This is a genomic window from Streptomyces sp. NPDC001135, assembly GCF_053598395.1.
This window is the reverse complement of the sequence record NZ_JBSFKD010000009.1, coordinates 1-56,983: the sequence shown is the minus strand read 5'-3', so window position 1 is coordinate 56,983 and position 56,983 is coordinate 1. Positions and strand designations below refer to the sequence as shown.

Below are 56,983 nucleotides of genomic sequence, written 5' to 3'. Positions count from 1 at the left end.
CGCGCGAACGGCGCGCTGCAGTACCGGGTCTACGACGTGCCCTGCCGTATCGCCGACTTCGGGCCCACCCTGTGGTGGTACCGCACGGCGCCGGATTCACCGTTCCTGCAGAACCTGTTCTGCTCGCTGCCGACCGAGAACGGGCGGATCACGCTGAAGGAGAACCAGCTGACGCACATCGTCGGCGGTGAACGGGAGAGCCGGCGGCTGGCCGGCGACGAAGAAGTCCGCGCCGCGTACGACAAGTGGTTCGGGATCAAGCTGGAACGGCTGCCGGTGAAGGAGGGCGGGAGCACCACCGTGCCGATGTCGTTCGACTGAGCCGGCCCGGGCAGGACGCCGGGGCCGGGCCGAAGCGATACCGGGAGGCTGGTGGTGCCGGAGGGGTTACGCCGTGCCGGAGGGGTTCGAGATGAGGTACCTCCAGTGCCCGTCGGCCCCCCTGCGGGCGACGTCCGTCGCCGTGCCCTCGATGTGCACGCGGGTGCCGTCCGGCCCGACGCCGTCGTGGACGTAGTCGTTGATCAGCAGGGCGATGTCCCCCACCTGATAGACGTGACGCAGCGAGACCGTGATCGGGATCCGGTCCCGTACCACCGTCGGCAGTGCCGCGCGCCTGCGCGCACCCGAGGACAGCAGGCCGGGCCGCACGACGTGCGCGGCCTCCGGCGCGAAAAGGGCGTCCAGCAGTTCCAGGTTCCGCGCGTTGAAGGCGTCGGCGAAGACATGGGGAAGATCGGCCGGATCGACGGGAAGGCCGTTGCCGGCCGGTGTGTCGGACATGGGACCGAGTACAGCATCCGGGAATACCGAAAGGCAGCACGCCGAACCGATGTCTGTCACCTTTGCTTTCCGCGTGACGAGCGGCGCCCGGACCTGACAGATCAGGTGAGCGGACATGGCCGGACGCCTTTCGATACTGGCACGATGCCGGTGGAATTCGCACGTCATGAACGCCGGGCCTGTCGACAAGGAGTATTTCCTTTGACGAACATGACCATTGTCTTCCATTCCCGCAGCGGAAACGTCTATCAACTGGTGGAAAGGGCGGCGAAGGCGGCCCTCGACGCGGGCGCCGACGTACGCGTGCGCAAGGCGCCCGAGCTCCCCGACCCGATGATCCTCGACCGGGACGCGTACGCCGAGCTCGCGGCGGCCACCCGGGACGTCCCTGCGGCGGCCCTGGACGACCTGGTCTGGGCCGACGCCATCATGATCGGCACGCCGGTCCACTACGGCCTCCCCGCCCCGCAGATCATGAACTTCATCGACCACACCGGGCCGGTCGCCATACCCGGCAGGCTGATGAACAAGGCGGTGTCCGCCTTCGCCTCCGGTTCGATGCCCCACGCGGGCCAGCAGGCGGCGATCCTGGCGCTGCACAACGCGTTCTGCCACTGGGGGGCCGTCATCGTGCCGAACGGCTCCGCCGCCGCCGTACTGCACCAGCCGGGCAACGGCGCTCCTTACGGCACCGGCACCATCTCACGGCACCGGGCGAACAGCGTGAGCGAGGACAACTTCGACGCGATCGAATACCAGACGCTGCGCACCCTCCAGATCGCCGGGGCGCTCGCCCGGGGCCTGCGGCCCGAGCCGAAGATCACCATGGTGAGCGACGAGCGACTGCGCACCTTCGGCCTGGACATCTGATGCGCCCCGGCAAGGTGGAGCGTGACACGCCCTGGCCGCACGGCCATCCGTGCTGGGTCGAGGTACGGGTCGGCCACCCGGGGCGGGCCGCCGCCTTCTACGGGCAGCTGTTCGGCTGGACGTTCTTCGACCACGGCCCCGACTACCAGCACTATCTGACGGCGCGACGGAACGGGCGGGCCGTCGCCGACATCGGGCCGAGGCCGGCCGGGGAGAGCACCGCGGAGCCCTCCGCGTGGCTGGTGTGCTTCGCGGTCGACAGCACCGACGCGGCGGCCAAGGAGATCACCAGGGCCGGTGGCACCCTGCTGCTCCCCCCGCTCGACGTGGGTTCGCACGGCAGGTTCGCGGTCGCCGCCGACCCGGCCGGCGCGGAATTCGCCGTCTGGCAGGCGAACGCCTACTCGGGTACGGAGATCGCCGGGGTCGCGGGTTCGGTGGTGCGGCACCACTGCCTGAGCAGGGACGTGGAGGCGTCACGAGCCTTCTACGCCGATGTGTTCGGTCTCACCTCGACCCGGTCCCGCGGCCCTGACGGAGACGGCCACGTCCTGCTGCTCGACGGGCAGCCGGTGGCCGGGATCAGCGCGCTGGGCGCGGACGCGCCGGCCGATGCGTCCTCGCACTGGCGAGTCACCTTCGGTGTCGCCGACCTCGGCTCCGCGCTGGAGAAGGTCGCCGAACTGGGCGGCACCGTGCGCGAGGGCCCCTTCCACACGCCGCACGGACGGAGTGCCCGCGTCACCGACGAGCAGGGCACCGCGTTCGAGGTGCTGGAGGTCGGCGACCAGGGCTGAGGCCGGCCCGCCGGGACGCGGTCAGCGGTCCGGTCCGCGGTGGGGGCGTGGCGCCGGATGCCATCCGGCCGAGTCCCAGAACCTCAGCTGGGCCGCCTTCGGCAGGGCCGCGATCCGCGGCCCCGCCAGGCTCCCGAGGCACAGGGCGTTCGGCGCGTCGGGCGTGAAGGCGGGCCAGTGCGGGGCGAGTCCGCTGCGGGGCACGCCGTCGTGCGCGAAGGACGACACCAGGTCCATGAGGGTCGCCGAGACCTGTCGCTCCAGGGGACCGTCGCCGAAGATCCCACGGTGCCACGGGGTGCCATGGGTGCCGAACAGGAACGGCGCGGTGGCCTCGTGCGGTGTGCCGAACGCGGGCGGGTGCACGGCGTAGTCGAAGTGCAGCAGGAACCTCGGCGCCCGGCTCTCGCGAGCGCCTCGCTCGGTCAGGCGGACGATCTGATGGCGGAACAGGCTGTCCCCGACGATCTCCGCGTAGAGGGAGACGGCGTCGTCCGCCCGTCCCTCCTCCCGGGCCCGCGCGCGGTAGTGCCGGACGGCCCGCTCGACGAGTTCCCCCGGAACGTCGGCTCGGCCCTGGAGCAGGTGGGCGCGGACCATGGTGCGCAGTTCGGTGTCGTCGACCGGGTGCGGAAGGACGGCCGCGGTGTAGAACGAGCCCTCGGTCGCGGTCGTCACGGTCAGGGTCGGCAGGTCGGGCACGGGCCGGTGGGCGTCGTACCCGGACACCAGCTCGCCGTCCACGACGGGTCCCCGGTAACAACGGCCGGAGGCCACCGGGTGGCGCTGCGGGGCGCCCGTGAAGTACTCCTCCCAGACGGTCAGCAGCTTCCCGGCGTCCACGGTGCGCAGGCCCGGTACGTCGACGCCGAGCCGGTCCGCCAGGGCGTCGAACGCCGTGCGCGCGTCGTCCGGTTCCAGGCCGTAGGCCGGGGCCCAGACGTGTGCCGCGCTGATCGGGACGATGCGGCGGATCACGCCGCGCAGCCGGGGAAGCAGCGCGAGCTGCCAGACCCCGGCGCCGCCGGCGGACGTACCGCAGAGGGTGATGTTCCCCGGGTCCCCGCCGAACGCCGCGATCGTGGACCGCACCCATTCCACGAGGGCGACCTGGTCCTGGAGGCCCCAGTTGGCGCAGAGGCCGGTGGCCGGATCGGCGAGCTGCTCGTGCCGTCCGAACCCGAACGGTCCGAGGCGGTAGTTGAAGGTGACGACGACGAGGTCCCCGCGGGCGGCGAGCCGCGCGCCGTCGAAGGTCGGGCTCGCGGCGGAACCAGCCCGCCAGCCGCCGCCGTGCACATAGACCAGGACCGGGCGGGCGCCGTGGACGTCCGGGGTCCAGACGTTGGCGTGGACGGCGTCCTCGGCGGACACCGGGACGGGAGCCGGTGCGCCGACCGGGCCGGGGCCCGCGGGCTGCAGGAAGGCCGGCGGCAGCACCGTCACCGGCCGTGTCCCGGCCCACGGCCGGCACGGACGTGGCGAGGCGAACCGGAGCGGGCCCACCGGCGGGGCCATGAAAGGCACGCCCAGGAACGCGCAGACGCGCGCGCCGCCCCCGGCCGGTCCGGTCACCGTCCCCCGCAGCACACCGGAGCGGGTACGCACCTCCGGCGGCCGGGTCTCGCGCGCGTGCCCCATCGGAACCCCTCCGCCGTGTGGTCTTCCGGTATCCACAGCACGATCGCAGACCGGGAATGGGGTACCAAGGCGGGCAGAGGACATCTGTCAAGTACGCGTAATTGACAGACTTCGGCCGACATGACGAACCGGACCACTGTCTGTTGGCCGGCCCCTGGGGAGGCGCGAGGGTGGTCCCGTGCCTTTTTTCGTTTCGGATCGAAATCCAGGTGATTATTCACGCCGGGCCTTTGTTTCGAGTGCCTTCGACCGTCCCGGATCGCCAGGCGAGGGGGAGCCGGAATTGGCTGGGGACATGATGTCCATTCCGCTGGAAAAGGCGGGACAGCAACCCGAATGGGAGGACCCGTCGCAGGTACGGCGTGCACGGGAAGCCCTGGCCGGCCGCCCCGGGCTCGTCGACGTCCGCGACGTCGAGAGGTTGCGCGCGCACCTGGCGCAGGTCGGCTCGGGTGCCGCGGAGGTCGTCCAGGCCGGTGACTGCGCCGAGGATCCGGCCGAGTGCTCGGCGTCGGACGTCGCGCGCAAGGTCGCCGTTCTCGACCTGCTGGCGGGTGCGATGAAGCTGGCCGGGCACCGTCCGGTGCTGCGCGCGGGCCGGATCGCGGGGCAGTTCGCCAAGCCCCGGTCACGGCCGACCGAACGCCTCGGCGACCTGGAACTGCCGGTATTCCGGGGTCACTTGGTCAACGGACCGGCTCCGGAACCCGACGAACGCGTGCCGGACCCGCTGCGCCTGGTCACCGGCTACATGACCGCCGCCGACATCATGGCCCACCTCGGCTGGGGCCGCCCCGGCGGCATGGAGCACCCCGTGTGGACCAGCCACGAGGCGCTGCTCCTCGACTACGAACTCCCCCTCGTGCGCCGGACCGCCGACGGCAGGCTGCTGCTCGCCTCGACGCACTGGCCGTGGATCGGGGAACGCACCCGTCAGACCGACGGCCCCCACGTCGCCCTGCTCGCCCAGGTGCTCAACCCGGTGGCCGTCAAGGTGGGACCGGGCATCGGCACGGACGAACTGCTGGCTCTGTGCGACCTGCTGGACCCCGGGCACCGTCCGGGGCGGCTGACCCTCATCGTCCGGATGGGAGCCGGGACCGTGACCGAGCGCCTGCCCGCGCTGGTCCGCGCGGTCCGCGCGGCCGGACACCCGGTGGTGTGGCTCGTCGACCCCATGCACGGCAACACGGTCGTCACGCAGAGCGGTCACAAGACCCGCTACGTACGGACGCTGCAGCGTGAGGTCCGTGAGTTCCGTGCGGTTCTGGCCCAGGAGGGGGCGTTCCCCGGCGGTGTCCATCTGGAGACGACGCCGGACCAGGTCACCGAGTGCGTGCTCGACGAGTGGGAGGCCGACCGGGCCGGAAAGGTCTACACGAGTTTCTGCGATCCCCGGCTCACCGTGGAACAGGCGCTCGAGGTCCTGGAGGCGTGGACCGCGACCCCCTCTCCGGTGGTGCCGGCCGCGACGGCTGCCGAGCGGCAGGCGACAGGAGGATGACGCGATGACAGGAGTGACCGGAGAGCCGGGCGGGATCGCCCTCGTCACCGGGGCCGCCGGCGGGATCGGCCGGGCCGTGGTCCGCGCGCTCGCCGAACAGGGCACGACCGTGGCGGCCGTCGACCGCGACGACGACGCCCTGCGCACGTGTGTCGCCGAACTGACCCGCGCGGGCCTGCCGGTGACGGCCTGCCCCGCCGACGTCACCGAGGCCGCCGGCGTGGAGGCGACGGTCGCGAGGGCGGAGGAGCGGTGGGGACCGGTGGAGTACCTGGTCAACGCCGCGGGCCTGCTGCGCATGGGCACGGTCCGCGAACTGAGCCCCCGGGACTGGGCGGACATGTTCGCGGTCAACGCCGCCGGGGTCTTCCACGTGTCCCGTGCCGTGGTGGACCGTATGGTGCCGCGGCGCCGGGGCTCTCTCGTCACCGTGGCCTCCAACGCCGCGGCGACGCCGCGGGCGAGGATGGCCGGTTACGCCGCGTCCAAGGCGGCGGCCACCATGTTCACCAAGTCACTCGGCCTGGAGGTCGCCCCCCACGGCATCCGCTGCAACGTCGTGGCCCCGGGATCGACCGAGACCCCGATGCTCTGGTCCATGTGGCAGGACGACGCCGGACGCGCGCACACGCTCCACGGCAGCGCCGCCGACTTCCGCGTGGGCATCCCCCTGGGCAGGACCGCCCAGCCCGAGGACGTCGCCGCCGCGGTGCTCTTCCTGCTGTCCGAGCAGGCCCGGCACATCACGTTGCACGACCTCACGGTCGACGGCGGCGCCTCGCTCGGCGCCTGAAAGGAAGCTGATCATGCCAGGGATCCCCGACATAGCCGCCTACCCGATGCCGGGTGACCGCGACATTCCGGCCAACACCGTGCGCTGGACGGTAGGTCGGGACCGTGCCGTTCTGCTCGTGCACGACATGCAGCGGTACTTCCTGCGGCCGTTCGCCGGCACGCAGCGCCGCGAACTGACCGGCAACGCCGCCCTGCTGCGGGAGCGGTGCGCGCGCCTCGGCATACCCGTCGCGTTCACGGCCCAGCCCGGCAGCATGACCAGGGAACAGCGCGGGCTCCTCATGGACTTCTGGGGTCCGGGGATGCGGCCGGCCGCGCAGGACCGGGCGGTGACCGACGAACTGGCCCCGCGCGCGGACGACTGGATGCTCACCAAGTGGCGCTACAGCGCCTTCTTCCGGACCGACCTGCTGGCGCGGATGCGCGCGAGCGGCCGCGACCAGCTGATCCTCTGCGGGGTCTACGCCCACATCGGGGTCCTCGCCACCGCCGTCGACGCCTTCACGCACGACATCCAGACGTTCCTGGTCGCCGACGCCGTCGCCGACTTCTCCGCACAGGAGCACCGGCTCGCCCTCGGGTACGCCGCCGGGACCTGCGCGCTGGTGGCCACCACCCGGGGTCTGCCCTTCGAAGGTGGCACGCTTCTCGGGCAGGAGGGCGCGCGGCCCGGGAAACGGGCCGTCGCATGAGCCCGGAGCCGACGGAGACAGGCGCGGGCGAAGCCCTCCTGGACCGTGTCCTGTCCTCACCCGCCACCCACCCGTTCGCCCTGCTCTACCGCCCGACGGTCACCGGAGCCGACCGGGTGGACGTCCTGACCGGCCCGGTCAGCACGGTGGACCGGGTCGCCGACCTGCCGATACCCGAGTCCTCGCACGGCCCTTGCGGTGCGGACGTCCTCGCGCTGCTGCCGTACCGGCAGCTCGCCGAGCGTGGCTTCCCCGTCCCCGACGACGGGCGGCCGCTGCTGGCCATGACGGTGCGGGAGCAGGCATCCCTCAGCCGGGCCGCGGTGCTCGGCCGGGTCCCGGACGTGCCGATCCGCATGACGGACGAGCACTTCGACATCGACGACGACGCGTACGCGGATCTCGTGCGCCGCGTCCTCGCCGACGAGATCGGCGTCGGCGAGGGCGCGAACTTCGTCATCAAGCGCCGCTTCCTCGCCGGCATCCCGGACTACACACCGGCCACGGCCGCCGCCCTCTTCCGGCGTCTGCTGGCCCGGGAGTGCGGCGTCTACTGGACGTTCCTGGTCCACACCGGCGAACGCACCCTGGTCGGGGCCACACCCGAGAGGCACGTCAGCCTGAAGGACGGCACCGCCGTGATGAACCCGATCAGCGGGACCTACCGCTACCCCGCGTCCGGGCCGACGCTGTCCGGGGTCATGGACTTCCTCGCGGACCGCAAGGAGACGTACGAGCTGTTCATGGTGGTGGACGAGGAACTGAAGATGATGTCCCGGGTCTGCGACACGGACGTGCGCGTGGTGGGTCCGTTCCTCAAGGAGATGGCCCGTCTCGCGCACACCGAGTACGTCATCGAGGGGCGCACGGAGCGCGACGTCCGGGAGATCCTGCACAGCACCCTGTTCGCCCCGACCGTCACCGGCAGCCCGCTGGAGAGCGCGAGCCGTGTGATCAGCCGCTACGAACCGCAGGGGCGCGGCTACTACAGCGGCGTCATGGCGCTGGTCGGCAGGGACGGCCGCGGCCGGCGCACCCTGGACTCGTCGATCCTCATCCGCACCGCCGACATCGACTCCTCGGGCCGGCTGGCGATCGGGGTGGGCGCCACCCTGGTGCGCGACTCCGACCCGGCGGCGGAAGCGGCGGAGACGCGGGCGAAGGCGACGGGCCTGCTCACCGCGTTGCGGGCCGAACCGCAGGGTCCACTGGGCCACCACCCGTCCGTGCGGTCCGCGTTGCGGGCCCGCAACGCGGACATCGCCCGCTTCTGGCGGCACGGCCCCGAGCCTGCCACGGCGACGCACCCGGTGCTGACCGGACGGCATGTCCTCGTCGTGGACGCCGAGGACATGTTCACCTCGATGATCGCCCACCAGTTGCGGTCGGCGGGCCTGCGGGTCACCACGCGCCGCCACGACGAGCCGTACTCCTTCGCCGGGCATGATCTGGTCGTGATGGGGCCCGGACCCGGCAACCCGCTGAACACGGGCGAGGGCAGGATCGCCCGGCTGCACGACGACGTGGGCAGGTTGCTGGCCGAGCGCCGTCCGTTCCTGGCCGTCTGCCTGAGCCATCAGGTGCTCAGCCATCGGCTCGGCCTCGAGGTGCACCGGCGGGACACACCGCACCAAGGGGTGCAGCAGGACATCGACCTCTTCGGCCGTCGTGAACGCGTCGGCTTCTACAACAGCTTCGTGGCGCGCAGCGCCTCCGACCGGCTGAGCCTGCCGGGCGTCGGCGACGTGGAGGTCAGCAGGGACGCCGCCACCGGCGATGTGCACGCGCTGCGCGGCCCGTCCTTCGCCGGGGTGCAGTTCCACGCCGAGTCGGTGCTCACCCGGGACGGGGTCGGCATTCTCGGCAGGCTGCTGGCGGGCGTCCTCGAAGAGGCACAGCACTCCGTCCGGGCCGTCCGGTCCTGAAGCCCGGTGACCGGCCGCGGCCGCTTCAGGCCGTGCTCAACGCCACCCGCCTGCCGTGCAGTTCGCCCGCCTCCAGCATGCGGTGGGCCTCGGCGGTGGCGCTCAGCGGCAGCACACGCAGGTCCCGGGGCCGCAGGCGGCCGTCCGCCAGCAGTTCGTTGACGGTACGCGCCGCCTCGGCGAGTTCGGCGGCGGGTGCTCCGGTGATGGCGAAGCCGACGACGGACCCGTCCCGAACATACAGCGGCCCGGCCGGCAGCGGCGGTGCGGTGCGCAGGCCGGCGAGCAGGACGATCCGGCCCCGCCGGGCGAGCAGTTCGACCGCCGTGGTCAGGTCGTTGACGCCGGCCGCGTCCGCGTAGAGGTCGACCCCCGCGGGGCAGGCCCGGGCCAGCCGCGCCCCCAGGCCGGGGCCCGCGCGGTCGACCACCGTGTCGGCACCCAGCGCACGGCAGTACGCGGCGTCGCGTCCGCGGGCGACGGCCACCACCCGGGCACCCGCCCGGGAGGCGATGGTCACCATGGCGGCGCCGACATTTCCCGCCGCCCCGATCACGACCACGGTCGACCCGGCGCGCAACCCGCCGTGGGTCACCAGACCCAGGTGGGCGGTGGCGGCCGGGTGCAGCAGCGCGACCGCGGTCTCGGGGGCCACGCCGTCCGGCAGCCGGTAGAGCCGCCCGGCCGGGACGACCGCCCGCTCGGCCGCCGCGCCCTGTCTGCCGTCGTGGCCGAGGCTGTTGCACCACACCCGCTCGCCCACCTCGAAGCCCGTCACCCGCGTTCCCAGGCCGGCGACCCTGCCGACCAGGTCGCGGCCGACCACGAACGGGAACTCGAGAGGGGTGGTGACCGCACCGGACCGTATGAAGGTGTCGACGTGGTTGGCCGTCGTCATCTCGACGTCCACCAGGACGTCGTGGGCGCCCGGACGGGGGTCGGGCAGTGCGCCGAAACGTATGGAATGCGCGGGACCGAACGCGTTGATATAGGCAGCACGCATACCCGTCACTTTCCCGGAGTGCGCCGCCCCTGGGCGCCCGCCGGGCAGGTGGGCGGCAGAGTGTGTCACCTCCGGCCCCGAGCCGGCCCGGCCCGACGACGCACCTGACGGATTGTCGGGTCCGTCGTTGCCGACGCTCCGTTCCCGGTTCCAGGATCGGAGCGTGCTCCGCCGCACAAGCCCGGCTCGTTGCCGCGGCGGCCTCGGCGCTCCCGCGCCCCAGGGCGGTCCGGAGTGGAGAAGGGGTGCTTGGATTGAACGCGACTGCGCACGAGATCGCGGTCATCGGTGCTGGTCCTCGGGGGCTCGCGGTGCTGGAACGACTGTGCGCGCACGAGCGTGCGCGGCCGTCGCACCCACGGGTGCTCATCCACGTCGTCGACGCCGCCCCGCCCGGCGCCGGTGCCGTGTGGCGCACCGATCAGTCGCGGTTCCTGCTGGCCAACACGGTCGCCTCGCAGATCACCGTCTACTCCGACGCGGCGTCCCGGATCGGCGGGCCGATCGAGCCGGGGCCGAGCCTGTACGAGTGGGCCGTGTCGCTGTCCGGCCACGGGGCGGGGAGCGGGGCCGCCGGCCCCGTGTACGACTCCGTCACGCTGGCGGAGGCACGGTCGCTGGGGCCGGACTCCTACCCGACGCGCGCCCTGTGCGGGCGGTACTTCGCCGACTGTTTCCGCCGTGTCCTGGCCCGCGCGCCCCGCCATGTCGAGATCCGGGTGCACCGGTCGTGTGCCGTGGCCATGGCCGACACCCACGGTTGTCCCGGCGGGCCTCAGGGGGTCCGCCTGGCGAACGGTACGCGGCTGAACCGGCTGGACGCCGTCGTACTGGCCCAGGGACACGTGCCCACGCGGCCCTCACCGCGGGAGGAGCGCACCGCGAGTCTGTCCCGGATCAGTCATCTGACCTACTTACCGCCCGGCAATCCCGCCGACGCCGACCTGGACGGGATCCCTGCCGGACGGCCGGTGCTGCTGCGGGGCCTGGGGCTGTGCTTCTTCGACTACCTGGCGCTGTTCACGCTCGGCCGTGGCGGCCGGTTCGAACCCGCCGGGGACGAGCTGGTGTACCGCCCCAGCGGCAAGGAGCCGCTGCTCTACGCCAGTTCACGACGGGGTGTGCCCTTCCACTCCCGCGGCGCGAACGAGAAGGGCGCGCACGGCCGTCATCTTCCGCGCCTGCTCACGGCCGACCGCGTGGCGGCCCTGCGCCGACGGGCCGTGGAAGGGGGCCCTCCGCTGTCCTTCGGGAAGGACCTGTGGCCGCTCATCGCACGCGAGGTGGAGAGCGTCTACTACGAGACGCTGCTGGCGCGCCGCCGAGGTGCCGAGCGGTGGACCGATTTCGCCCAGCGCTACCTGGCCTGCGCGGGACCGGCCGAGTGCGACACCGTACTGACCGCCTACGGGGTTCCGGCCGGGGACCGATGGGACTGGAAGGCGATCGCCGACCCCGCGCGGCAGCGCACCTTCGCGGACCGGGACGCCTTCCGTGCCTGGCTGCTCGACCTGCTGGCCGACGACGTCCGGCACGCACGGCAGGGCAATCTCAGCGGCCCGCTCAAGGCCGCCCTGGACGTCCTGCGCGACCTGCGCAACGAGGTTCGCCTCGCGGTCGACCACGGCGGCCTGGACGGGGCGTCGCACCGCGACGAACTGGAGGGCTGGTACACCCCGCTCAACGCGTTCCTCTCCATCGGTCCCCCGCCTCGGCGCACGCAGGAGATGATCGCCCTGATCAAGGCCGGGATCCTGGACCTCACCGGCCCGGACACCCGGATCAGGATCGACACCGGGAGCCGTTCGTTCGTCGCCGACTCCGACACGGTTCCGGGGCCCACCGTCCGTGCGCACGTCCTCATCGAGGCACGGCTGCCGCAACCGGATCTGCGGCGTACCGCCGACCCGCTGCTGCGGCACCTGCTGAGCACCGAGGCCTGCGCCACCTACCGCGTACCCGGGGACGGGGTGGCGTACGAGACCGGCGGACTGGCGGTGACACAGCGGCCGCACCGGCTGATCGACGCTCAGGGGCGCCCGCACCCGCGGCGTTTCGCGTACGGCGTGCCGACCGAGTCGGTTCACTGGGTGACGGCGGCGGGGATCCGGCCGGGCGTGGACTCGGTGACCGTCGCCGACGCCGACGCGATCGCGCACGCCGCGCTCGCACTGAGCCCGAGCGGGGCCGGCACCCGCGCGGCGGCGGAGCACCTCCCCGTCGAGGTCGCCGTATGAGCGTGCCGCCCGTCGGCCCCGCCGGTGGCACTGCCGGCCCACACACGATGGATGCCGGGCTGCTGTCCCCGGTACGCGCCGGCACCCCCGTGGAACGGGCGGTGTCCGACTCGGCGTGGCTCCAGGCGATGCTGGACGCGGAAGCCGCGCTGGCGCGCGCGCAGGCGACGATCGGTGTCGTACCGCCGTCGGCGGCGGAGGTCATCGGCGTGGCCGCACGGGCCGACCGGCTGGATCTGCGGGCGCTGGCCGTGCACGCGCGGGAGAGCGCCAACCCTGTGGTCGGCCTGGTCCGGGAGCTGACCCGCGCGGTGTCCGCCCTGGACCCGGCCGCCGCCGCGTACGTGCACCAGGGCTCGACCAGCCAGGACATCTTCGACACCGCCGCGATGCTCGTCACACGCGACGCGCTGCGCCTGCTGCGCGCGGATCTGTCCCGGACCGGGGACGCTCTCGCGGCTCTCGCCCGCGAGCACCGCGACACCGTGCTCCCCGGACGCACCCTGACGCTGCACGCCGTGCCCACCACCTTCGGGCTGAAGGCCGCCGGCTGGCGACAGTTGCTGCTGGACGCCGGCTCCCGCGTGGCCGGCGTACTCGGGGCCCTGCCGGTCTCCCTGGGCGGGGCCGCGGGCACCCTGGCCGGATACCTGGAACACGGCGCCGACACCGAACGTCTCCTGACGGCCTTCGCCGCCGAGACGGGCCTGTGCGCGCCGCTCCTGCCCTGGCACACACTGCGCACTCCGGTGGCCGATCTCGCCGCCGCGCTGGCACACACCACCGGCGCCCTGGGCAAGATGGCAGTCGACGTGCAGTCGCTCACCCGCACCGAAGTCGGCGAGGTGGCCGAGCCCCACGCTCCCGGCCGCGGCAGCTCCTCCGCCATGCCGCAGAAGCGCAACCCGGTGCTGACCACACTGATCCGCAGCGCCGCCCTCCAGGTGCCGGCCCTGGCCGCCGTGCTCACGCAGTGCATGCTCACGGAGGACGAACGCTCGGCCGGGGTGTGGCACGCGGAGTGGCAGCCGCTGCGTGAGTGCCTGCGGCTGACCGGCGGTGCCGCCCACACGGCGGTGGAGCTGGCCGAGGGCCTGGTGGTGCGGCCGGAACGCATGGACGCCAATCTCCGGCTCACCGGCGGCCGGATCGTCGCCGAACGTCTCATGGCCGCGCTGACCCCGCTGGTGGGCAAGGCGGCTGCGCACGACCTCCTCACGCGTGCCACTCAGGCGGCGGACCGGCTCGGCAGGCCACTGGCCGAACAGCTCGGGCAGGAGCCCGGCCTCGCGGGGCGGATCACCGGGGCGCGGCTCGCCCGGTTGTGCGACCCCGCCGGCTATCCGGGCTCGGCCGGCGATCTGGTGGAGCGGTCACTGCGGCGAAGCGCCGAGGACTTCGCCCGCGACGACGGCGAGAACGGCTCCTGACCGCATTCTGACCGTGCCGAACCGCGCGCTGACGAATCTGACCTTGCTCATGACCAGCTAACCGGTCAACGACCTTGCGCGGCGCCGGGGCGCCGGGGTCTAATTTTTAAAAGCCTGAGAGACCACTGACGGACACAAAAGCCGCTTAAAATCTCCTTCCGGCGGGTGCACGGTAAAAAAAGGGGGACGTCATGCATGTTCCATGCACGCCACGGAGAACCCGTCCTGCGATGTGTGCCGCCATTCCAAGAGAAATCGGCTGACCCTGCGGCGACCGACACGGTGACCAATCCTGGAATTCTTCGCCGCTTCCTTGGGACCGCCCCCCGGCAGGCACACCGCCGGCCCGCGGCCCGGCGCACGCCGCGCCCGCGGCCCGACAGGTCTTCCTGAGCCTTCGACCCGGTGTCCCACACCGGGCCCACCCGAGCCGACGCTGCCGCACGCCGTGCCGCCGTCCTGAGCGTGCCACCCGTGGCGGCACATGCCACCACGCTCTCCACGGCCCGGGCACGCGCGGTCATCCGCGGCGGAACCCGTCCACTCCGCCGGCACCCGTGAAAGCCGCCTCCTTCCGTGCTTTCCGTCCACCGCCGCCGAAGTTCGACCACACGTCACCTGAGGAGCCCGGTATGACCATGGTGAGCGACACACCCGATTGCGCTGACCTTCCGCACGGACCGGCGGATGCCCCCGATCCGGAGGCGATGCGAAGAGTGGCCCTCGACCGATCGGTCGACGAGTTATCCCCCATCGTTTTCGCCTCGCTCCCGCGGGCCGATCAGCGCCGTAAAGGAATGATGTACCTGCGGGGTTTACTGGGAGCAACCGGCAGGAAGTCGATAAGAAATATCGCGGCTTTCCTGGGGGACCAGGTCAACGACCAGAGTCTGCACCACTTCATCAACGACTCCACCTGGGAGTGGGCCCCCATGCGCGAGGCCCTCGGCCGCTATCTGGTCCACCAGCTGCCGCTCCAGGTGTGCGCGCTGCATCCCATGGTCATACCGAAGTCGGGCACCCACTCCGTGGGCGTCGCCCGGACGTTCTCGTGGGAGCGCGGCCAGGCCGTCACGGCCCAGCAGGTGACCGGCGTCTGGGGGGTGTCCGCGCGTACGGCGAGCCCGCTCAACTGGTGGCTGCACCTGCCGCCGGAGGGGGCGACACCGGAGGACTCGATGGTGAGTGCCTGTCTGGAGACGGTGTCACGTCTGCGCCTGGCGCACTGCCCGGTGACGCTGAATGCCGAGCGGCTCGATGCCATCAGGATCAGTGCCGGGCTCAGCGCCGCGGGGCTGCACCACATCTCCAGGATCGCCAGGGACACCTGGCTGCTGCCGGACGACCCCGCGCTGCCCGGCTGGCGGAAGAGCCCGGTGCGGGCGTGCCAGATCGCACAGTTGGCCAAGGCGGGCCGCAAACGCGTGGCGGCGTATCCGACGGGCGCCCCGGAGGCCCCGGAACTCGTCGCCACCATGCGGGTCCGCCTGCCGACCGTGCCCGACGCGGCACACCGCACCAGGGGACGTACGGAGTTCCTTCTGCTCGGTGTCGGCCGCGGCGGCGCCCAGTGGCCCAAGGAGCTCTGGCTGACCGACATGACGACGACCGACCCCGCCGTCCTGCTGCGGCTCATGGGATTCAGCCGGCGGGTGGAGTGCCGCGGGGTGCCCCGCGCCGAACGCGTGGGCATCCGGGACTTCGTCGGCCGTTCGTTCGCCGGCTGGCACCGCCACGCCACCCTCGCGTCGGTCGCCCACGCGGCCACGGAGCTGGCCGAACGGAGACTGACGGCGTAGCGCCCCTGGATCTTGGTCTGAGTGTGTGAAGGAGGGCCGCCACACCGGGTGTGGTGGCCCTCCTTCGACGCTGCCGCAGGTAGAAACGGTTCTGCACCTGTGGCACCTGGTGGGGCGGGTGGGACTCGAACCCACGGCCGACGGATTATGAGTCCGCTGCTCTAACCGGCTGAGCTACCGCCCCATAGCGGCGTGTCGCGTACAAGTGTGCGCGCCGTCTGCCGCAGCATAGCCGCTCATACGATCTCCTGCTTCGGATGGTCGGCTTCTGCGCTGCTCATGACCTTGAGGACATCGACGCAGGCGCGGTGGTTCCCGCGGACATGAAAAAGGACCCCCAAGGGGTCCTCGTTCACTGCGCTCCCCCGACTGGACTCGAACCAGTAACCTGCCGGTTAACAGCCGGCTGCTCTGCCAATTGAGCTACGGAGGACCGAAGCTCCCCCGACTGGACTCGAACCAGTAACCTGCCGGTTAACAGCCGGCTGCTCTGCCAATTGAGCTACGGAGGATCGCCTCGATTGCATCGAACGTACCTACCCGGGTATTCGCCAGGGGGCGGGCGCTCGCTGCGACACATACATTAGCGCAAGCAGGGGGGTGCTCCGCCAATCGGTACCCCCGGCGCCCACGTCACACCAGCAGACCCAGGCAAGGGAAGGGTGGCAGCCATGCGCTACCGGCTCACGTTCGTCGCCGGACTGGCCCTCGGTTACGTACTCGGCACGAGGGCCGGACGCGAGCGGTACGAGCAGCTGAAGAAGTCCGCTCAGCGGATCGCGCAGAACCCCGCTGTGCGCAACACGGCCGAGACCGCCGCCCAGCAGGGCCGCCAGTACGCCGGCAAGGCATTCCACACGGTCAGCCACAAGGTCGGCGACCGGGTCCCCGAAGCGGTGGCCCAGCGCGTGAGGTCCCTGAGGGAGCGGAACGTGAACGGCGCCCCCGAGGACGACTGGGGCACGAGCAACACCTAGGGGGTGGCAGGCGCGGGGATGCTGCAAAATTCTCCGCATGGGGATAGTCGCCGGCTTGGACAGCTCACCGGATTTCACGCGCATCGTGGTGTGCGACACGGACACCGGTGCCGTACTACGGCAGGGGTATGCCCCGCACCCGGTGGAGGGGCGGCCCAGCGATGTCGACCCGCAGGCCTGGCTGCTCTCCCTCGGCGAGGCCGCGGGGGGCGGTCTGCTGGAGGGCGTGCAGGCCATCGGCGTGTCGGCGCAGCAGAACGCCGTGGTCCCGCTGGACGCCCAGGGCAACACCGTGCGCCCGGCACTGGTCGGCGGTGACAAGCGGGCGCAGGTCGCCGCGGCGGACCTCGTCGACGCGGTCGGCGGCCGGGAGGCCTGGGCGCAGGCGGTCGGCTCCGTGCCGCAGGCCGCCCAGCCGGTCACCAAGCTGCGCTGGCTCGCGAAGAACGAGCCCGAGAACGCCCGCCGGACGGCCGTCCTGCTGCAGGCGCACGACTGGCTGGTGTGGCAGTTGCTCGGGCGGCCCGTGCGCAGGACCACTGATCGCGGTGGGGCCTCCGGGACCGGGTACTGGTCGGCCGCCACCGGCGCCTACCGGCCGGACCTGGTGGAGCTGGCCCTCGGCCATCAGGCGATGCTGCCGGAGGTGATCGGCCCGTCCGACGCGGCCGGTACGACCCCGGAGGGGCTGCTGATCTCCGCCGGCACCGGGGAGACCATGGCCGCCGCGTTCGGGCTCGGGATCGGGCTGGGGGATGCCGTCGTGTCCCTCGGTGCCTCCGGGTCCGTGATGGCCGTGCACCCGGAAGCGCTCGCCGACCAGTCCGGGATGATCACCTCCCTGGCCGACGCCACCGGTATGCACCTGCCGGTCGTGACCACCCTGAACGCCGTACGGACCCTGCGCGGCACCGCCGAACTCCTCGGTCTCCCGGACCTGGAGGGCCTGTCCGAGCTGGCGACGAAGTCCACGCCGGGCGCGCACGGGCTCGTCCTCCTCCCCTACCTGGAGGGCGAGCGGACGCCGAACCTGCCGCACACCGCCGGGACCATCGCCGGACTGCGGCGCGAGTCGATGAAGCCCGAGCATCTGGCGCGGGCCGCGTTCGAGGGCATGCTGTGCGGGCTCGCCGACGCGCTGGACGTGCTGCGCGGGCGGGGCGTGGACGTGCGGCGGGTCTTCCTGCTGGGCCAGGCCGCCGAACTGCCCGCCGTGCAGGCCTCGGCACCCTCGCTGTTCGGCGCGCAGGTCGTCGTACCGCAGCCCGCGGACTACGCGGCGATCGGCGCGGCCCGGCAGGCGGCCTGGGCTCTCGGTGTGTCACAGGGCACACTCGATCCGCGTACCCCGCCGGCCTGGCAGGGGGCCGCGGCGCAGGTCCTGGAGCCCGGGGACGAGCTGGCCGTGGGCCAGGCGGTGCGGCAGCAGTTCGTGGCGGTGCGCGAACAGACCCATCCAGGGGCGTTTCGCGCGTGACCCGTCCAGGGGCGTTTCGCGCGCGAGGCGTAGGGCCAACGGCCGAGGACCGGCCGTTCCTTGGACCGCTGTTGGGTTAATCGGTTGAGGTAACGCGGGTGGAGTGTTCGACGATAGGGGCCAAGGGCAACCGACCAGCCCCCCCACCCGCCGACTCCGAGAGACCCAGCGTGCTCATACGACTTCTGCGGACCTATCTCAGGCCCTACAAGAAACCCATAGCCGTCCTGGTGCTGCTGCAGTTCCTGCAGACCTGCGCCACCCTCTATCTGCCCACTCTGAACGCGCACATCATCGACAACGGTGTCGTGAAGGGTGACACCGGTTACATCCTGTCCTTCGGCGCCCTGATGATCGGCATCTCGCTGGCGCAGGTCGTGTGCAACATCGGTGCCGTGTACTACGGCGCCCGGACCGCCGCCGCCCTCGGCCGGGACGTGCGCGGTGCCGTCTTCGACCGGGTCCAGTCCTTCTCCCCGCGTGAGCTGGGCCACTTCGGGGCACCCTCGCTCATCACGCGTACGACGAACGACGTACAGCAGGTCCAGATGCTGGCCCTGATGACGTTCACGCTGATGGTGTCGGCGCCCATCATGTGCGTCGGCGGCATCGTGCTGGCCCTCGGTCTGGACGTGCCGCTGTCCGGGGTGCTCGTCGCCGTCGTACCGGTGCTGGCGATCTGCGTGACGCTCATCGTGCGCCGGCTGCGGCCGCTGTTCCGGTCGATGCAGGTCCGCCTGGACACCGTGAACCGGGTGCTGCGCGAGCAGATCACCGGCAACCGGGTGATCCGCGCCTTCGTCCGCGACGAGTACGAGCAGGGCCGGTTCGGGCGGGCCAACGGCGATCTGACCGAGATGCAGCTGGCCACCGGCCGGATGCTCGCGCTGATGTTCCCGATCGTCATGACGGTGGTGAACCTGTCGTCGATCGCGGTGGTGTGGTTCGGCGCCCACCGCATCGACAGCGGCGGGATGCAGATCGGCGACCTGACCGCGTTCCTCGCCTATCTGATGCAGATCGTCATGTCCGTGATGATGGCCACCTTCATGTTCATGATGGTGCCGCGCGCAGAGGTGTGCGCCGAGCGCATCGAGGAGGTCCTCGGGACCGATTCGAGCGTGGTTCCGCCGGTGGCACCCGTCACCGAGCTGCGCCGGCACGGCCATCTGGAGATCCGGGGCGCGGGCTTCCGCTATCCGGGTGCCGAGGAGCCGGTGCTGAAGGCCGTCGACCTGGTGGCCCGGCCGGGCGAGACGACCGCCGTGATCGGCTCCACCGGCAGCGGCAAGTCGACGCTGCTCGGGCTGGTCCCCCGGCTGTTCGACGCCACCGAGGGCGAGGTCCTGGTCGACGGCGTGGACGTCGGTGAGGTCGACCCGGGGCTGCTGGCGAAGACGGTCGGTCTGGTGCCGCAGAAGCCGTATCTGTTCGCGGGCACGGTCGCCACCAACCTGCGCTACGGCAACCCGGACGCCACCGACGAGGAGCTGTGGCACGCACTGGAGGTGGCGCAGGCCAAGGACTTCGTGCAGAAACTGGAGGGCGGCCTGAACGCACCGATCGCACAGGGCGGTACGAACGTCTCCGGCGGTCAGCGGCAGCGCCTCGCCATCGCCCGCACGCTCGTCCAGCGCCCGGAGATCTACCTCTTCGACGACTCCTTCTCCGCGCTCGACTACGCCACCGACGCGGCCCTGCGCACCGCGCTCTCCCGGGAGACCGCCGAGGCGACCGTCGTCATCGTCGCCCAGCGGGTGGCGACCATCCGGGACGCCGACCGCATCATCGTGCTGGACGAGGGCCGGGTGGTCGGCTCCGGCCGGCACCGGGAGCTGATGGCGGCCAACGAAACCTACCGGGAGATCGTGCTCTCCCAGCTGACGGAAGCGGAGGCCGCCTGATGGCCGGGCCCATGGGACGCATGATGGCCGGGGGCGGCCCCGACCAGCGCTCGATGGACTTCAAGGGATCGGGCAAACGGCTCGTCTCCCTCTTCAAACCCGAACGGCTCACGATCTACGGCCTGCTGCTGTGCGTGGTCGTCAGCGTGACCCTCAGCGTGATCGGCCCGAAGATCCTCGGCAGGGCCACCGACCTGGTCTTCGCCGGCATCATCGGCCGGCAGATGCCGGCCGGGGCCACCAAGCAGCAGGTCCTCGACCAGATGCGGGCCCATGGCAAGGGCTCCATCGCGGACATGCTGAAGAGCACCGACTTCACGCCCGGCAAGGGCATCGACTTCGGTGCCGTCGGCGACGTCCTGCTGCTCGCGCTGTGCACGTTCCTGGTCGCCGGCCTGCTGATGGCGGTGGCCACCCGGCTGGTCAACCGGGCCGTGAACCGCACGATGTACCGGATGCGCGAGTCGGTGCAGGCGAAGCTGTCGCGGCTGCCGCTGTCGTACTTCGACAAGCGCCAGCGCGGCGAGGTGCTCTCCCGCGCGACCAACGACATCGACAACATCGGGCAGACGCTCCAGCAGTCGATGGGCCAGCTGATCAACTCGCTGCTGACCATCATCGGCGTGCTCGCGATGATGTTCTACGTCTCCTGGATCCTGGCGCTGGTCGCCCTGGTCACCGTGCCGCTGTCGTTCCTGGTGGCCACCCGGGTCGGCAAGCGCTCGCAGCCGCACTTCGTGCAGCAGTGGCGCTCCACGGGCAAGCTGAACGCGCACGTCGAGGAGATGTACACCGGGCACACCCTGGTGAAGGTGTTCGGCCGGCAGGAGGAGTCGGCGAAGCAGTTCGCCGAGCAGAACGAGGCGCTGTACGAGGCCGCGTTCAAGGCGCAGTTCAACAGCGGTGTCATGCAGCCGCTGATGATGTTCGTGTCGAACCTGAACTACGTCCTGGTGGCGGTCGTCGGCGGCCTGCGGGTGGCCTCCGGCGCTCTCTCCATCGGCGACGTCCAGGCCTTCATCCAGTACTCGCGGCAGTTCTCGATGCCGCTGACGCAGGTGGCGTCGATGGCGAACCTGGTGCAGTCCGGTGTCGCCTCGGCCGAGCGGATCTTCGAACTCCTGGACGCGGAGGAGCAGGAGGCGGATCCGGTGCCGGGCGAGCGGCCGGAGGAACTGCGCGGGCGGGTCCGCCTGGAGCACGTGTCCTTCCGGTACGACCCCGACAAGCCGCTGATCGAGGACCTCTCGCTGACGGCGGAGCCCGGTCACACGGTGGCGATCGTCGGTCCCACGGGTGCCGGCAAGACGACCCTGGTCAACCTGCTGATGCGGTTCTACGACGTGTCCGGCGGCCGGATCACCCTGGACGGCGTGGACATCCGGCGCATGTCCCGCGACGAACTCCGCGCCGGCATCGGGATGGTGCTCCAGGACACCTGGCTGTTCGGCGGCACCATCGCGGAGAACATCGCGTACGGGGCGTCCAGGGAGGTCACCCGCGGCGAGATCGAGGAGGCCGCGCGGGCCGCGCTCGCCGACCGGTTCATCCGGACGCTGCCCGACGGGTACGACACGGTGATCGACGACGAGGGGACGGGAGTCAGCGCGGGTGAGAAGCAGCTCATCACCATCGCGCGGGCGTTCCTGTCCGACCCGACGATCCTCGTGCTGGACGAGGCGACGAGTTCGGTCGACACCCGGACCGAGGTGCTGATCCAGAAGGCGATGGCGAAGCTGGCGACGGGGCGGACGTCGTTCGTGATCGCGCACCGGCTGTCGACGATCCGGGACGCGGACACGATCCTGGTGATGGAGAACGGGGCGATCGTGGAACAGGGCGCGCACACGGAGCTGTTGGCGGCCGACGGCGCGTACGCGCGGCTGTACAAGGCCCAGTTCGCGCAGGCGGTCGCCGAGGTGGACTAGCCCGGAGGGGGCCGCCGGCAGGCGGCCCCCTCTCAGTCCAGGTAACCCCTCAGCTGGTCCGCGAACGCGTGGTCCCGGAGCTTGTTCAGGGTCTTGGACTCGATCTGCCGTATCCGCTCCCTCGTCACCCCGAACAGCCGGCCTATCTCCTCCAGCGTGCGGGGGCGGCCGTCGATGAGGCCGTAGCGGAGCTGGACGACCTTGCGCTCGCGTTCCCCCAGCGTGGACAGGACCGCCTCCAGGTGCTCACGCAGCAGGAGGAAGGCCGCCGACTCGACGGGGCTGGCGGCGTCGCCGTCCTCGATCAGGTCGCCGAGCGCCACGTCCTCCTCCTCGCCGACCGGGGCGTGCAGGGAGACCGGTTCCTGGGCGAGGCGCAGGACCTCACAGACCCGCTCGGGCGGCAGGTCGAGATGGACGGCGACCTCTTCGGGTGTCGGCTCGTAGCCCCGCTCCTGCAGCATGCGGCGCTGGACGCGGACGACCCGGTTGATCAGCTCGACCACGTGGACCGGGACGCGGATGGTCCGGGCCTGGTCGGCCAGGGCACGCGACATGGCCTGGCGGATCCACCAGGTGGCGTACGTCGAGAACTTGTAGCCACGGGCGTAGTCGAACTTCTCGACGGCCCGGATCAGCCCGAGGTTGCCCTCCTGGACCAGGTCGAGCATGGTCAGGCCTCGGCCGACGTACCGCTTGGCGACGGACACGACCAGCCGCAGATTGGCCTCGATCAGCCGCCGCTTGGCCACCCGGCCCATGACGACCAGCCGGTCCAGGTCGAGGGCCAACTGGCTGTCGGGATCGGGGGTGTTGCTCAGCTTCTCCTCGGCGAACAGGCCGGCCTCGACCCGGCGGGCGAGTTCGACCTCCTCGGCGGCGGTGAGCAGCGGGATGCGGCCGATCTCGCGCAGGTACTGGCGGAACAGGTCGGCCGAGGGGCCGCCGGTGTCGGCCCGGGCCGGGACCCGGGTCTCGACGGGCTCGGCGGCCTCCAGCGGTTCTGCGGCCTCTTCGGGCTCGTCCGTGAGCGCTTCCGCCGGTGGTTCCGCCGGTTCGGCCGGCCCCGTCTCCGGATGCAGGGCGGCGCGGCTCTGCGGGGGTACGGCCACGAGGACGTCCGTCTCCGCGTCCGGATCGTCCGCGGTGGTGCTGGTGGCGCTGGTGGCGCTGTCGGTCTGGGTGAGGGTCTGGGTCTGCACGGGGGCGACCTCCAGGATGATCGCTGCTGAAGGTGTGCGGCAGCGGTACTTCGGGAGTGGAGAGTCGACGGCCTGCGCTCCGAGGACTCGGGCACCGCCCCCAGTGTGGGGGAAGACGCATCCCCGCCACGAGGGGCTTGCGGTGACTTTTTGCGTCCGCTTCGTGACCGGTCGTTTACTCAGGTCGTTGGACTATGCGATTGGCAACTGCGGGCCACGGGGCCGTGGCGGAATAGCACAGCAAGCTGCTCGGCGCCCTGGTGTCCGGGCAGGTGGCGATGATGGAGCAGCTCGAATCGCTCACCGTGCACGTCGGAGCGACCACGAACCACCTCGGCGTCACACCGCCCGACCAGTCCCCCGAGGTCTGATCCCGCGGAGGCGTCCTACAGCGCCTCCGCCCCCCGCTCCCGCAGGGCCTGGTCGTACTGCTGGAGGATCCACATCTCGTTCTGGACCGAGGCCAGCTGGGCGGGGTCGCCGCCGGTGGAGAGACGGGTCAGCTGGGACTGGATGTCGCGGATGCGGCGCTCGACGGCGCGGCGGCGGATCTGCACCAGGACCGTGCCGGCATAGGTCTCGTCGACCGTGCGGCGCAGGATCGGCTCGACGGCCAGCTCGGTGACCATCGCGCGGACGGTGTCGTCCGGTGCGGCCTCGCGGACGCGGACGAGGTATTCCTGCGGGTCCGGGACGCCGTACTCGGCCCCGCCCGCCTCCGCGACCGCCTGGCGTACGGCCGCGTAGGGCGGCGCGGTGAACTCGTCCACGCCGTACGCGTCGAAGGCCGGGGAGACCAACTCGGGGCGCTGCAGGGCGAGTTTGAGCAGTTCGCGTTCGGCGGCGTAGACAGGGTTGCGCAGGGTCAGTGCGGGGCCGGGGGCGGCGGGGTTGGCGGTGGCCGCCCACTGGTGTTCCGGGCCGCGGGGGCGGTCCCGCTGCGGGGCCTTTCCGCCGCGGTCCCTCGCCCAGCGGGCCAGCTGGGCGACCCGCCGGACCACGAACTGGGTGTCGAGGATCCCGAGCATGCCGGCCAGCTCGACGGCGACCTCGTGCTGGGCGCCGCTGTTCTTGATGCGGGCCACGATCGGCGCCGCCTCGTCCAGGGCGGCGGCGCGGCCGGCCGGGGTGTCGAGGTCGTAGCGGCTCAGGATCTGGCGGAGTGCGAACTCGAAGAGGGGCGTGCGGGGTTCGACCAGGTCCGCCACCGCCTCGTCGCCCTTCGCGAGGCGCAGTTCGCACGGGTCCATGCCGTCCGGCGCGATGGCGATGTACGTCTCGGCGGCGAACTTCTGGTCGTCCTCGAAGGCGCGCAGGGCGGCCTTCTGCCCGGCCGCGTCGCCGTCGAAGGTGAAGATCACGCGGGCCGAGCCGTTGTCCATGAGGAGGCGGCGGAGGATCTTGATGTGCTCGCCGCCGAAGGCCGTACCGCAGGTGGCGATCGCGGTCGTCACACCGGCGAGGTGGCAGGCCATGACGTCGGTGTAGCCCTCGACCACGACCGCCCGGCTGGCCTTCGCGATGTCCTTCTTCGCCAGGTCGATGCCGTACAGCACCTGGCTCTTCTTGTAGATCGCCGTCTCGGGGGTGTTCAGGTACTTGGGGCCGTTGTCCGCCTCGTACAGCTTGCGGGCGCCGAAGCCGACGACCTCGCCGCCGATGTCCCGGATCGGCCACATCAGGCGGCCCCGGAACCGGTCGATGGGGCCCCGGCGGCCCTCCTGGGACAGGCCGGAGAGGATCAGCTCCTTGTCGGTGAAGCCCTTGCCGCGCAGATAGCGGGTGAGGTGGTCCCAGCCCTGGGGGCTGTAGCCGACACCGAAGTGGACGGCGGCGGCCTGGTCGAAGCCGCGCTCGGCGAGGAAGACCCGGCCGGTCTCGGCCTCGGGGCCGGTGGCGAGCTGCTCGGCGTACCACTGCGCGGCGACCTTGTGCGCCTCGACCAGGCGGATGCGCTCGCCGCGCTGGTGGGCGGGGTTGTACCCGCCCTCCTCGTAGCGCAGGGTGATGCCGGCCTGGGCGGCGAGCCGCTCGACCGCCTCCGAGAAGGAGAGGTGGTCCACCTTCATCACGAAGGTGATGGTGTCGCCGCCCTCCTGGCAGCCGAAGCAGTGGAAGAGTCCCTTGCCCGGGCTGACCTGGAAGGACGGCGACTTCTCGTCGTGGAACGGGCACAGGCCCTTCAGGTTGCCGCCGCCCGCGTTGCGCAGCTGGAGGTACTCGGAGACCACGGCGTCGATCGGGACCGCGTCCCGTACCGCCTTCACGTCCTCGTCGTTGATCCGTCCTGCCACGCGTGAATTCTACGGGGGCGCGCTGACACGCATGGGGCACGTGCAGCGCGCGACGGCGGACGGGGGCGGACGCCTAGGCGAGCGAGTCCAGCGGAACATGCGGGTCGGCCAAGGCCTCGGGATCCACCGGCACCGCGGCTCGGATCAGTTTCTGGATCGGCTCTGTGACATCCCACACGTTCACGTTCATCCCGGCCAGCACGCGTCCCTCCTTCAGCCAGAACGCGATGAACTCCCGTTTGCCGGCGTCACCCCGGATCACCACCTCGTCGTACGAGCCGGGCGGCGCCCAGCCGCTGTACTCCATGCCCAGGTCGTACTGGTCGGTGAAGAAGTAGGGAACGCGGTCGTAGGTGACGTCCCGGCCGAGCATGGCGCGGGCCGCCGCCGGGCCGCCGTTGAGCCCGTTGGCCCAGTGCTCGACCCGCAGCCGGGTGCCGAACCGGGCGAGCGGGAAGTTCGCCACGTCCCCGGCCGCGTGGATGTCGGGGTCGGACGTGCGCAGCCGTTCGTCGACGACGATGCCGCCGCCGCCCGCCCGGTCGGCGATCTCCAGCCCCGCCGCCTCCGCGAGAGCGACCCGCGGTGCCGCGCCGATCGCCGCGAGGACGTCGTGCGCCGGGTGCTCCTCGCCGTCGTCGGTGCGGGCCGCGAGGACCATGCCGTCCTGGCCGACGATCTCGGTGAGCCGGCGCCCGAAGTGGAAGCGGACGCCGTGCTCGCGGTGCAGTTCCGCGAAGACGCCGCCCAGCTCGGGGCCGAGCACCCCGTGCAGCGGGGTCGGCGCCGGCTCGATCACCGTGACCTCGGCGCCGTACTCGCGGGCCGCCGCGGCGACCTCCAGGCCGATCCAGCCGGCGCCCGCGATCACGAGGTGGCCGTTGTCCCGGCCGAGGTGCTGCAGGACGCCCTTGAGCCGCTCGGCGTGCGCGAGCCGGCGCAGGTGGTGCACGCCGGCCAGGTCCGTACCCGGGATGTCCAGGCGGCGGGGCTCGGCGCCGGTGGTCAGCAGCAGCTTGTCGTAGCGCACGAGGGTGCCGTCGTCGCCGAAGCGGACCGTCTTCGCCGTACGGTCGATGCGGTCGACGGTCTGGCCGAGGTGCAGCTCGATGTCGTTCTGCGCGTACCAGGCGGGCTCGTGGACGAAGACGCTGTCGCGCTCCTCCTTGCCGAGGAGGTAGCCCTTGGACAGGGGCGGGCGCTCGTAGGGGTGGTCGCGCTCGTCACTGATCAGTATCACCCGGCCGGTGAAGCCCTCCGCGCGGAGCGTCTCGGCCGCCTTCGCACCGGCGAGACCGCCTCCGACGATGATGAATGTCTGATCCGCGTCGACCACTTGATGCCTCCTCGTAAGGGTGCCGCCACATGCGAGCGTCCCGCACGCGGCCTGCTGCGGGAAGAGGGGGTGACCCGATCAGGCCACCGCGGGTCACTTTCCTCTCACATATGCCCCGTCAGTCTCGCGTGCAGCGAGCGCGCCGAGGCGTCGGTGAGGGAGGCGATCTGGTCGACGATCACCCGCTTGCGCGCGTGGTCGTCGCCTGCCCCGTCGAAGAGCGCCCGAAACTGCGGATCCAGCCCGTCGGGGGCGCGGGCGGTCAGCGCCTGCGCCAGCTCCGCCACGACGACCCGCTGGTCCGCGCGCAGCCGCTCCTGCTCGGCGCGCTGCATCACGTACAGGTCCGCAACCGCCTTGAGCACCCCGCACTCCATGCGGGCCGCGCGGGGTACGACCAGTTCGGCGCCGTAGCGGGTGAGCCGGCCCCTGCCGTACGCGGCGCGGGTGGCGCTCTCGGCGGCCAGGCAGAACCGGCCGATGAGCTGGCTGGTCGCGTCCTTCAGGCGGGCCTGCGCGACCGCGGTGCCGTCGTAGCCGTGGGGCCACCACTCCTCGTCCTGGAGCCGGTCGAGTGCGGCGGAGAGTTCGGCCGGGTCGGTGCCGGCGGGGACGTAGCGGCCGACGGCGACCTCGAACACCGCCTGCCGCTCGGGCTCGGCGTGCAGGCAGTTGGGGTCGATGTGGCCGGCGTGCAGGCCGTCCTCGACGTCGTGCACCGAGTAGGCCACGTCGTCCGACCAGTCCATGACCTGGGCCTCGAAGCAGGTGCGGGTACCGGGGGCGTGCGCCCTGACCCAGTCGAAGACGGGGCGGTCGTCCTCGTAGACGCCGAACTTCCTCGACGCCGGGTCGGCGGGGTGGGCGCCGCGCGGCCAGGGGTACTTCGTGGCGGCGTCGAGGGTGGCGCGCGTGAGGTTGAGGCCGACGGAGCGGTCCTCGGTGAACCGTTTCGGTTCGATGCGGGTGAGGAGTCTGAGGGACTGGGCGTTGCCCTCGAAACCGCCGCAGTCGTCCGCGAAGTCGTTCAGGGCCTGTTCGCCGTTGTGGCCGAAGGGCGGGTGGCCGAGGTCGTGGGCGAGGCAGGCCGCCTCCACCAGGTCGGGGTCACAGCCGAGGGCCGCGCCCAGCTCCCGGCCGACCTGGGCGCACTCCAGGGAGTGGGTGAGCCGTGTCCTGGGGCTGGCGTCCCAGACCTGGCTGTGGGCTCCTGGCGTGACGACCTGGGTCTTGCCCGCGAGGCGTCGCAGGGCGGCGGAGTGGAGGATGCGGGCGCGGTCGCGTTGGAAGGCGGTCCGGCCGGGGCGTTTGTCCGGTTCTGTGGCCCAGCGTTCCATGGCAGCCGGGTCGTAGCTGCATACGGTGCCTTCCATGCCTCGACACTAAGCCCACCCGTCCGCCGGGTTCTGTTGTCGGGTGGCCGCGGGTGCGTCGTGGCCGCATCGCGCCCGCGCGGCGGCAGCCGCGTTTCCGGCACGGCCCCGCGCCCCCCGGGGGGGTCTCGCCGCCCCTCGCCTCAGGCTGACGCCAGTTCCGCCTGCCTCGCCGCCCGTGCCTGGTCGTACCGGTGCAGGATCAGGCGGGCCGTCGCCGGGTGGGCGCCCAGGGGGGCCGCCGCGATCCACGGGGCCGCCTGCGCGCACTGCGTGGCGAAACGCCCCGGCGCGGTGAAGTACGACGCGACCGCCACCCGGTGCCGGCCGCGGGCCGCCAGTGCGCGGACGGCCGCCGGGACCGTCGGGGTCGCCGCCGAGGCGTAGGCGGGGACGACCGGGACCCCCAACCGGTCCGCGAGGAGGCGGGCGGTGCGGCGGGTGTCCGTCGCCGAGTCGGGGTCGCGGGAGCCGGCGGCGGCCAGGACCACCGCGCTCGCGCGGCGGGTGGCCGGGTCCATGGCCGTGGGCCAGCCGGACTCGACCAGCCGGTCGTACAGGGTCTCCGTCAGGAGCGGGTGCGGCCCCAGCGGGGCGGCCACCCGGGTGCTCGCCCTCGCCGCGGCGGCCATCCCGGGGATGTCCTGTTTGACGTGGTAGCCGCGGGAGAGGAGCAGCGGGACCAGGACGGCGGGGGTGTCGCCGAGGGCGGTGAGGGTGTCCGGGAGCAGGGGCTCGTTCAGCTCGATGTGGCCCAGGTGGACGGCCAGGCCGGGGCGCAGTTCCCGTACCCGGTCCCGCACCGCCCGTACGGTCTCCAGCGCGCGCGGGTCGCGGCTGCCGTGGGCGACCAGGACGAGCGCGGGCGGTACCGGGCGGCGGCGGACGGGCGGGGGGACGAGCCGGAGCTGCCCCGCGAGCCGGTTGCCGATGCTGTTCATGAGGTGCGCCGTGCTGTCGAGGTGGATGTCGGACTCGGAGCGGGGAGGGTGCGACGCCGTCATGGAAGGATCCTGCCGGGGTCAGGTTGCGGGGCCGTTGCCGGACCGTCACGAGCGTTTTCCGTGGCTTCACGTCGTACGGATGCTCGATGTGAGGCGAACCGGATCGGGGTCGCCGGCGTCCTCCATGGTCGACAAGCCGATGCCTGGGGGGCCGTATGAGGATCCGTCGACCGCGGCTGCCGCGCTCCCGTCGGGGGCAGCGGCGGCTGGTGCAGGCCGTGATGGCCGGGTGTGTGCTGGCGCTGCTGCCGGCGACCTGGCTGTACGTGTCCACGGCGGACCGGCTGCGCACGACGGCGGACGCCCCGCGGGCGCAGGTCGCCCTGGTGTTCGGGGCCGGGCTGTGGAACGGGGAGCCGTCGCCGTATCTCGCGCACCGGCTGGACGCGGCGGCCGAGCTGTACCGGGCCGGACGGGTCGAGGTCGTCCTGGTCACCGGGGACAACAGCCGCAAGGACTACGACGAGCCCGACGCCATGCGTGCGTACCTGACGAAGCACGGGGTGCCGGACCGGCGGATCGTCAGCGACTACGCCGGGTTCGACACCTGGGACTCGTGTGTGCGGGCCAGGAGGATCTTCGGTGTGGACCGGGCGGTGCTGGTCAGCCAGGGTTTCCACATCCGGCGGGCGGTGGCGCTGTGTGAGGCGGCGGGAGTGGACTCGTACGGGGTCGGGGCGGCCGACAAGCACGACGTGACCTGGTACTACGGCGGCACGCGCGAGGTGTTCGCGGCGGGCAAGGCGGTGCTGGACGCGGTGTTCCACCCTGACCCGACGTTCCTGGGCCCGCGGGAGCACGGGGTCACGGAGGCGCTGGCCCGGCCGCGGGACTGAGCATGGAGATCACGGACCTGACACCGGCCGAGCGCCGCGTCCGCGACGCCTTCCCGCTCGGCGAGGGGGTCGACTTCCGGGCGGGCGACGACGAGGACCCCACGACGGGCGCCTCGTGGGGTCCCGAGCGCACGCTGCGGGCGGAGGTGCTGCGGGAACTGCTGCTGGACGGCCCGGTACGGGAGGGGCGGATCGCCGGTCTGAAGGTGTGGGGCGCGCGCGTCACCGGGGTGCTTCACCTGATGTACGGGAAGGTGGAGCACCCGGTCCGGCTGCGGGCCTGCCACTTCGACGAGACCCCGAACCTGTACGGGGCGAGGATCCCCGCCCTGGTGCTGACCGATTCGGTCCTTCCGGGGCTCACCGCGGGCACCCTCCACGTGGACGGGGTGCTGCGGATCACCTGCTGCCGCATCGCGGGTCCGGTACGGCTGGCGGGGGCGAAGCTGTCCGGCGCCTTCTTCGCCAACGGGGCCCGGCTCGGCACCGGCGCAGAGGTCCCCGAGGAACCCGTGCTCCAGCTCAACCACGCCGATGTGGGCACGGACGTGTGGGCCGTCGGGCTCGTCACCCACGGCGAGTTCCGGCTGAAGGGGACCACCGTGGGCGGGCAGGTGAACCTCGACGACGCCGTGCTGCAGAACCCCGGCGGCACGGCACTGGACGCCGAGACCCTTACGGTCGGCACGGATCTGCGCGGGATGCGGCTGCGCGCCCACGGGCGGTTCAATCTGCGCGGCGCCCGGATTCCCCACCAGCTCAACCTCGCGTACGCCCGCCTGTCCCATCCGGAGGGAGTGGCCCTGCGCGCCAGCAGCAGTGTCATCGGCGAGCTGTGGCTGCGGGAGGCCGCGCCGATCGAGGGATCCGTCAATCTGCGCCGTGCCCAGCTCGACCTGCTGCACGTACCGCCCGAGGTGTGGCCCCGGCAGGTCCGGATCGACGGGCTCGGCTACCGCGTCCTGACCCCGCACCTCCCGGCCGAGCGGCGTCTTCCGCTGCTCGAACGCGAGCCGGCCGGTTACCTTCCGCACCCCTACGAACAGCTGACCACGGCGTACCGCACGGTGGGCGACGACGCCGCCGCCCGCACCGTCCAGCTGGCCAAGCTCCGCCGCCACCGCGGCACCCTGCCGCCCTACGCCCGGCTGTGGGGCTGCCTCCAGGACGTGGCCGTCGGCTACGGCTTCCGCCCGATGCGGGCCGCGGGCTGGCTGCTGCTCCTGCTGTGCACCGGCACGCTCGCCTTCGCCCTGCACCATCCGCCCGCCCTCAAAGCGTCCGAGGCGCCCGCGTTCAACCCGCTCTTCTACACCCTCGACCTGCTGCTGCCGATCATCGACTTCGGCCAGGAGGGGGCCTACGCGCCGCGCGGCTGGTACCAGTGGCTGGCGTATGCGCTGATCGCCGCCGGCTGGGTGCTGGCGACGACGATCGCGGCGGGCGTCACCCGCTCCCTGAACCGGCAGTAGGCACGGGCCGGGACCCGGGATCTCACGTCGTCCCCGGCCCGGCGGGGAGGTCGCCGTGCCGGGCGTGTAACCGGGAGCGGCCGGGGCCGTAACACGGTCGACGCACGCTGGCGGCATGGACACGATCGCCTCGACGCCCACCCACTGCCCGTACTGCGCCCTGCAGTGCGGGATGAACGTCACGCCCCTGCCGCAGGGGGGCGTCGAGGTGACCGAGCGGACGGACTTCCCGGTCAACCGTGGTGCGCTGTGCGGCAAGGGCCGTACGGCGGCCCAGGTGCTGTCGCCGGCGGTGCGGCTGACCTCGCCGCTGGTCCGGTCCGGTGGCCGGCTGGTCGAGGCGAGCTGGGAGGCGGCGCTCGACCGGATCGCCGAGCGGCTCGGGGGCACGCGCGAGGAGTACGGCGCCGACGCCCTGGGCGTGTTCGGCGGGGGCGGGCTCACCAACGAGAAGGCGTACACGCTGGGGAAGTTCGCGCGGGTGGTGCTGGGCACCTCGCAGATCGACTACAACGGCCGTTTCTGCATGTCGTCGGCGGCGGCGGCCGGTACGAAGGCGTTCGGTCTCGACCGGGGGCTGCCGTTCCCGCTGGAGGACATCCCGAAGACGGGGTGCGTGATCCTGGTCGGGTCGAACCTCGCGGAGACCATGCCGCCGGCGCTGCGGTTCTTCACGGAACTGCGGGAGAACGGCGGCACGTTGATCGTCGTCGACCCGCGCCGCACGAGGACGGCCGAGCAGGCGGACCTGCACCTCGCACCCCGCCCCGGCACCGATCTGGCCCTGGCCCTGGGCCTGTTGCACCTGGTGGTGGCCGAGGGGCGGACGGACGAGGAGTACATCCGGGAGCGGACCACCGGCTGGGAGGAGGCACGGGCGGCGGCGATGGCGCACTGGCCGGAGCAGGTGGAGCGGGTCACGGGGGTGTCCGTTCCCGAGCTCCGGGAGGCGGTGCGGCTGTTCTGCGAGCCGGAGTCGGCGATGGTGCTCACGGCGCGCGGGCCGGAGCAGCAGTCCAAGGGGACGGACACGGTGGGCGCGTGGATCAACCTGTGCCTGGCGACCGGCCGGGCCGGCCGCCCGTTGTCCGGGTACGGGTGCCTGACCGGGCAGGGCAACGGGCAGGGCGGGCGCGAGCACGGGCAGAAGGCGGACCAGCTGCCCGGCTACCGCAAGCTGGACGACCCGGCGGCGCGGGCGCATGTGGCGGGCGTGTGGGGCGTGGACCCGGACACCCTCCCCGGCCCCGGACGCAGCGCGTACGAACTCCTCGACGCCCTCGGCACGGACGTACGGGCGCTGCTGCTGATGGGCTCCAACCCGGTGGTGTCGGCGCCGCGCGCGGCCCACGTCGAGGAACGGCTGCGCTCGCTGGACTTCCTGGCGGTGGCCGACGTGGTCCTGTCCGAGACGACCCAGCTGGCGGACGTCGTGCTGCCGGTCACCCAGTGGGCGGAGGAGACGGGCACCACCACCAGTCTGGAGGGCAGGGTCCTGCTGCGCCGCCAGGCGGTCGCCCCGCCGCCCGGGGTCCGCAGCGACCTGTACGTCCTGCACGAGCTGTCGGCCCGGCTGGGCGTGGCGAAGGGCTTCCCGACGGACCCCGAGGAGGTCTTCGAGGAACTGCGCCGGGCGAGTGCGGGCGGCCCCGCCGACTACTCGGGGATCACCTACCGGCTCCTCGCGGAGGAGAACGGGGTGTTCTGGCCGTGCCCGGAGGGGACGGCCGGGGCGGCCCGCCCCGGCACCCCCCGGCTCTTCCTGGACCGTTTCGCCACAGAGGACGGCCGCGCCCGGTTCGCCGCCGTGGCGCACCGGGCGACGGCGGAGGAGCCCGACGCCGAGTATCCGCTCCTGCTCACCACCGGCCGGGTGGTGTCCCAGTACCAGTCGGGGGCGCAGACCCGGCGGGTCGCCGAGCTGAACGCGGCCGCCCCCGGGCCCTTCGTGGAGCTGCATCCGCGCCTCGCGGCCCGGATCGGCGCGGCCGAGGGCGACCCGGTCCGTGTGGTCTCCCGACGCGGCCGGGCCGTGGCCCCCGCCCGCATCACCTCGGCCATCCGCCCCGACACCGTCTTCATGCCGTTCCACTGGCCGGGCGAGGGCCGCGCCAACACCCTCACCAATCCGGCCCTCGACCCGACGAGCGGGATGCCGGAGTTCAAGTCGTGCGCGGTGCGGGTGGAGACCGTGCGGAGGTAGGCGTGCCGTCGGACTGATCAGCGCCTGCGCCAGTCGCCGCCGTCGATGGGGGTGCCGGTGGAGCGCAGCCGGGCGGCGATGCGCGGAGCGGCCAGGTAGACCCAGGCGCGGGCGGTGGTGCCGTCGGCGGTGCGCACGACGTCCAGGGCGACCCGTTCGTACAGGTTGCGCGGGTCGCCCGGCGCGTACTCCTCCAGGCGGTCCAGGGCGGCGAGCAGTTCGGTGTAGGTCTCCGGCCGGGCGGTGACCAGTTCGCCGCGGATCCCGCCGCGGGGGCACTCGACGGCGTAGGGGTAGCCGGGGCCGTCGTAGAGCTCCGCGCCGGGCAGCCGGGCCGGTTCCGCCGACGCGGTGCGGCCCCGCAGGAACAGGTCGTGGTTGGCCTCGCCGGGGCGGAGGGTGCCGTAGACGAAGAACGGCAGCGGGGTCCCGGACGGCGCGGGCTCCTCAGTGATCACGGAAACGATTCTGTACCCCCTTCGGCTCCTCACACATCTCCATGTAGCGGCTATGGACATGACATGTCAGGGCCCCTTAAATCTCTGTGGACATCAGCGCCACCCCCACGCCCAGATCGGCGCCTCCCCGAGGAGACAGATGAGCCGGATACGCCCGCACGTCCGAGGAACCCGTCGTCTCACCACCACCGCCGCCGGCGTCGCCGTCACCACCGCGACCCTGCTGACCGTCACCCTCTCCCCCGCCGCCCACGCCGACACCAGACCGACCCGGTCCACCGCGATCCAGAACGCGGCCACGGCGCTCCTGGCCCATGCCACGGGCCTGGGCCTGACCTCCGCCGAGCACACCCGTGTCCGCGACGTGATCGTGGACAAGGACGGCACCCAGCACGTCCGCTACGACCGGACCTACCACGGACTGCCCGTACTGGGCGGCGACTTCGTGGTCCACCTGGCCCGGGACGGCGCCTACCGCAGCGCGAACCGGGCGACCCGCGGCACGATATCCCTCACCTCCGTCGTCCCGGAGGTCTCGGCCCCCAAGGCCGCCGACCTCGCCGTGAACGCCCTGCGCGCCGCCAACCTCGGCAACGCGCTCAAGCAGGTGAAGGCCAAGCCCGAGCTGATCGTCGACGCCCTGCACGGCGCCCCGAAGCTCGCCTGGCGCACCAACGCGGCGGGCCTGGACTCGCTCGGCAACCCGGTCGCCCGGACCGTGCTGACCGACGCCCGCACCGGCCGCCAGATCGACGCCTGGGACAGCATCGAGACCGCCGCCGGCGACGGCAAGTCGCTGTACAGCGGGACGGTGCCGCTGCAGACGACCCAGTCGGGATCGTCGTACCAGCTCAAGGACCCCACGCGCGGCAACACCTTCACCGGTGACGCCGAGGGCAAGACCGACCTGTGCTTCTTCGGCATCTGCTTCAGCCGGGCGCCCGCGACCCTGTTCACGGACGCCGACAACCACTGGGGCAGCGGCACCACCTCCGACCGTGCCTCGGCCGCCGTCGACGCCCAGTACGGCACCAACGAGACCTGGGACTACTACAAGAACGTCCAGGGCCGCAACGGCATCGGCGGCGACGGCAAGGGCTCGTACAACCGCGTCCACTACGGCAGCAGCTACAACAACGCCTTCTGGGACGACAGTTGCTTCTGCATGACGTACGGCGACGGTGACGGGACCACCTTCGGACCGCTGGTGGCCCTCGACGTCGCCGGGCACGAGATGACCCACGGCGTCACCTCCAAGACCGCCGCGCTGACCTACTCGGGCGAGTCCGGCGGGCTCAACGAGGCCACCTCGGACATCCTCGGCACGATGGTCGAGTGGTACGCGAACAACCCCTCCGACCCCGGTGACTACCTCATCGGCGAGAAGATCGTGAAGTCCGGCTTCGGCCAGCCCGCCCTGCGCTTCATGGACAAGCCGTCCAAGGACGGCAACTCGGCGGACTACTGGAGCGGTTCGGTCGGCAACCTCGACGTCCACTACTCCTCCGGAGTCGCCAACCACTTCGCGTACCTCCTCGCGGAGGGCAGCGGAGCGAAGACGATCAACGGCGTCAGCTACAACTCGCCGACGTACAACGGCTCCACGGTCACCGGCATCGGCCGGGACAAGGTCGGCAAGATCTGGTACCGGGCGCTGACGGTCTACATGACCTCCTCGACGAACTACGCCGGAGCCCGCACCGCCACCCTGAACGCCGCCAAGGACCTGTACGGCGCGGGCAGCACGGAGTACAACGCGGTGGCGGCGGCCTGGAGTGCCGTCAACGTCAACTGAGCTGCGGACACGCGGAGCAGCGTGCACCACGGGAGGGCCGGTGCCTGGGCGGGCACCGGCCCTCTCGGCCATTCGTGTTCTCTTCCCACCGGTTTCTCGCCCCGGCCCGCACACGCCCCGTGACCTGCCCGGACTTCACGCGGGCTAGGCCGTGTGGGGGCCGGGGGCGACACCCGTTCACCGCATTTCTGACGGCCTCTCAGGGAGCGGAACTCCCGGACTGCGACTTACCTCGGTAACGAACGGACCGAGACCCGAAGCCCCGGGGGAGCACCATGCGCCGCACCGCCCGTCTGCTGACCGGTACCGCGCTCGTCGTGGCAGCCGCGGCACCCGCCCACGCCGGCGGCACCGGAAGCCTGGAGGTGTCCCCCTCGACGGTGACCCCCGGCGGCCAGGTCACGGTGAACACCGCCGCGTGCGGGGACAAGGGCTCGGCGACCGGGGACGCGGGCGCGGTCGGCGCCGGTACCTTCACCCTGGCGCCCAGCTCGCACGAGGGCGAGGCGACCGGCCAGTTCCAGGTGCCGCCGAGCGCGCAGCCGGGGACCTACGAGATCGTCGCCACCTGCGCGACGGGCGACCGGCAGGTGAGGGGCGACCTGGTGGTGGCGTTGAGCGCGGCGCACGACCAGGTGCAGCCGCGGGGAAGCGTGAAGACGGGGGTCGGCGGCGCACTCGGCCCCGGCCCCGTACAGACCACGGCGGGTGTGGCGGCACTGGCCGTCGCCGCCGCGGGCGGTACCTGGCTCCTGCATCGCCGGGCGAGAGGCGACGGGATCTGACGGACACCCTCCGCTGTCCGTCGGCCGGTACCGCATGTCCCGCCCCCTCCGGGTCCGATGCCCCTCGCGGCCCGGAGGGGGAAGGGACCTCCGGGACCACCCTCAGCCCGGGGACCGCCCTCGCCCCGGGGACCGTCCTCCATCCGGAGACCGTCCTCGCTCCGGGGACCGCCCCGCGGTCGGGGATCTTCCCCACGGCCTGGGGATCACGCCCACGGGACGGGGATCATCCCCACGGTCGGGGGCTTTTCCCAGAGGACGGGAGTTCATCCCACGGGACGGGATCATCCCCGCAGTGGGGAGGCCCTTCCCGGGGGACGGGAGTTCATCCCACGGGACGGGATCATCCCCGCAGTCGGGAGGCCTTTCCCGGGGGACGGGGGATCATCCCCACGGGACGGGGATCATCCCGGCCTTCGGGGCCGCCCCCGGCATTCGGTGTCGTCCCTGGGACTTCGGGGGCTCGCCCCCGGGAGAGGGGTTCGTATGCGCAGGAGCGCCAGGCGTGACCGGCTCGGCGACACCGCGATAGCCGCGCTCACCGTCGTGGCCCTCGGATTCGGGGTGTGGCTGCTCGGCGGCGGTGCCGGGACGGACACGCCACCGCAGCCGGCCGCCGCCGAGGGCCGCCCGGATCCGGGCGAGGAGCGCCTCACGGCCCCCGCGCTCGCACCGTCGCCGCCCCTGCGCATCCGCATCCCCGCGATCCGTGTGAACGCCCCGCTGATGGGTCTGTCCCTCACCCCGTCCGGCAGCCTGGACGTGCCGCCCGCCCGGGAGAAGAACCTGGCCGGCTGGTACGAGTCCGGCACCATGCCCGGCGAGACGGGCACCGCGATCGTCGCCGGGCACGTCGACAACACCGAGGGACCCGCCGTCTTCTACGACCTGGGCGCGCTCAAGCGGGGCGCCCGCATCGAGGTGGACCGCCGGGACGGCAGCGTGGCCGTGTTCACCGTGGACGCGGTGGAGGTGTACGCGGCCCGCGACTTCCCCGACGACAAGGTGTACGGCGCGGCGCCCCGCCCCGAACTCCGCGTCATCACCTGCGGCGGCGGCTACTCGAAGGCCACCGGCTACCAGGGCAACGTCGTGGTCTTCGCCCATCTGACGGGCAGCCGCTAGGGGTTCGTGCGGTGCCGGCTCCCCGCCCGGCACGTGCCCCCCTGCCCCACGCCCCCACCGGCGCCGGCGCTCCTGGCTGTCCGCCGGGCACCTGGACCTGATGGCCCGGCGCGTGGCGGACGGACACGGCGGGGAGGACTCGGCGGGCTTGGTGGACCTGCCGCGCACATCCGAACGGCGGCCCGACCTCACACGTCCCCGCAGCGGCGGCTGAGGGCAGCGTTCCTCACGGGAAACAGATGTGATGCGGCCGGGTAACGTCGGGACCGCACGCTCAAGGGCATGACCTCGAATACGCGTGTGGTGGTGATCGGCGCCGGCCTCGCGGGCGTACGGCTCGCCCGGCGGCTCGGTGAGCTGGGCACGCCCGCGCTGCTCGTCGGCGAGGAGGAGCATCCGCCGTACAACCGGGTGCTGCTCGCCGAGGTGCTGGCGGGACGCTACGCCCCCGAGGTGATCGCCCTCCCGGCGCCGGCGGGACTGCTCCGGGCCCGGGTCACCGGGATCGACCGGGCCGCCCGGACCGTCCACTGCGCCGACGGTGGCTCGATCGCATACGACACGCTGGTCCTCGCCACCGGCTCCAACCCCGTACTGCCCCCGCTGCGCGGCCTGTTCACGCCCGACCACCAGCTTCCCGAGGGTGTCCACGCGTTCCGCACCATGGACGACTGCCTGGGGCTGGCCAAGGCGGTCCGGCCGGGTGTGCGCGCGGTCGTCATCGGGGGCGGGCTGCTCGGCGTCTCCGCCGCCCGCGCGCTCGCCGTGCGCGGCGCCCAGGTGGTCCTCGCCCAGCAGGCCGAGCGGCTCATGGAACGCCAGCTCGACCCGGACGCGTCCCGGCTGGTGCTGCGGCACCTCACGGATCTGGGCGTCGAGGTGCACACCGAGTGCCGGGTGCGGGACGTGCGCTGCCTCGCGGGGGCCGTCCGATCCGTGGAGCTGGCCGACGGTTACACGCTCGACGCCGACCTCGTCGTACTCGCCTGCGGGGTGCGCCCGCGCACCGGACTCGCCGAGCAGGCCGGTCTCGCCGTCCGCCAAGGCATCCTCGTCGACGACACGCTGCGCACCTCCGACCCGCACATCCACGCCGTCGGCGACTGCGTCCAGCACGACGGCACGGTCTACGGCCTGGCCGTCCCGGCGCTGGAACAGGCCGACACCCTCGCCGAGTTGCTCGCCGCGGACACGGGCGCGCGCTACCACGGCACCCGCTCCCTGACCCGGCTGACCCTCACCGGCCAGGGCTCCCCCTTCGACCTGGCCGCGTTCGGCGAGACCGAGGCGCGTCCCGGCGACGACGTCGTACGGCTCACCGACGCCACCCGCGGCACCTACCGCAAGGTCGTCGTCCGTGACGACCGCCTGGTCGGCGGGGTCCTCGTCGGCGAACTCGGCACCGTCGGCGCGCTCGCCCGCGCCTGGGAGGGAGCAGAGCCGCTCCCCGACGAAGGGCCCCTGCTCCACCTGCTCACCAACGACGGAGGCTCCTGATGACCACCGCCCCGGGGGCCACCCCCACGATCGTGCTCGTCGGCCACGGCATGGTCGGCCAGCGCTTCCTCGAAGCGCTCGCCGAGCGCGGCCTGACCGCCACGCACCGCGTGGTCGTGCTGTGCGAGGAGCCTCGTCCGGCGTACGACCGCGTCGCCCTCACCTCGTACTTCTCGGGCCGGACGGCCGAGGACCTCTCCATGACCGACATGGGGTTCATCGACACGCACGGCATCGAGCTGCACGTCGGCGACCCCGCGGAGACGATCGACCGAGAGGCGAAGAAGGTCACGGCCAGGTCCGGCCGGGTCTTCGGGTACGACACCCTCGTCCTCGCCACCGGCTCCTACCCGTTCGTGCCGCCGGTGCCGAACAAGGACGCCGAGGGCTGTTTCGTCTACCGGACCATCGAGGACCTGCTCGCCATCGAGGAGTACGCGAAGACGCGGGCGGCCACCGGCGCCGTGGTCGGCGGCGGGCTGCTCGGCCTGGAGGCGGCCGGCGCGCTCAAGGGCCTCGGGATGGACACCCACATCGTGGAGTTCGCGCCGCGCCTGATGCCGGTGCAGGTCGACGAGGGCGGCGGCGCGGCGCTGCTGCGGACCATCGAGGGCATGGGCCTGAGCGTGCACACGGGTGTGGGCACGCAGGAGATCGTCACGGACGCCTCCGGTGCCGTCACCGGCATGAAGCTGTCCGACGGCTCCGAACTCGCCACCGACATGGTGGTGTTCAGCGCCGGCGTCCGCCCCCGCGACCAGCTGGCCCGGGACTGCGGCCTCGCCGTCGGCGAGCGCGGCGGCATCACGGTGGACGAGCAGTGCCGTACGGTCACCGACCCGCACGTGTTCGCGATCGGCGAGTGCGCGCTGGCGGCGGACGGCCGGGTGTACGGCCTGGTGGCGCCCGGGTACGAGCAGGCGGAGACGGCCGCGGCGACGATCGCCTCCGACGAGGCCGCTTTCACCGGCGCCGACCTGTCCACCAAGCTGAAGCTGCTCGGCGTCGACGTGGCCTCCTTCGGTGACGCGCACGGCACCACCCAGGACTGCCTGGACGTCGTCTACTCCGACTCCCGTGCCGGCCTGTACAAGAAGCTGGTCATCGGCGCCGACGGCACGCTGCTCGGGGGGATCCTGGTCGGCGACGCCGAGGCGTACGGCACCCTGCGCGCCCTGACCGGCTCGGTGCCGCCCATCTCCCCCGAGTCGCTCGTCCTGCCCGCCGGAGCCGACTCGGGGGCCCAGCTCGGCCCGTCCGCCCTGCCGGACGAGGCGATCATCTGTTCCTGCCACAACGTCAGCAAGGGCACGATCCGCGCAGCGGTGACGGAGCACGCGTGCACCACCGTGCCCGAGGTGAAGAAGTGCACCAAGGCCGGTACCGGCTGCGGCAGTTGCGTGAAGGTGCTGGGCCAGCTGGTCGACGCGGAGCTGGCGGCGTCCGGCATCGAGGTCGACAAGGGCCTGTGCGGCTGCTTCACCCAGACCCGCGAGGAGCTGTACGAGATCGTCCTCGCCCTGCGCATCACGTCGTACCAGGACCTCCTGGACCGCTACGGCCGTGAGGGCGCCCGGGGCGGCGACGGCTGCGAGACCTGCAAGCCGGCCGTCGGCTCGATCATCGCCTCCCTCGCCCCGGCGATCGGCGCGAGCGGCTACATCCTGGACGGCGAGCAGGCGGCCCTGCAGGACACCAACGACCACTTCCTGGCCAACCTGCAGAAGAACGGCTCGTACTCGGTCGTGCCGCGCATCCCCGGCGGCGAGATCGCCCCCGAGAAGCTGATCGTGATCGGCGAGATCGCCCGGGACTTCGGTCTCTACACGAAGATCACCGGCGGCCAGCGGATCGACATGTTCGGCGCGCGGGTCGAGCAACTGCCACTGATCTGGGCCCGGTTGGTGGACGCCGGCTTCGAGTCCGGGCACGCCTACGGCAAGGCGCTGCGCACGGTGAAGTCCTGCGTGGGCTCCACCTGGTGCCGGTACGGCGTCCAGGACTCCGTCCGGATGGCGATCGACCTGGAGCTGCGCTACCGGGGCCTGAGGTCGCCGCACAAGCTCAAGTCCGCCGTCTCCGGGTGCGCCCGCGAGTGCGCCGAGGCCCAGTCGAAGGACTTCGGGGTGATCGCCACCTCCCACGGCTGGAACCTGTACGTCGGCGGCAACGGCGGCGCCACCCCGCGCCACGCCGATCTGCTGGCGCAGGACCTGTCCGACGCCGAACTCGTCCGTCTCATCGACCGGTTCCTGATGTTCTACATCCGCACCGCCGACCGCCTGGAGCGCACGAGCACCTGGCTGGAGCGGATCCCCGGCGGCCTGGACCACGTACGGGACGTGGTGGTGCACGACTCGCTCGGCATCTGTGACGAACTGGAACAGCTGATGCGGGCGCACGTCGCCCACTACCGCGACGAGTGGGCCGAGACCGTCAACGACCCCGACAAGCTCGCCCGGTTCGTGTCCTTCGTGAACGCCCCGGACACCCCGGACCCGGTCGTCGCCTTCGTCCCCGAGCGTGACCAGATCAAGCCCGACCTGCCGCTGCTGTCCATCGGCATCCGCCCCTCGGACACCGCGGCCGACGCCCTGGAAGGAAGCGCCCAGCGATGACCCTGGCTCTCGAGACCACCGACCTCAAGGTGCAACTCCGGCTGGCCGACGGCTGGTTCACGGCCTGCGACCTGAGCGCCCTCGCCCCGGGCCGCGGGGTGGCCGCCCTGCTGCCGGACGGTCGTCAGGTGGCCCTCTTCCGCGACCGCAGCGACCGGCTGTACGCCGTCGACAACCGCGACCCCTTCACCGGCGCGGCCGTCCTCTCCCGCGGCCTGACCGGCACCCACTCCGGCCGCCCGTTCGTGGCCTCGCCCCTGCTGAAGCAGCGCTTCGACCTGATCAGCGGGCAGTGCCTGGACGACGAGGCGGTGCGGGTGACGGCGTACGAGGTACGGGCCGCCTAGCCTCTGCCGGATCCCCACTTCTCTTGACTGACCGTTCCAGAAAAACCTAGGCTGCCGTACGTGGCCAGGACCAAGGAGTTCGATCCGGACGCCGCGCTGCGCTCAGCCCTGGAGCTGTTCTGGCGGCGCGGCTACGAGGCGACGTCGATGGCCGACCTGGTCGAGCACCTGGGCATCGGCAGGGCGAGCCTGTACGCGACGTTCGGCAGCAAGCACGAGCTGTACCTGAGGGCACTGGACCGGTACGGGCAGACCCAGAACCCCCTGCTGACCCGGGAGCTGTCCCGGCCCGGCCCGGTGCTGCCGGCCGTACGCGCGCTGGTGCGGCGGTTCGCCGCCGAGGCCACGGCCGAGGCGACCCGGGAGCAGGGCTGCCTGGTCACCAACACGGCGGTCGAACTGGCCCCGCACGACACGGCCGCCGCCCGCCGGGTGGAGCAGAGCTGGGACCACCTCGAGACCCTGCTGCACTCCGCCCTGGTCCGCGCGCAGGCGCAGGCCGAACTGGCCGCGGACCGCGACCCCCTCGCCCTCGCCCGCACCCTGCTCGTCCTGCTCCAGGGCCTGCGGGTGGTCGGCAAGGCCTCGCCGGACCCGGCCCGTGCCCGCGACGCGGCGGAGCAGGCCCTGACCCTGCTCGACTGACCGCGCGCCCTCCACTCGGAGGGCGTTTTCACCACCTCTTACTGAACCGATCGGTCAAGAAAAAGGGGAGATCATGACCGCCACCTCGACCGCACGCGCCCGCTTCTCCGGCCGGACGGCCCTCGTCACCGGCGCCGGCAGCGGCATCGGGCGGGGCATCGCCGTCGCCTTCGCCCGCGAGGGCGCGCACGTGGTCGTCGCCGGGCGCCGCAGGGAGCCGTTGGAGGAGACGGCGGCCCTGATCGAGCGGGCGGGCGGCAAGGCACTGGCCGTCACCGCGGACGTCACCAGCGCCGGCGACCTGCGGGCCCTGGTGTCCGCCACCGTGGACCGGTTCGGCTCCCTGGACGTGGCGGTGAACAACGCCGGCGTCATGACCGGGCGTGGGCGGCCCGCGGCGGACCTGCCCGAGGAGGACTGGCGCACGATGCTCGACGTCAACGTCACCGGCGTGCTCCTCGCCCTCCAGGCCGAGGTCGCCCGGATGCGGACCCAGCCGAACGGCGGGGCCATCGTGAACATCGCCTCCCGGATCGGCGTCCACAGCCGGCTGCGCGGCACCACCGGCTACGCCGTCACCAAGGCGGCCGTGTCGGTGCTCAGCCGCAGCGCCGCCCTGGACCACATCGCCGACGGTGTGCGCATCAACGCCGTCAGCCCCGGCCCCACCGCCACGGACATGTCCTTCCAGCCCGGCGAGACGGAGGCCGACCGGGCCGCCCGCATGCGCACCGACGTCCCGCTCGGCCGGGTCGCCACCGTCGAGGAGATCGCCGCCGCCGTGCTCTACCTGGCCTCGGACGACGCCGCCTCGGTCGTCGGCACCGACCTGGTGGTCGACGGCGGCTCGACGGCCTGACCCGGTTCAGTCGATCCCCGACCGCTCCACCCCCGCCACGATCCACCGCTGGAAGCACAGGAACACCAGCAGCAGCGGAAGGATCGACACGACGGCCGCGACGAACAGCTCGTGCAGCCGGATCACCTGGGACGTCGTGAACGACGACAGCGCCACCTGGACCGTCCAGGCGCTCCGGTCCTGCCCGATCACCAGCGGCCACAGGAAGGAGTTCCACGCACCGAGGAAGACGATCGCGCCGACCGCCGCGAACACCGGCCGCGCGTTCGGCACGACCACCAGCCAGTACGTGCGCCAGTACCCGAGCCCGTCGACCTGCGCCGCGTCCTCCAGCTCCCGTGGGAAGCCCAGGAAGTACTGCCGGAAGACGAAACAGGCGAACGCCGAGAACAGCGTCGGGACGACCAGTCCGCGCAGGGTGGAGATCCAGCCCAGCGACGACACCAGCACGAAGCTCGGTACGAAGGTCACGGCGGCCGGGACCAGCAGGGTGCCGAGGATGCCGTAGAAGACCTTGTTCGCGTGCCGGTACGGGATACGGGCGAGGCCGTAGCCCGCGAGGGACGCGAGGAACAGGGTGCCCAGCGTCGTGGCGACGGCGATCAGCGCGGAGTTGAGCAGGGAGCGGGCGAACGGCACGGACGGGTCGGCGAACAGCTCCCGGACGTTCCCCCACCTCAACTCGCCCGGGACAAAGGTCCATTCGGGCGAGGTGATGTCCTGCTCGCTGGACAGGCCGTTGCGCACCAGCAGATAGAACGGGATCAGGAAGACGAGCGCGAGCACGACGAGCAGCGCCAGCCGCAGCGCCCGCCCGGCCCGCACCAGGGCGTCATCCATCGGCGTCCGTCCTTCCCAGTTTCAGCCACCGCGCCTGCCCCACCGTGACAACGGCGATGATCAGGGCGAGGATCACCGCGCCCGCGCTGCCGACCCCGAGGTTCTGCCCCTGCCCGAGGGCGGTGTAGTAGAGGTAGACCAGCGGCGGCCGGGCGTACGGCGGATACCCCCGCGCGTCGGACAACAGGTTGTAGAACTCGTCGAAGGCCTGGAAGGCGTTGACGACGAGCAGCAGCACCACCGCGACCGAGGTGGCCCGCAGCTGGGGCAGGGTGATGTGGCGCAGCACCGTCCACCCCGGCCGGGCCCCGTCCACGGCGGCCGCTTCGTACAGCACCGGATCGATCCGCTGCAGCCCGGCCAGGAACAGGACCATGTAGAACCCGGCCTGCAGCCACAGCCGTACCGTGACGATGACCAGCCAGTACCAGGGCGGATCGGTGCCGGCCAGCCAGGCGACGGGATCGCCCCCGAACCACCCGAGGACCGTGTTCGCCAGCCCGAACCGCACCCCGTTGAAGATCGACATCTTCCACACCAGCGCGGCGACGACATAACTGCACGCGGCCGGCAGGAAGAAGACCGACCGGAAGAACGCGCGAGCGCGCTTGAGCCGGTTCACCATCAGGGCGAGGGAGAGCGAGCACACATAGGTCACCGGCACGATGAACGCGGTGAAGACAAGGAAGGTCTTCAGACTGCCGACGAACGCGTCGTCCTGCAGCATCGCCGTGTAGTTGTCCAGCCCGACGAAGTGCGTCGGCGTGACCGTGTTGTGGGCATCGAAGAAGCTGAGGCCCACGCTCCACAGCAGCGGAACGTAGGTGAACAGCGCGAGCCCGATCGCGAACGGCCCCACGAACACCCAGAACCACAGGGCCCTGCGGCGCCTCACGACGTCTTCTTCGCCTTCTTCACACGGTCGAGCTCGCCGGTCACCTTCCGTACGACGGCCCGCAGTTCACTCGCCGGATCGGCCCCGCTCGTGATGATCCGGCTGAGCGCGTCCTGGTAGGCGGTCTGCGAGGCGGGCGTCCACAGCAGGGGCTGGGCGTAGCCGTGGTCGGTGGTGAAGCGGACGGCGTCGGCGGCGGCGCCCGACCGCAGCCCGGCCGCCTTCCTGGCCAGGGAGATCCGGGCGGGGATGTGAAAGCCGTAGGACAGCGCGAAGTCCTCCTGGTAGTCGGTCCGCTCGACCCACAGCCACTTCACGAACTCCTTGGCGGCCTCCTGGTGCCTGCCGCGCGCACTGACGGCGGCACCGTAGGCTCCGACGGGTACGGCGGGCTTGCCGTGGCTGCCGTCCCCGGGAAACGGCAGCACGCCGAAGTCGTCGCCGAGTTCCTTCTTGATCTGCGGCAGCGCCCACAGCCCGGACCACTGCATCGCGGTCAGCCCCTGGACGAAGGCGGAGGGGTCGGACCAGTCGGTGGGCGCGCCGAGGAGGAGGGACTTGTCGGCGTACAGCTGGTGCAGCTTGCCGAGGGTGCGGGCGGCGGCCGGGTCGTCGAAGCCGACCTTGCCGTCCTCGGTGACGAACTGGAGCCCGGCGGCGTACAGGGGGGTACCGCCGAGGACACCGGCTCCCCCGTCGTTGCCCAGGAACAGCCCCTTGACCTTGCCACTGGTGAGTTTCCTCGCGGCGTCCACCAGGGCGTCGAGGGTGGCGGGCGGCTCGACCCCGGCGTCCTTCAGCAGGCTCCTCCGGTAATAGAGCATCTGCATGTCGATGACCTGCGGAATGCCCCAGACCCTTCCGTCGTACGTCTTCGGCGTGAGCACGGCCGGATTGAAGTCGCCCCTGACGCCCTCGATCAGACCGGTCAGGTCGACGACCTGCCCGCCCTGGATCTGGTCGAGCGTGGGGCCGTTCACCTCGAAGACGTCCGGTCCGGAGTCGGTGAGCAGGGCGGCTGCGGTCTGCTGGTCGTAGTTCCCGGGCCGCCACTGCACCGTGACCCGTGCCTTCCGGTAGGCGGCGGCGTACCGCTCGACGGCCTGTTCGGTGCCGGCCTCGCCGTACTGGTGGTACCACTGCGACAGCCGGGTCCCGTTGGCGTCCCCGCCCCCACGGCCGGTGTTGGACCCGCAGCCGGCGAGTAACCCGGCCCCTGCCGCTCCGGCCCCCGCGGCCAGCAGCGCCCTGCGGCTGATCGTCATCGTCGGTGCCCCCTGACGTCGGTCGTCTTCGTCATCGATGCACGGCCCAACGATCAACCATGCACGCCGATTACGAAAGGGGTGTTGCCGCCGTGTGTCGGGGAACGCGGGAAACGGACACCCGGGCGGCGAGCGGAACGGGCGCTCGGGCGGCGCGTGGACGTACGGGCGGCGATGCACAACTTTTCCGGCCCGGGGCGCATCCAACACAGTGAACCCTCATCCACCGATTCGCCCGATGGAGGCGGATACGACATGTTTGCATTTGCGCGAGGCTCGACCGCCGTACTGACCACCGCTCTCCTGGGCCTGACGGGTGCGTCAGCCGCGTGGAGCGCGACCCCGCCGGCCCACGCGGCGGCACCCCCGGCCTCGACCGCCGCCCGGACCTGCACCATGAGCGATCTCCACATCTCCATGGGCCACAAGGAGGGCGCGGCGGGATCGCTGTACTGGGCGATCCGGTTCACCAACACCAGCAGGACCGGCTGCGCCCTGCGCGGCTACCCGGGCGTCAGCGTCCTGGACACCGCGCACCGCCAGATCGGCCCGGCCGCCACCCACAGCGGCAGCCCCTACGGCACCGTCACGCTCGCCCCCACCCACTCCGCCTCGGCGATCGCGCGCACCACCAACGGCCCGGTGGGCGGGCCCTGCCTGCGCACCGGCTCCTACCTGCGGGTCTACCCGCCGGCCTCCCGCACCGCGACCCTGGTCCCGGCCGCCTGGACGACCTGCTCCGGCCTCTTCCAGGTCGGCCCGGTGAACGTCCACGGCAATTTCTGAGGGAGGAGGCAGCAGAGCCGATGGGGCCGCCGGGAAGGGCGGGACCCGGGGGCCGCCCCCGCGCTTCCCGGCGGTGCCGGATCAGTCACCGGGACCGGTGCGTTCCTCCAGACGTGAGCCACGCCGACGGGTGATCGACATCAGATCGCTCGGGGCGTCCAGTTCCAGGCGGTGCCAGCGGCCCCGGGGCACGATCACGGCCGTACCCGCCCCCAGCCGCACCATCTCCTCGGCGCCGCCCTCGACGGCGGGACGGAAGTACAGCCGCACACCGCCGGCCAGGCAGCACACGGCCTCCTCCGCGTCGGGATGCACCTCCCAGTGATCGGCGTGCACCTCGGCGTCGGTCTCCACGTGGAAGGCCGCGACCTGCCAGTCACCGGGGCCACCGTCCGCCATCCGCCGGGCCCCGGAACGGACGTCGCCGTCGGGCAGGAAGAAGAGCATCGAGGAGAAGAGGTCGACGGGGGTGATCGTCATGGCGTTGTCCCTTCCACGCGGGCACGCGGACTCGTACCGCTACTCGGACTCGTACTGCTCCCGGAGCTCGTACTGCTCGTGGGGCTCGTACTGGCGCTCGGACTCCGGCTCGGGTGGCGGGGCAGCACGCAGATCGCCACGGCCGCCGCGAGCAGGAAGAGGACGGCGGTGACGGCCAGGCCGAGGGCGTAGCCGTCGTTGAGCGCGCCGGGACCGCCGGCCGCGCCCGTACGGTGGGCGGCGACCGTGGCCAGGGTGGCCACTCCGATGCAGCCACCGAGCTGGCGTGCGCTGTTGAACAGTCCGGAGGCCATCCCGGCCTCGCCGGGCCGGACACCGGTCGTCGCCGCGGCCGCCGCCGGCGCGAACAGCAGCCCGATGCCGACGCTGGTGAGCAGGGACGGCCCGAGCACATCGGTGAGGAAGCCGCCGTGCGGGCTGATCCGGGAGTACCAGGCCATGCCCGCGGCGGCGAGCAGCGCGCCCGGCACCAGCGCGGTGCGGGGCGAGCGGGCCGCGGCGATGCGGGTCGCGACGAGGGTGGCCGCCACCGAGCCCGCGCAGAACGGCAGGAACGCGGCACCGGTCGCTGCGGCGCCGAGGCCCAGGACCTGCTGGAGGTACAGGGAGACGAAATAGAACGCGGTGAACTGCCCGGCCGCGGCGAGGAACACCAGCAGATCGGCACCGACGACCCAGCGGCTGCGCAGCAGCCCGAGCCGCAACAGCGGGGCGGTCGCCCGGGATTCGACGAGGACGAACGCCGCCAGCAGGAGGGCGGCGGCGCCGAGCGTCGTCAACGTCCTTGCCGACGCCCACCCTTGCACGTCGGTCCGTACGACACCGAACACCAGCAGACCCGTACCGCCGGTCCCCAGCAGCGCTCCGAGCACGTCCAGCCGCTCGCGCCGGACCGGCCGGGGCTCGGCCGGTACGGCCACGCGGGCCAGGGCGAGCGCCGTCGCCACGATGGGCAGATTGACCAGCATCACCCAGCGCCAGCCCGCGTACTCGGTGAGCACTCCGCCCGCGAGCACCCCCAGCGCGCCCCCCACGGCGTTCATCCCGCTCCACACTCCGAGGGCGCGGACACGCCGGGGGCCGTCCGTGAAGGTGGTGGTCAGCAACGCCAGCGCGGCGGGCGCGGTGGCGGCGGCACCCACGCCCTGCCCCGCTCGGGCGGCGATCAACTCCCATGGTTCCTCGGCGAGTCCGCCGGCGAGCGAGCAGACACCGAAGCAGACCAGCCCCGCCACGAACAGCCGACGCGGGCCGTACAGATCGCAGGCCCGGCCGCCGAGCAGCAGAAACCCGCCGAAGGTGAGCGCGTACACATGCACGACCCAGGCGAGGTCGAGCGGGGCGAAGCCGAGGGAGGTGCGGATCGCTGGAAGCGCGACATTGACCACGGCCATGTCGAGAGCGACGACGAACTGGGCCACAGCGGCGGCAGTGAGCACGGCCGCCGGACTGCCTCGTAAGTTTCTATACATGTAAGAAAACTAGCGTGCGCTGATCCTGGTTGTCGACACCTGGGCGGCCGGGGAAGGCAGATGCCGAGACAAGACAGGGAAGGCAAGCCCCCGACGCACCGACACCGAGGGCATGATGGGAGCCATGCCGCACCCCCCTGCCGCCCCCCGCAAGCCCCCCGGCCGCCCGGCCCGCATCTCCCGTGCGGAGATCATCCGGACGGCGCTCCGGATCGTGACGGAGGACGGCGTGGACCGGCTGACCATGCGCAGGCTCGCCTCCGAGATCGGCAGCACGCCCATGGCCCTGTACCACCACGTCCGCGACAAGGAGGAACTGCTGATCCTCCTGCTGGACGACTACGCCGCCCGGACCCTGCGCCGGCCGTCCGAACCCCCCGCAGACCCGCGCGAACGCGTCATCGCCGCCGCGACCGCGATCCACGAGGTGCTGGCCGCCTGCCCCTGGGTCGTGGAGGTCCTGACGGCGGACGACCTGATGTCGACGTCCGCGCTGTGGTTCGTCGAGCAGATGGTGGACGGGCTGACGGACTGCGGACTGTCCCTGGAGCAGGCCGTGCACGGCTACCGGACGATCTGGTACTACACCGCCGGCGAGATCGTGGTCCGTGCGACAGCGGCCCGCCGGCGCACGACCGACGACCGCCCGACCTACCGCGACCGCGTCTTCGCCGACCTCGACCCGGCCGAACTCCCCCGCCTGGCAGAGGTGTCGAGCCGCTGGGCCCCCCTGACCGCCGAGGACACATACGCCCCCGGCCTCCGCGCCCTGCTCAACGGGCTCCTGGCGACACCGGATTGACCAACACAACGGGGCGGCACCCACACCGGGCACCGCCCCACGCCACTGTCGGCGCTCAGTCCCGCCGGATCAACTCGGGGTCGATGCGCCGCCCGATCAACGGCAACGACCCGAGCGCGGCGACGACAACGGCCGCGAGCGCACACACGAGCAGCAGCGGAACACCCTCGCCGTCCCAGAAGATCGCACCACCGCCAGTGACGAGGTAACTCGACTCGGCGGCCTTCCCTGCGACGACAGCCAGCACCAGCCCCACGGTCAACGGCAGCACGACCTGCGCAACCTGGGCGGTCCGCAGGGTGCGCGGCCGCGCGCCGAGCAAAGCCAGTGCCGTGACCTGCGGCTTCCGTTCCATGGCACGGTCCGTGGTCGCGACCAGGTAGGCGGCCACACCGATGATCAGGCCGAGCACCATGCCGATGGCAAGCAGGGTTTTGACGACGGTGATCTGCTGGAGGGCGGTTACGTTGATGCCGTAGGGGTCCACGGCGATCGTGGGGTCGACGGCGCCGATCCCGTCCAGCACGTTTCGCACTGTTTCGGGGTTCGAGTCGCTGACCAGAACCAGGGTCGCGCCGTCAGGACGGTAGCCGGTGGGGAGGAAGGACGGTGGCAGGAGGACGTCCGCGTCCATAGCCTGGATGTCGTCCCAGTCGCGGTACCGAAGGACGTCTTGCGGCACTTTCAGTCGCTGGACGCGGCGGTGCCCGCTCTTCCAAAAGTGGAACTGGAAGGTTGCTCCCGGTTTGACGTCGTCGCGAGGATATCCGCTGACCACGTCCAGCAGCCGGACGGGACGGCCGTCGACGCAGCCGTCGGCCTTCGGCACCGAATCTCGCAGCTGGCCGCATGTGGCGATCACCGCGTCGAGACCGGGCTGGTACGTGTCGACGCGGAGATCCGTCCATGACCGCACTCGGACGGCATGCCCCCGAAGGCCTCTGATGCTCTCCAAAGCATGCTGCTCCTCGGCCGTCACACCGTCGAGCCCGACGCTATAGATCTGCACGGGTGAGTTGTGCTTGGAAACCTGGTCGAGTTCGATCAGAACGCCTTGGACGAGCGAAGCCGCGTAGACCAACAGGACCAGGCCCGTCGCCACACGGAGAGCACCACCCGATTCCGCCTCGTTGCGACGCATGGCCAGGCCCAAGGACAGCGAGCCGCTCGAGCGGGCCACCCTGCGGGCAAGAGCCCGCGAGAGGAGCGGAAGCGCCAGTACGAGACCGGCACCGACCAGTACGACGGCGAGTGGCATGAGAACGGCGGACACGTGCGTGTCCCGCGGCGCATGGCCCGTCGCGCCCGCCACGCAGTACCCGGCCACGATGCCCAGCCCGGGAACGAGCGGCAGCAACCCCCACTTGGCGGGTGGCTTCTGCACGGCACTGCGCCGTACGGCCAGCGGATTCGCCGCCGCCTTCCGAGCACTCGCCCGCCCCACGAACCATGCGAGTGCAGGGCAGCCGACCAGACAGGTGAGGATCGTCGAAAAGCTGAGCGCGCCGTCAGCCGGATACCACTTGAAGCCGGGGAGGCCCGCACGGCTGATCAGCTGGTTGGCGAAGGCGTAGAGACCCAGGCCGAGTACGACACCGAGCATGGCGGCAGCCACCGTTTCGGCCGCATTGACCCGTTGGACAGCCTTCGTGCTCAAGCCGAGAAGTCGCAGCGCGGCCAACCGCCGTAGTCGGACGGCGGCGGAGAGCCTGGCGCACACGGAGAGGAAGACTGCCAGTGGCAGCAGCACGACGCCGGCGAGGGTGAACCGTACGATGTCGAGCGTCGAGTTCTCCACTGTGGGGCTCGGCGGGTAGGGCATGCCGAACAGCGTCACGACGTCGGCGTCCTTGAGGCTGTCCGGGGGGACGCCGATGTACGCGTACAACTCATCGGGGTTCGCTAGGCCTTGGGCGCCGATGAGTCCTCGCTCCCGTCCCGGGAGGAGTTTGGCCAGCCCTGGTTCCTCTTGGAGCACCTCGTGCAGCCGCGGAGACAGGACGATCTCACCCGGGCGCGGGAGTTCCACCAGCCCTGGTGGCGGCTCGATGCGTTGGGTGCCCGGTGTGATGAAGACGCGGGTCATGGGCCGGGAGCCGAGCGGGTCCGTCCTGGTCAGCTGCCGTGGGGCCCCCTTGGTGCCGGTGCAGTGCCCCTGCAAGTCCCTGGCACAGGTCGGCTGGCGCGCAGCCATGCGGGAGTCCTGGGCGGCCAGGATCCCTGGGATGGTCAGGACCACGGCGAGGCAGCTCACGCCAACCGCACTGCCCAGGGTCATGAGGAGGAACCTCACCCGGCTCCCTCGCCCGCTGCCCAGGAGCAGGCGCAACCCGAGGAGGAGCTCTCTCACGTCGCCTCCCGGGTATGGGACGCCAGAACGCCGTCGCGCATCCTGTAGTGACTGTCCGCGCGGGCTGCCACCTGCTCGTCGTGCGTGACGAGCACCACGGCCGTCCCCTGGGACCGCGCCAGGCTCAAGAACTCCTTCAGTACGGCCGTGGCGTTTGCACTGTCGAGGGAGCCGGTGGGCTCGTCGGCGAATACAACGGCCGGCTGGTGGACCAACGCGCGGGCGACGGCGACGCGTTGACTCTGTCCCCCGGACACCTGCGAGGGCCGACGGCACCGCAGATCCGCGAGGCCGAGCCGACCGAGCACCTCGCCCGCGGCGGCGAGCGCGGGGGCCTTGCGTTGTCCGGCCAGACGAAGAGGCAGGGCGGTGTTCTCCTCGATGGTCAGTTCAGGCAGGAGTTCACCGTACTGAAAGACGAACCCGAACCGCTCGCGGCGGAGGGTGCTGAGTTCGTCGTCGGGCAGCTCAGCGAGGACGCGCCCCTCGAATCGGACCTCGCCGCGAGCGACGGGCAGCACTCCGGCCAGGCAGTACAGCAGCGACGACTTGCCCGAGCCGCTCTGCCCGGTGATCGCCGCAACTTCACCGCGGTGCAGGGAGATCTCCGCGTTTCGCACCGCAGGGGTATCACCATAGAAGAGGTCGACACCCGCGGCGGACAGGACTTCTGACGTGTTGATGGCGTTCCCCTAGGGAGGGTGCGAGCCCGAATGCGGGGATCCGGGCTCTGGATGTACGAAAGAGTCCTAGTGGTTAGCGAGGTGCTGCTCGGGAGAGCAGTTGTCCGGGCGGAGGCTTCCCCGGTCGCGACACGCACGCATGTAGGCGTCGTTGGTGTAGCGCTCAGCACCGTCCCAGTTGGAGTGGTGCATCCAAACCGACCGCTTCTGCTTCCCGTAGTACCGCACCCAGTCGTGCCCCTCGACGCGGACCTGCATGTAAACGTTGTGGTCGTCACCTCCGTCCGCGTCGCGGAGCCTGCCGGCCCACTCGAAGGCACCGTGGTTCACTTCGGCGGGGTTGAACTTGTACCGGCCCTCCATGAACTCGACGCCTCCTGACCTGAGGAGAGGAATCGACGCGGACCATGCCGCGGCTGCCGTCCCCGCACCTGTGAGGATCACACCGGCCGCCGCCAACCCCGCCAACGCCTTCTTCATCCTGGTACCTCCGTCATCACCGGCAGCTCCGACAGCCACCGCGTGATCACGGAATGTAACGCTATGAAAGCGCAAAGAAACGATCTGCCCTCCTCATCACCACCACATCAGGTGATCCACAACCAGACACCGACCGAAACCCGCCGCTCCTCCTCGACGTGCCCCAACTCGGCGACGACACCCGCGCCCACCTCAACCCACAGCCGACGGACACGGCCGACACGCGCCAGACCACCCCGCGCTCGACCGCATGCGCGGCCGGTCGGTTGCCGTCGAGCGTTCACGCGTCCTTGAGGCCCTCCCACGGGTACCTCGGGATGATGCCCTCTTGGTGGGCCATCTTCAGGATGCTGGTGCAGACGTTCCAGGGCGTCGGCACGACGGTCCGGCGCAGAGGTCCTTTGGTGCTCCGACGGAACGCAGCCCGGAAACGACGCACCGAGCCGAGCAGTACGGGCTATCGGCCGTTGGTGGGCTCTCGAAAATGGCTGACCGAGCGGACGTCATCCTGAGCCTGTGCCCGCCCGCTGCCGCGGAGGACGTTGCGCGTTCCGTCGCCACATGCTCCTACTCCGGGACGTACGTCGACGGGAACGCTGTCTCCCCCGCGACGATGGCGAGGATCAGCAACATCATGCGGCCTTCCGGGGCGACGGTCGTTGAGGGCTCGGTGATCGGTTCGCCGCCGTCGGCGTCAAAGAGCCCGCGCCTGTACCTCTCAGGGCCGAGCGAGGCTCTGCCGAGAGTGGCCGAGCTCTTCGCCGGGAGCGCCGTCCAGGCACGGCCCCTGGATGGCGGCATCGGGCAGGCATCCGCCCTGAAGCTGTCGTACAGCAGCTACCCGAAGGCGAGCCGCGTCCTCGCCGCCGTCGCGTACGGGCTCGCCAGTGACTTCGGGCAGGGCTGTGCGACCAGCTATCTGACGGAGACGGGCTACTTCCCCAAGGTCGCGGCTCGGTCCTGGCGGTAGGGCCCCGAGATGAGGGAGGCGGCGCTCGCGCTCGCAGAGGTCGGCTTGCCCTCTGAGCTGGCCGACGCTGCCGCCGCGGTCATGGAGCGCTGGGATGGCCTCAAGGACACCTCGCCCGCACTCCGCTCAGGTACTCGCGAGCTACACGCCGCCCCGCCCGGCGGGCCGGTCTAGCGGGTCAGCCTCCGCAGCATCTCGATGGCCTCCGCGGCACTCGACACGATGAGGTCGGGCTCGCGGAGACCATCGGCCCATTCACGGCCACCGGCCACCCAGGCGGTCCGCAGTCCAGCCGCCTGTGCCCCCGCTACGTCCATCGCGGGGTTGTCGCCCACCAACCACCCTCCGGCGCTCAGCGGGACGCCACAGGCCGCGGCTGCGGCATCGAAGACGGCGTGCTCTGGCTTTCGTACTCCGACACCTCCGGAGATGGCAACCCCGTCGAAGAGCCCGGCGAGCCCGGTCACCTCGAGCTTGGCACTCCGGATATCGACCCTGAGCCAACGTCTCGTTCTTCCGCAGGTGCGCGAGAACCAGCAGAGCCTGCTTGAAGCAGCTCAACCTCCGCCAGACCGGTCGAACGCCTTCGGGCGTAGATGAGCCATGAGACATGCTCAGCCAGCTCGTGCGGGACGTCGAGCTGGAAGGATACGGAACCAACGAAGCCCCCCGGCCGATGGCGTGTTGAGTGAGATCACCACACCAACGACGAGGGGCTTCGCCACGTCACCCCATCCGACCAGCCCATGTCACCCGGCCAGGACAAGATGAAAGAGGTTCAGTTACGCGATACGAGGCCAAGAACTCCGCGCCGGTTCTGGACCTGCGGGAGGATTCTTTCGCGCACTTCCGGCGAACCGATGATTACAGCAATTTTCCCGGCATCGTTGCGGCGTTCGGCGATGGAAACGTTGCCTCGTTGACCAGAAGCAGATGCATGATCCCGAGACGAGTAATCAATCACCATCGCCGACTTGCTGCAAGCCAGTGAGACCCACAGTCCAGATCCGCTCGCCCCAGCTGCCGAGGCGAAACTGTAGGGGCCGGCAGGGTAGCTTGCAGTACCTTCTGAATTATTTTTCGGCCACGCTGAAGTAACATGGATCAGCGATCGCGTAGAGTTCTTCGCGTCACCTACTCGAAGTCCGCAGGAATCGCCCTGGATGTACGCTACCAGGCGATAAGAACTCTCACGCACTTCACCCACCACTTTAGGGGGTCGCGATTTAGGAGGGAATTCATTCGCCGAAATGATGCGCTCTTCATTTGAGTCGACAGACTTGAGCTGACTCAGAGGAGTGAATTGATCGGGCGATGACTCATGCGTAATCCCCTCACTTCCCCCCATGCATCCCACGCACGAAAATGAAAGGGTGACCCCCAGGATTAAATTTCGCATCACCCGCACCAATGGAATCACCCTTTCACGTTCCACGATTACCGGCGGCTAGCTATCCCAGCCACTGGTTGAAGCATACGCCAATCGGCTTATATACGTCGACCAGCCGAACCCCGGGTATGGGCCAATGCGGGATGCTGACGCGGACCTTGTAGTGATGCAGGAGAGTGTACGCCTCGATGGTACCGAACTTGCCTTTGGGGACCTCATATCGGGTCTCGTTCGCCACTCTGTAGGTTTTCGTCACGCTAAATCCCACGGCGGCGGAGATGGCACCCGAATCGACCCCGGCGTTGCCACTGAGTACGACTGATCTTTCCTTATTGATCGACAGCACCAGAGTGGTCTTGCCGCTGCCGCTCGTCTTCCCAATCACTTCGGTGCTGCACGCCTCGCCCAGATCTTGTTCTGGCCGGGCGGGAGTCGCTTTGAGTGATCGTGTGTAATCAGCGTTCCGCTTGATCGTCAACTGAGCGCCGGGCTTGAAGAGGCTTCCAGATATATTTCCCCCAGGCTCGAAGAATTGACTGACGGGACTTGTAGAAGCAGTCTCTGTTCCCCCCTGAGCCAGCGCCGGCGTTGCTGAAGTAAGCCCTAATCCCGCGCTCATGGCGAGTGCGCCGATCAGCGCGCCGATCCTTGCTGTGCGATTCATGACTTCCCCTAGGGTCGTGGTCTGCTTTTTTGCCGCAATCGGATGCCGGGTGCGGACTTGAATGAAGCTAACCGGCATTCACATTCGGCGCCAGTACAGTGGATCACTTCAAGCCAACTATTAGCCGCCGGAATAATCCATTCTGAAATTACCGGGCGGCACACAGTCACCCATAAGAGATATAAGATGTCCCCCGCAACCGAATTGAGGGAGAATTGAGGTCGGAATGACCAGTTCCGGTAATAGCTCCTGGTTGATTATTTCCTATTTGTTA

48 protein-coding genes, 3 tRNA genes and 1 pseudogene (1 of these 52 cut by a window edge) are annotated in these 56,983 nt (G+C 71.3%); 29 read left to right on the top strand and 23 right to left on the bottom strand.

The window, feature by feature from the left end; translation table 11 throughout:
- Positions 1-321, top strand: the 3' end of a protein-coding gene (locus tag ACWC94_RS13790) for an arylamine N-acetyltransferase family protein (protein WP_450796730.1). It extends 480 nt beyond the left edge of the window; the window shows 321 of its 801 coding nt (coding positions 481-801); its start codon lies off the left edge, out of view; it ends in the stop codon at positions 319-321.
- 66 nt (positions 322-387) lie between these two features.
- Here the strand turns inward: ACWC94_RS13790 and ACWC94_RS13785 are convergent, their stop codons facing one another.
- Positions 388-783 (bottom strand): YybH family protein, encoded by a 396-nt coding sequence (locus ACWC94_RS13785; RefSeq protein WP_450796729.1) that lies wholly within the window; start codon positions 781-783, stop codon positions 388-390.
- A 210-nt stretch (positions 784-993) separates the two neighbouring features.
- Here ACWC94_RS13785 and ACWC94_RS13780 point away from each other — a divergent pair, with 210 nt between their 5' ends.
- Together ACWC94_RS13780 and ACWC94_RS13775 are read left to right on the top strand one after the other, a co-directional pair.
- Complete coding sequence (locus ACWC94_RS13780; protein WP_450796728.1) at positions 994-1,653, top strand: NAD(P)H-dependent oxidoreductase; 660 nt, start codon at positions 994-996, stop codon at positions 1,651-1,653.
- Positions 1,653-2,450, top strand: coding sequence for a VOC family protein (locus ACWC94_RS13775; protein ID WP_450796727.1), 798 nt, complete (start codon positions 1,653-1,655; stop codon positions 2,448-2,450). Before ACWC94_RS13780 ends, ACWC94_RS13775 begins: the two co-directional genes overlap by 1 nt.
- A gap of 21 nt (positions 2,451-2,471) precedes the next feature.
- Here ACWC94_RS13775 and ACWC94_RS13770 read toward each other — a convergent pair whose 3' ends face one another.
- Entirely contained in the window at positions 2,472-4,091 is a 1,620-nt protein-coding gene (locus ACWC94_RS13770) for a carboxylesterase family protein (protein WP_450796726.1), read from the bottom strand.
- A 295-nt stretch (positions 4,092-4,386) separates the two neighbouring features.
- Here ACWC94_RS13770 and ACWC94_RS13765 point away from each other — a divergent pair, with 295 nt between their 5' ends.
- From ACWC94_RS13765 to ACWC94_RS13750, 4 genes are read left to right on the top strand one after another with little or no spacing between them, the layout of a single operon-like run.
- Positions 4,387-5,595 carry a 3-deoxy-7-phosphoheptulonate synthase gene (locus tag ACWC94_RS13765; RefSeq protein ID WP_450796725.1) on the top strand — a complete coding sequence of 403 codons (1,209 nt, stop codon included), beginning with the start codon at positions 4,387-4,389 and terminating at the stop codon, positions 5,593-5,595.
- A 4-nt stretch (positions 5,596-5,599) separates the two neighbouring features.
- Positions 5,600-6,388, top strand: a complete 789-nt coding sequence (locus ACWC94_RS13760; RefSeq protein WP_450796724.1) for a 2,3-dihydro-2,3-dihydroxybenzoate dehydrogenase — start codon at positions 5,600-5,602, stop codon at positions 6,386-6,388.
- Positions 6,389-6,401: 13 nt separating this feature from the next.
- On the top strand, positions 6,402-7,082 hold the full coding sequence (locus ACWC94_RS13755; RefSeq protein ID WP_450796723.1) for an isochorismatase family protein: 681 nt from the start codon (positions 6,402-6,404) through the stop codon (positions 7,080-7,082).
- On the top strand, positions 7,079-9,007 hold the full coding sequence (locus ACWC94_RS13750; protein ID WP_450796722.1) for an anthranilate synthase family protein: 1,929 nt from the start codon (positions 7,079-7,081) through the stop codon (positions 9,005-9,007). The genes ACWC94_RS13755 and ACWC94_RS13750 overlap by 4 nt, the downstream gene beginning before the upstream one ends.
- Positions 9,008-9,032: 25 nt before the next feature.
- Here ACWC94_RS13750 and ACWC94_RS13745 read toward each other — a convergent pair whose 3' ends face one another.
- Positions 9,033-10,010, bottom strand: a complete 978-nt coding sequence (locus tag ACWC94_RS13745) for an NADPH:quinone reductase (protein WP_450796721.1) — start codon at positions 10,008-10,010, stop codon at positions 9,033-9,035.
- Positions 10,011-10,264: 254 nt separating this feature from the next.
- Here ACWC94_RS13745 and ACWC94_RS13740 point away from each other — a divergent pair, with 254 nt between their 5' ends.
- The 3 genes from ACWC94_RS13740 (at position 10,265) to ACWC94_RS13730 (ending at position 15,476) form a co-directional block, all read left to right on the top strand.
- On the top strand, positions 10,265-12,247 hold the full coding sequence (locus ACWC94_RS13740; protein ID WP_450796720.1) for an FAD/NAD(P)-binding protein: 1,983 nt from the start codon (positions 10,265-10,267) through the stop codon (positions 12,245-12,247).
- A complete protein-coding gene (gene pcaB, locus ACWC94_RS13735) occupies positions 12,244-13,677 on the top strand; it encodes a 3-carboxy-cis,cis-muconate cycloisomerase (RefSeq protein ID WP_450796719.1) in 1,434 nt (477 codons plus the stop codon). Before ACWC94_RS13740 ends, pcaB begins: the two co-directional genes overlap by 4 nt.
- 632 nt (positions 13,678-14,309) lie before the next feature.
- Positions 14,310-15,476, top strand: coding sequence for an IS701 family transposase (locus tag ACWC94_RS13730; protein ID WP_450796718.1), 1,167 nt, complete (start codon positions 14,310-14,312; stop codon positions 15,474-15,476).
- Positions 15,477-15,583: 107 nt separating this feature from the next.
- Here ACWC94_RS13730 and ACWC94_RS13725 read toward each other — a convergent pair.
- From ACWC94_RS13725 to ACWC94_RS13715, 3 genes are all read right to left on the bottom strand, one after another.
- Positions 15,584-15,660: transfer RNA gene (locus ACWC94_RS13725), tRNA-Ile, on the bottom strand.
- A gap of 176 nt (positions 15,661-15,836) precedes the next feature.
- Positions 15,837-15,909 (bottom strand) — tRNA-Asn (locus ACWC94_RS13720).
- 6 nt (positions 15,910-15,915) lie between these two features.
- A tRNA-Asn gene (locus ACWC94_RS13715) sits at positions 15,916-15,988 on the bottom strand.
- Between the two features lie 159 nt (positions 15,989-16,147).
- Here ACWC94_RS13715 and ACWC94_RS13710 point away from each other — a divergent pair.
- The 4 genes from ACWC94_RS13710 (at position 16,148) to ACWC94_RS13695 (ending at position 21,762) form a co-directional block, all read left to right on the top strand.
- Entirely contained in the window at positions 16,148-16,453 is a 306-nt protein-coding gene (locus ACWC94_RS13710) for a YtxH domain-containing protein (protein WP_450796717.1), read from the top strand.
- Between the two features lie 37 nt (positions 16,454-16,490).
- On the top strand, positions 16,491-17,930 hold the full coding sequence (locus tag ACWC94_RS13705) for an FGGY family carbohydrate kinase (RefSeq protein WP_450796716.1): 1,440 nt from the start codon (positions 16,491-16,493) through the stop codon (positions 17,928-17,930).
- Positions 17,931-18,100: 170 nt separating this feature from the next.
- On the top strand, positions 18,101-19,834 hold the full coding sequence (locus ACWC94_RS13700) for an ABC transporter ATP-binding protein (protein WP_450796715.1): 1,734 nt from the start codon (positions 18,101-18,103) through the stop codon (positions 19,832-19,834).
- Entirely contained in the window at positions 19,834-21,762 is a 1,929-nt protein-coding gene (locus ACWC94_RS13695; protein ID WP_450796714.1) for an ABC transporter ATP-binding protein, read from the top strand. Before ACWC94_RS13700 ends, ACWC94_RS13695 begins: the two co-directional genes overlap by 1 nt.
- 32 nt (positions 21,763-21,794) lie before the next feature.
- Here the strand turns inward: ACWC94_RS13695 and ACWC94_RS13690 are convergent.
- From ACWC94_RS13690 to ACWC94_RS13670, 5 genes and pseudogenes are all read right to left on the bottom strand, one after another.
- Positions 21,795-23,085 (bottom strand): annotated as a pseudogene (locus tag ACWC94_RS13690) (RNA polymerase sigma factor).
- A 265-nt stretch (positions 23,086-23,350) separates the two neighbouring features.
- Positions 23,351-25,258 (bottom strand): DNA primase, encoded by a 1,908-nt coding sequence (gene dnaG, locus ACWC94_RS13685; protein ID WP_450796713.1) that lies wholly within the window; start codon positions 25,256-25,258, stop codon positions 23,351-23,353.
- A 73-nt stretch (positions 25,259-25,331) separates the two neighbouring features.
- Positions 25,332-26,594, bottom strand: coding sequence for an NAD(P)/FAD-dependent oxidoreductase (locus tag ACWC94_RS13680; RefSeq protein ID WP_450796712.1), 1,263 nt, complete (start codon positions 26,592-26,594; stop codon positions 25,332-25,334).
- A 104-nt stretch (positions 26,595-26,698) separates the two neighbouring features.
- Complete coding sequence (locus ACWC94_RS13675; RefSeq protein WP_450796711.1) at positions 26,699-27,967, bottom strand: deoxyguanosinetriphosphate triphosphohydrolase; 1,269 nt, start codon at positions 27,965-27,967, stop codon at positions 26,699-26,701.
- 143 nt (positions 27,968-28,110) lie between these two features.
- Positions 28,111-28,971, bottom strand: coding sequence for a sirohydrochlorin chelatase (locus ACWC94_RS13670; protein WP_450796710.1), 861 nt, complete (start codon positions 28,969-28,971; stop codon positions 28,111-28,113).
- Between the two features lie 155 nt (positions 28,972-29,126).
- On the opposite strand from ACWC94_RS13670, the gene ACWC94_RS13665 reads away from it, so the two are divergent.
- The 3 genes from ACWC94_RS13665 (at position 29,127) to ACWC94_RS13655 (ending at position 33,482) form a co-directional block, all read left to right on the top strand.
- Complete coding sequence (locus ACWC94_RS13665) at positions 29,127-29,807, top strand: SanA/YdcF family protein (protein ID WP_450796709.1); 681 nt, start codon at positions 29,127-29,129, stop codon at positions 29,805-29,807.
- A 2-nt stretch (positions 29,808-29,809) separates the two neighbouring features.
- Positions 29,810-31,279 (top strand): membrane-associated oxidoreductase, encoded by a 1,470-nt coding sequence (locus ACWC94_RS13660; protein ID WP_450796708.1) that lies wholly within the window; start codon positions 29,810-29,812, stop codon positions 31,277-31,279.
- A gap of 115 nt (positions 31,280-31,394) precedes the next feature.
- Positions 31,395-33,482, top strand: a complete 2,088-nt coding sequence (locus tag ACWC94_RS13655; RefSeq protein ID WP_450796707.1) for a molybdopterin oxidoreductase family protein — start codon at positions 31,395-31,397, stop codon at positions 33,480-33,482.
- Between the two features lie 17 nt (positions 33,483-33,499).
- On the opposite strand, the gene ACWC94_RS13650 is transcribed toward ACWC94_RS13655, so the two are convergent.
- Positions 33,500-33,940 carry a gamma-glutamylcyclotransferase family protein gene (locus ACWC94_RS13650; protein WP_450796706.1) on the bottom strand — a complete coding sequence of 147 codons (441 nt, stop codon included), beginning with the start codon at positions 33,938-33,940 and terminating at the stop codon, positions 33,500-33,502.
- Positions 33,941-34,079: 139 nt separating this feature from the next.
- Here ACWC94_RS13650 and ACWC94_RS13645 point away from each other — a divergent pair, with 139 nt between their 5' ends.
- From ACWC94_RS13645 to ACWC94_RS13610, 8 genes are all read left to right on the top strand, one after another.
- The gene (locus tag ACWC94_RS13645) at positions 34,080-35,735 is read left to right on the top strand and encodes a M4 family metallopeptidase (RefSeq protein ID WP_450796705.1); all 1,656 of its coding nucleotides are present in this window, start codon (positions 34,080-34,082) and stop codon (positions 35,733-35,735) included.
- A 275-nt stretch (positions 35,736-36,010) separates the two neighbouring features.
- Positions 36,011-36,520: a hypothetical protein gene (locus ACWC94_RS13640; protein ID WP_450796704.1), complete on the top strand. Its 510-nt coding sequence runs from the start codon at positions 36,011-36,013 to the stop codon at positions 36,518-36,520.
- A 486-nt stretch (positions 36,521-37,006) separates the two neighbouring features.
- Complete coding sequence (locus ACWC94_RS13635) at positions 37,007-37,645, top strand: class F sortase (protein WP_450796703.1); 639 nt, start codon at positions 37,007-37,009, stop codon at positions 37,643-37,645.
- A gap of 282 nt (positions 37,646-37,927) precedes the next feature.
- The gene (locus ACWC94_RS13630) at positions 37,928-39,142 is read left to right on the top strand and encodes an NAD(P)/FAD-dependent oxidoreductase (RefSeq protein WP_450796702.1); all 1,215 of its coding nucleotides are present in this window, start codon (positions 37,928-37,930) and stop codon (positions 39,140-39,142) included.
- A complete protein-coding gene (nirB, locus tag ACWC94_RS13625) occupies positions 39,142-41,760 on the top strand; it encodes a nitrite reductase large subunit NirB (RefSeq protein ID WP_450796701.1) in 2,619 nt (872 codons plus the stop codon). Before ACWC94_RS13630 ends, nirB begins: the two co-directional genes overlap by 1 nt.
- Positions 41,757-42,107 (top strand): nitrite reductase small subunit NirD, encoded by a 351-nt coding sequence (gene nirD, locus ACWC94_RS13620; protein ID WP_450796700.1) that lies wholly within the window; start codon positions 41,757-41,759, stop codon positions 42,105-42,107. Before nirB ends, nirD begins: the two co-directional genes overlap by 4 nt.
- Positions 42,108-42,167: 60 nt before the next feature.
- Entirely contained in the window at positions 42,168-42,752 is a 585-nt protein-coding gene (locus ACWC94_RS13615) for a TetR/AcrR family transcriptional regulator (protein ID WP_450796699.1), read from the top strand.
- A gap of 73 nt (positions 42,753-42,825) precedes the next feature.
- Positions 42,826-43,611 carry an SDR family NAD(P)-dependent oxidoreductase gene (locus tag ACWC94_RS13610; RefSeq protein ID WP_450796698.1) on the top strand — a complete coding sequence of 262 codons (786 nt, stop codon included), beginning with the start codon at positions 42,826-42,828 and terminating at the stop codon, positions 43,609-43,611.
- A 6-nt stretch (positions 43,612-43,617) separates the two neighbouring features.
- Here the strand turns inward: ACWC94_RS13610 and ACWC94_RS13605 are convergent, their stop codons facing one another.
- The 3 genes from ACWC94_RS13605 to ACWC94_RS13595 are packed head-to-tail and all read right to left on the bottom strand — an operon-like array spanning position 43,618 to position 46,611.
- Complete coding sequence (locus ACWC94_RS13605) at positions 43,618-44,451, bottom strand: carbohydrate ABC transporter permease (RefSeq protein WP_450796697.1); 834 nt, start codon at positions 44,449-44,451, stop codon at positions 43,618-43,620.
- Positions 44,444-45,346, bottom strand: a complete 903-nt coding sequence (locus ACWC94_RS13600; protein WP_450796696.1) for a carbohydrate ABC transporter permease — start codon at positions 45,344-45,346, stop codon at positions 44,444-44,446. Before ACWC94_RS13600 ends, ACWC94_RS13605 begins: the two co-directional genes overlap by 8 nt.
- A complete protein-coding gene (locus tag ACWC94_RS13595; protein ID WP_450796695.1) occupies positions 45,343-46,611 on the bottom strand; it encodes an ABC transporter substrate-binding protein in 1,269 nt (422 codons plus the stop codon). The genes ACWC94_RS13600 and ACWC94_RS13595 overlap by 4 nt, the downstream gene beginning before the upstream one ends.
- A gap of 255 nt (positions 46,612-46,866) precedes the next feature.
- On the opposite strand from ACWC94_RS13595, the gene ACWC94_RS13590 reads away from it, so the two are divergent.
- Entirely contained in the window at positions 46,867-47,397 is a 531-nt protein-coding gene (locus ACWC94_RS13590; protein ID WP_450796694.1) for a DUF4232 domain-containing protein, read from the top strand.
- 81 nt (positions 47,398-47,478) lie between these two features.
- Here the strand turns inward: ACWC94_RS13590 and ACWC94_RS13585 are convergent, their stop codons facing one another.
- Both ACWC94_RS13585 and ACWC94_RS13580 read right to left on the bottom strand, forming a co-directional pair.
- The gene (locus ACWC94_RS13585; protein WP_450796693.1) at positions 47,479-47,877 is read right to left on the bottom strand and encodes a cupin domain-containing protein; all 399 of its coding nucleotides are present in this window, start codon (positions 47,875-47,877) and stop codon (positions 47,479-47,481) included.
- Positions 47,874-49,370 carry an MFS transporter gene (locus tag ACWC94_RS13580; RefSeq protein WP_450796692.1) on the bottom strand — a complete coding sequence of 499 codons (1,497 nt, stop codon included), beginning with the start codon at positions 49,368-49,370 and terminating at the stop codon, positions 47,874-47,876. Before ACWC94_RS13580 ends, ACWC94_RS13585 begins: the two co-directional genes overlap by 4 nt.
- Positions 49,371-49,494: 124 nt before the next feature.
- On the opposite strand from ACWC94_RS13580, the gene ACWC94_RS13575 reads away from it, so the two are divergent.
- Positions 49,495-50,172: a TetR/AcrR family transcriptional regulator gene (locus tag ACWC94_RS13575; protein WP_450796691.1), complete on the top strand. Its 678-nt coding sequence runs from the start codon at positions 49,495-49,497 to the stop codon at positions 50,170-50,172.
- Positions 50,173-50,227: 55 nt separating this feature from the next.
- On the opposite strand, the gene ACWC94_RS13570 is transcribed toward ACWC94_RS13575, so the two are convergent.
- The 3 genes from ACWC94_RS13570 to ACWC94_RS13560 form a co-directional block, all read right to left on the bottom strand.
- Complete coding sequence (locus tag ACWC94_RS13570) at positions 50,228-52,522, bottom strand: FtsX-like permease family protein (protein ID WP_450796690.1); 2,295 nt, start codon at positions 52,520-52,522, stop codon at positions 50,228-50,230.
- Complete coding sequence (locus ACWC94_RS13565) at positions 52,519-53,205, bottom strand: ABC transporter ATP-binding protein (RefSeq protein WP_450796892.1); 687 nt, start codon at positions 53,203-53,205, stop codon at positions 52,519-52,521. Before ACWC94_RS13565 ends, ACWC94_RS13570 begins: the two co-directional genes overlap by 4 nt.
- A 66-nt stretch (positions 53,206-53,271) precedes the next feature.
- Positions 53,272-53,685, bottom strand: a complete 414-nt coding sequence (locus ACWC94_RS13560; RefSeq protein WP_450796689.1) for a hypothetical protein — start codon at positions 53,683-53,685, stop codon at positions 53,272-53,274.
- A gap of 250 nt (positions 53,686-53,935) precedes the next feature.
- Between ACWC94_RS13560 and ACWC94_RS13555 the strand changes: the two genes are divergently transcribed.
- Positions 53,936-54,655, top strand: a complete 720-nt coding sequence (locus ACWC94_RS13555; protein WP_450796688.1) for an NAD(P)-binding domain-containing protein — start codon at positions 53,936-53,938, stop codon at positions 54,653-54,655.
- Between the two features lie 9 nt (positions 54,656-54,664).
- Positions 54,665-54,829 (top strand): hypothetical protein, encoded by a 165-nt coding sequence (locus ACWC94_RS13550; protein ID WP_450796687.1) that lies wholly within the window; start codon positions 54,665-54,667, stop codon positions 54,827-54,829.
- Here ACWC94_RS13550 and ACWC94_RS13545 read toward each other — a convergent pair.
- The 3 genes from ACWC94_RS13545 to ACWC94_RS13535 form a co-directional block, all read right to left on the bottom strand.
- The gene (locus tag ACWC94_RS13545; RefSeq protein WP_450796686.1) at positions 54,826-55,122 is read right to left on the bottom strand and encodes an HAD family hydrolase; all 297 of its coding nucleotides are present in this window, start codon (positions 55,120-55,122) and stop codon (positions 54,826-54,828) included. The two genes, ACWC94_RS13550 and ACWC94_RS13545, sit on opposite strands and share 4 nt — an antisense overlap.
- A gap of 311 nt (positions 55,123-55,433) precedes the next feature.
- Positions 55,434-56,075, bottom strand: a complete 642-nt coding sequence (locus ACWC94_RS13540; RefSeq protein ID WP_450796685.1) for a hypothetical protein — start codon at positions 56,073-56,075, stop codon at positions 55,434-55,436.
- Between the two features lie 31 nt (positions 56,076-56,106).
- Positions 56,107-56,709, bottom strand: coding sequence for a hypothetical protein (locus ACWC94_RS13535; protein WP_450796684.1), 603 nt, complete (start codon positions 56,707-56,709; stop codon positions 56,107-56,109).
- Positions 56,710-56,983 lie beyond the last annotated feature (274 nt).

Bases quoted from the DNA above. Each gene is read 5' to 3' on its own strand.
- ACWC94_RS13760 (WP_450796724.1), top strand. From the start codon at position 5,600: ATGACAGGAGTGACCGGAGAGCCGGGCGGGATCGCCCTCGTCACCGGG.
- ACWC94_RS13645 (WP_450796705.1), top strand. From the start codon at position 34,080: ATGAGCCGGATACGCCCGCACGTCCGAGGAACCCGTCGTCTCACCACC.
- ACWC94_RS13670 (WP_450796710.1), bottom strand. From the start codon at position 28,971: ATGACGGCGTCGCACCCTCCCCGCTCCGAGTCCGACATCCACCTCGAC.
- ACWC94_RS13675 (WP_450796711.1), bottom strand. From the start codon at position 27,967: ATGGAAGGCACCGTATGCAGCTACGACCCGGCTGCCATGGAACGCTGG.
- ACWC94_RS13755 (WP_450796723.1), top strand. From the start codon at position 6,402: ATGCCAGGGATCCCCGACATAGCCGCCTACCCGATGCCGGGTGACCGC.
- ACWC94_RS13765 (WP_450796725.1), top strand. From the start codon at position 4,387: ATGATGTCCATTCCGCTGGAAAAGGCGGGACAGCAACCCGAATGGGAG.
- nirD (WP_450796700.1), top strand. From the start codon at position 41,757: ATGACCCTGGCTCTCGAGACCACCGACCTCAAGGTGCAACTCCGGCTG.
- ACWC94_RS13750 (WP_450796722.1), top strand. From the start codon at position 7,079: ATGAGCCCGGAGCCGACGGAGACAGGCGCGGGCGAAGCCCTCCTGGAC.
- ACWC94_RS13780 (WP_450796728.1), top strand. From the start codon at position 994: ATGACCATTGTCTTCCATTCCCGCAGCGGAAACGTCTATCAACTGGTG.
- ACWC94_RS13595 (WP_450796695.1), bottom strand. From the start codon at position 46,611: ATGACGATCAGCCGCAGGGCGCTGCTGGCCGCGGGGGCCGGAGCGGCA.
- ACWC94_RS13665 (WP_450796709.1), top strand. From the start codon at position 29,127: ATGAGGATCCGTCGACCGCGGCTGCCGCGCTCCCGTCGGGGGCAGCGG.
- ACWC94_RS13580 (WP_450796692.1), bottom strand. From the start codon at position 49,370: ATGTATAGAAACTTACGAGGCAGTCCGGCGGCCGTGCTCACTGCCGCC.
- ACWC94_RS13640 (WP_450796704.1), top strand. From the start codon at position 36,011: ATGCGCCGCACCGCCCGTCTGCTGACCGGTACCGCGCTCGTCGTGGCA.
- ACWC94_RS13635 (WP_450796703.1), top strand. From the start codon at position 37,007: ATGCGCAGGAGCGCCAGGCGTGACCGGCTCGGCGACACCGCGATAGCC.
- ACWC94_RS13785 (WP_450796729.1), bottom strand. From the start codon at position 783: ATGTCCGACACACCGGCCGGCAACGGCCTTCCCGTCGATCCGGCCGAT.
- pcaB (WP_450796719.1), top strand. From the start codon at position 12,244: ATGAGCGTGCCGCCCGTCGGCCCCGCCGGTGGCACTGCCGGCCCACAC.
- ACWC94_RS13730 (WP_450796718.1), top strand. From the start codon at position 14,310: ATGACCATGGTGAGCGACACACCCGATTGCGCTGACCTTCCGCACGGA.
- ACWC94_RS13535 (WP_450796684.1), bottom strand. From the start codon at position 56,709: ATGAATCGCACAGCAAGGATCGGCGCGCTGATCGGCGCACTCGCCATG.
- ACWC94_RS13560 (WP_450796689.1), bottom strand. From the start codon at position 53,685: ATGAAGAAGGCGTTGGCGGGGTTGGCGGCGGCCGGTGTGATCCTCACA.
- ACWC94_RS13745 (WP_450796721.1), bottom strand. From the start codon at position 10,010: ATGCGTGCTGCCTATATCAACGCGTTCGGTCCCGCGCATTCCATACGT.
- ACWC94_RS13710 (WP_450796717.1), top strand. From the start codon at position 16,148: ATGCGCTACCGGCTCACGTTCGTCGCCGGACTGGCCCTCGGTTACGTA.
- ACWC94_RS13550 (WP_450796687.1), top strand. From the start codon at position 54,665: ATGAGGGAGGCGGCGCTCGCGCTCGCAGAGGTCGGCTTGCCCTCTGAG.
- ACWC94_RS13655 (WP_450796707.1), top strand. From the start codon at position 31,395: ATGGACACGATCGCCTCGACGCCCACCCACTGCCCGTACTGCGCCCTG.
- ACWC94_RS13555 (WP_450796688.1), top strand. From the start codon at position 53,936: ATGCGCGGCCGGTCGGTTGCCGTCGAGCGTTCACGCGTCCTTGAGGCC.
- ACWC94_RS13590 (WP_450796694.1), top strand. From the start codon at position 46,867: ATGTTTGCATTTGCGCGAGGCTCGACCGCCGTACTGACCACCGCTCTC.
- ACWC94_RS13695 (WP_450796714.1), top strand. From the start codon at position 19,834: ATGGCCGGGCCCATGGGACGCATGATGGCCGGGGGCGGCCCCGACCAG.
- ACWC94_RS13610 (WP_450796698.1), top strand. From the start codon at position 42,826: ATGACCGCCACCTCGACCGCACGCGCCCGCTTCTCCGGCCGGACGGCC.
- ACWC94_RS13630 (WP_450796702.1), top strand. From the start codon at position 37,928: ATGACCTCGAATACGCGTGTGGTGGTGATCGGCGCCGGCCTCGCGGGC.
- nirB (WP_450796701.1), top strand. From the start codon at position 39,142: ATGACCACCGCCCCGGGGGCCACCCCCACGATCGTGCTCGTCGGCCAC.
- ACWC94_RS13660 (WP_450796708.1), top strand. From the start codon at position 29,810: ATGGAGATCACGGACCTGACACCGGCCGAGCGCCGCGTCCGCGACGCC.
- ACWC94_RS13585 (WP_450796693.1), bottom strand. From the start codon at position 47,877: ATGACGATCACCCCCGTCGACCTCTTCTCCTCGATGCTCTTCTTCCTG.
- ACWC94_RS13770 (WP_450796726.1), bottom strand. From the start codon at position 4,091: ATGGGGCACGCGCGCGAGACCCGGCCGCCGGAGGTGCGTACCCGCTCC.
- ACWC94_RS13705 (WP_450796716.1), top strand. From the start codon at position 16,491: ATGGGGATAGTCGCCGGCTTGGACAGCTCACCGGATTTCACGCGCATC.
- ACWC94_RS13775 (WP_450796727.1), top strand. From the start codon at position 1,653: ATGCGCCCCGGCAAGGTGGAGCGTGACACGCCCTGGCCGCACGGCCAT.
- ACWC94_RS13605 (WP_450796697.1), bottom strand. From the start codon at position 44,451: ATGGATGACGCCCTGGTGCGGGCCGGGCGGGCGCTGCGGCTGGCGCTG.
- ACWC94_RS13575 (WP_450796691.1), top strand. From the start codon at position 49,495: ATGCCGCACCCCCCTGCCGCCCCCCGCAAGCCCCCCGGCCGCCCGGCC.